This window comes from Streptomyces gossypii (assembly GCF_025165795.1).
GTDB lineage: Bacteria > Actinomycetota > Actinomycetes > Streptomycetales > Streptomycetaceae > Streptomyces > Streptomyces gossypii.
In genome coordinates this window covers 57,672-115,342 of sequence record NZ_JAJAGO010000005.1, presented here as the reverse complement: position 1 = coordinate 115,342, position 57,671 = coordinate 57,672, and the positions used below count along the sequence as shown (strand labels likewise).

The 57,671-nt window shown below is 70.6% G+C and carries 45 protein-coding genes and 1 riboswitch (2 of these 46 cut by a window edge); of the genes, 14 read left to right on the top strand and 31 right to left on the bottom strand.

The features are described from left to right. Together sepH and LHJ74_RS12100 are read left to right on the top strand one after the other, a co-directional pair. Positions 1 to 82: the final stretch of a septation protein SepH gene (sepH, locus tag LHJ74_RS12105; RefSeq protein ID WP_260217964.1), read on the top strand. It extends 977 nt beyond the left edge of the window; only the last 82 of its 1,059 coding nucleotides appear in the window; its start codon lies off the left edge, out of view; the stop codon is at positions 80 to 82. A 308-nt stretch (positions 83 to 390) separates the two neighbouring features. Continuing rightward, complete coding sequence (locus tag LHJ74_RS12100) at positions 391 to 1,185, top strand: VOC family protein (RefSeq protein ID WP_260217963.1); 795 nt, start codon at positions 391 to 393, stop codon at positions 1,183 to 1,185. Positions 1,186 to 1,220: 35 nt separating this feature from the next. Here LHJ74_RS12100 and LHJ74_RS12095 read toward each other — a convergent pair whose 3' ends face one another. The 4 genes from LHJ74_RS12095 to LHJ74_RS12080 form a co-directional block, all read right to left on the bottom strand. Further along, on the bottom strand, positions 1,221 to 1,913 hold the full coding sequence (locus tag LHJ74_RS12095) for a thymidine kinase (protein WP_260217962.1): 693 nt from the start codon (positions 1,911 to 1,913) through the stop codon (positions 1,221 to 1,223). A 67-nt stretch (positions 1,914 to 1,980) separates the two neighbouring features. Beyond that, positions 1,981 to 3,132, bottom strand: a complete 1,152-nt coding sequence (locus tag LHJ74_RS12090) for an alkaline phosphatase family protein (RefSeq protein ID WP_260218224.1) — start codon at positions 3,130 to 3,132, stop codon at positions 1,981 to 1,983. Between the two features lie 71 nt (positions 3,133 to 3,203). Beyond that, entirely contained in the window at positions 3,204 to 3,803 is a 600-nt protein-coding gene (locus LHJ74_RS12085; RefSeq protein WP_260217961.1) for a DUF5998 family protein, read from the bottom strand. A 28-nt stretch (positions 3,804 to 3,831) separates the two neighbouring features. Further along, entirely contained in the window at positions 3,832 to 6,621 is a 2,790-nt protein-coding gene (locus LHJ74_RS12080) for a bifunctional acetate--CoA ligase family protein/GNAT family N-acetyltransferase (protein WP_260217960.1), read from the bottom strand. 144 nt (positions 6,622 to 6,765) lie between these two features. Between LHJ74_RS12080 and LHJ74_RS12075 the strand changes: the two genes are divergently transcribed. Continuing rightward, positions 6,766 to 7,047, top strand: a complete 282-nt coding sequence (locus LHJ74_RS12075; RefSeq protein WP_260217959.1) for an HPr family phosphocarrier protein — start codon at positions 6,766 to 6,768, stop codon at positions 7,045 to 7,047. A gap of 91 nt (positions 7,048 to 7,138) precedes the next feature. Here LHJ74_RS12075 and LHJ74_RS12070 read toward each other — a convergent pair whose 3' ends face one another. The 3 genes from LHJ74_RS12070 to LHJ74_RS12060 all read right to left on the bottom strand — a co-directional run bounded on the left by LHJ74_RS12070 (position 7,139) and on the right by LHJ74_RS12060 (position 11,178). Continuing rightward, complete coding sequence (locus tag LHJ74_RS12070) at positions 7,139 to 8,008, bottom strand: M23 family metallopeptidase (RefSeq protein ID WP_260217958.1); 870 nt, start codon at positions 8,006 to 8,008, stop codon at positions 7,139 to 7,141. A gap of 13 nt (positions 8,009 to 8,021) precedes the next feature. After that, a riboswitch (cyclic di-AMP (ydaO/yuaA leader) is annotated at positions 8,022 to 8,185 on the bottom strand. Positions 8,186 to 8,410: 225 nt separating this feature from the next. Then, entirely contained in the window at positions 8,411 to 9,781 is a 1,371-nt protein-coding gene (locus tag LHJ74_RS12065; RefSeq protein ID WP_260218223.1) for a M16 family metallopeptidase, read from the bottom strand. A 29-nt stretch (positions 9,782 to 9,810) separates the two neighbouring features. Further along, entirely contained in the window at positions 9,811 to 11,178 is a 1,368-nt protein-coding gene (locus LHJ74_RS12060) for a M16 family metallopeptidase (RefSeq protein WP_260217957.1), read from the bottom strand. 193 nt (positions 11,179 to 11,371) lie between these two features. Here LHJ74_RS12060 and LHJ74_RS12055 point away from each other — a divergent pair, with 193 nt between their 5' ends. Continuing rightward, entirely contained in the window at positions 11,372 to 13,822 is a 2,451-nt protein-coding gene (locus LHJ74_RS12055) for a DNA gyrase/topoisomerase IV subunit A (RefSeq protein WP_260217956.1), read from the top strand. Between the two features lie 35 nt (positions 13,823 to 13,857). On the opposite strand, the gene LHJ74_RS12050 is transcribed toward LHJ74_RS12055, so the two are convergent. Beyond that, positions 13,858 to 15,057 (bottom strand): CobW family GTP-binding protein, encoded by a 1,200-nt coding sequence (locus LHJ74_RS12050; RefSeq protein WP_260217955.1) that lies wholly within the window; start codon positions 15,055 to 15,057, stop codon positions 13,858 to 13,860. Positions 15,058 to 15,220: 163 nt separating this feature from the next. On the opposite strand from LHJ74_RS12050, the gene LHJ74_RS12045 reads away from it, so the two are divergent. Beyond that, positions 15,221 to 16,177, top strand: coding sequence for a ferredoxin family protein (locus tag LHJ74_RS12045; RefSeq protein WP_260217954.1), 957 nt, complete (start codon positions 15,221 to 15,223; stop codon positions 16,175 to 16,177). A gap of 202 nt (positions 16,178 to 16,379) precedes the next feature. Here LHJ74_RS12045 and LHJ74_RS12040 read toward each other — a convergent pair whose 3' ends face one another. Next, positions 16,380 to 18,506: a DNA gyrase/topoisomerase IV subunit B gene (locus LHJ74_RS12040; protein ID WP_260217953.1), complete on the bottom strand. Its 2,127-nt coding sequence runs from the start codon at positions 18,504 to 18,506 to the stop codon at positions 16,380 to 16,382. Between the two features lie 428 nt (positions 18,507 to 18,934). Here LHJ74_RS12040 and LHJ74_RS12035 point away from each other — a divergent pair, with 428 nt between their 5' ends. Then, positions 18,935 to 19,165, top strand: coding sequence for a DUF7455 domain-containing protein (locus LHJ74_RS12035; RefSeq protein WP_260217952.1), 231 nt, complete (start codon positions 18,935 to 18,937; stop codon positions 19,163 to 19,165). A 170-nt stretch (positions 19,166 to 19,335) separates the two neighbouring features. Here the strand turns inward: LHJ74_RS12035 and LHJ74_RS12030 are convergent, their stop codons facing one another. From LHJ74_RS12030 to LHJ74_RS11990, 9 genes are all read right to left on the bottom strand, one after another. Beyond that, positions 19,336 to 20,184, bottom strand: a complete 849-nt coding sequence (locus LHJ74_RS12030) for a S1 family peptidase (protein WP_260217951.1) — start codon at positions 20,182 to 20,184, stop codon at positions 19,336 to 19,338. A gap of 200 nt (positions 20,185 to 20,384) precedes the next feature. Next, positions 20,385 to 22,001 carry an RNA polymerase sigma factor gene (locus LHJ74_RS12025; RefSeq protein ID WP_260217950.1) on the bottom strand — a complete coding sequence of 539 codons (1,617 nt, stop codon included), beginning with the start codon at positions 21,999 to 22,001 and terminating at the stop codon, positions 20,385 to 20,387. A gap of 317 nt (positions 22,002 to 22,318) precedes the next feature. Further along, on the bottom strand, positions 22,319 to 23,302 hold the full coding sequence (locus tag LHJ74_RS12020; protein ID WP_311203287.1) for a FadR/GntR family transcriptional regulator: 984 nt from the start codon (positions 23,300 to 23,302) through the stop codon (positions 22,319 to 22,321). Between the two features lie 81 nt (positions 23,303 to 23,383). Next, positions 23,384 to 25,432: an ABC transporter ATP-binding protein gene (locus LHJ74_RS12015; RefSeq protein WP_260217948.1), complete on the bottom strand. Its 2,049-nt coding sequence runs from the start codon at positions 25,430 to 25,432 to the stop codon at positions 23,384 to 23,386. A gap of 84 nt (positions 25,433 to 25,516) precedes the next feature. Further along, complete coding sequence (locus tag LHJ74_RS12010) at positions 25,517 to 26,272, bottom strand: NUDIX hydrolase (protein WP_260217947.1); 756 nt, start codon at positions 26,270 to 26,272, stop codon at positions 25,517 to 25,519. Between the two features lie 136 nt (positions 26,273 to 26,408). Continuing rightward, positions 26,409 to 27,614, bottom strand: coding sequence for a DUF4192 domain-containing protein (locus LHJ74_RS12005; protein WP_260217946.1), 1,206 nt, complete (start codon positions 27,612 to 27,614; stop codon positions 26,409 to 26,411). An 89-nt stretch (positions 27,615 to 27,703) separates the two neighbouring features. Then, positions 27,704 to 29,593, bottom strand: coding sequence for an ABC transporter ATP-binding protein (locus LHJ74_RS12000; protein ID WP_260217945.1), 1,890 nt, complete (start codon positions 29,591 to 29,593; stop codon positions 27,704 to 27,706). Continuing rightward, entirely contained in the window at positions 29,551 to 30,054 is a 504-nt protein-coding gene (locus LHJ74_RS11995; RefSeq protein WP_260217944.1) for a thioredoxin family protein, read from the bottom strand. Before LHJ74_RS11995 ends, LHJ74_RS12000 begins: the two co-directional genes overlap by 43 nt. A gap of 66 nt (positions 30,055 to 30,120) precedes the next feature. Further along, positions 30,121 to 30,651, bottom strand: coding sequence for a MauE/DoxX family redox-associated membrane protein (locus tag LHJ74_RS11990; protein WP_260217943.1), 531 nt, complete (start codon positions 30,649 to 30,651; stop codon positions 30,121 to 30,123). A gap of 528 nt (positions 30,652 to 31,179) precedes the next feature. Between LHJ74_RS11990 and lepB the strand changes: the two genes are divergently transcribed. The 3 genes from lepB to LHJ74_RS11970 all read left to right on the top strand — a co-directional run bounded on the left by lepB (position 31,180) and on the right by LHJ74_RS11970 (position 34,226). After that, the gene (lepB, locus tag LHJ74_RS11985) at positions 31,180 to 31,629 is read left to right on the top strand and encodes a signal peptidase I (RefSeq protein WP_260217942.1); all 450 of its coding nucleotides are present in this window, start codon (positions 31,180 to 31,182) and stop codon (positions 31,627 to 31,629) included. A 468-nt stretch (positions 31,630 to 32,097) separates the two neighbouring features. Further along, positions 32,098 to 33,651, top strand: coding sequence for an MFS transporter (locus LHJ74_RS11975; RefSeq protein ID WP_260217941.1), 1,554 nt, complete (start codon positions 32,098 to 32,100; stop codon positions 33,649 to 33,651). Between the two features lie 5 nt (positions 33,652 to 33,656). Continuing rightward, complete coding sequence (locus LHJ74_RS11970) at positions 33,657 to 34,226, top strand: TetR/AcrR family transcriptional regulator (protein WP_260217940.1); 570 nt, start codon at positions 33,657 to 33,659, stop codon at positions 34,224 to 34,226. Positions 34,227 to 34,690: 464 nt separating this feature from the next. Here the strand turns inward: LHJ74_RS11970 and LHJ74_RS11965 are convergent, their stop codons facing one another. Beyond that, complete coding sequence (locus LHJ74_RS11965; protein ID WP_260217939.1) at positions 34,691 to 36,850, bottom strand: RecQ family ATP-dependent DNA helicase; 2,160 nt, start codon at positions 36,848 to 36,850, stop codon at positions 34,691 to 34,693. A 299-nt stretch (positions 36,851 to 37,149) separates the two neighbouring features. Here LHJ74_RS11965 and LHJ74_RS11960 point away from each other — a divergent pair, with 299 nt between their 5' ends. Further along, positions 37,150 to 37,848: a hypothetical protein gene (locus LHJ74_RS11960; protein WP_260217938.1), complete on the top strand. Its 699-nt coding sequence runs from the start codon at positions 37,150 to 37,152 to the stop codon at positions 37,846 to 37,848. A 3-nt stretch (positions 37,849 to 37,851) separates the two neighbouring features. Here LHJ74_RS11960 and LHJ74_RS11955 read toward each other — a convergent pair whose 3' ends face one another. The 5 genes from LHJ74_RS11955 to LHJ74_RS34160 form a co-directional block, all read right to left on the bottom strand. After that, the gene (locus LHJ74_RS11955; protein WP_260217937.1) at positions 37,852 to 38,433 is read right to left on the bottom strand and encodes a hypothetical protein; all 582 of its coding nucleotides are present in this window, start codon (positions 38,431 to 38,433) and stop codon (positions 37,852 to 37,854) included. An 80-nt stretch (positions 38,434 to 38,513) separates the two neighbouring features. Next, positions 38,514 to 39,191: a ribonuclease HII gene (gene rnhB / locus LHJ74_RS11950; RefSeq protein ID WP_260217936.1), complete on the bottom strand. Its 678-nt coding sequence runs from the start codon at positions 39,189 to 39,191 to the stop codon at positions 38,514 to 38,516. A 165-nt stretch (positions 39,192 to 39,356) separates the two neighbouring features. Continuing rightward, a complete protein-coding gene (locus tag LHJ74_RS11945) occupies positions 39,357 to 40,418 on the bottom strand; it encodes an ADP-ribosylglycohydrolase family protein (RefSeq protein ID WP_260217935.1) in 1,062 nt (353 codons plus the stop codon). A gap of 310 nt (positions 40,419 to 40,728) precedes the next feature. Beyond that, on the bottom strand, positions 40,729 to 41,346 hold the full coding sequence (locus tag LHJ74_RS11940) for a YdbC family protein (protein WP_260217934.1): 618 nt from the start codon (positions 41,344 to 41,346) through the stop codon (positions 40,729 to 40,731). A gap of 381 nt (positions 41,347 to 41,727) precedes the next feature. Continuing rightward, entirely contained in the window at positions 41,728 to 41,898 is a 171-nt protein-coding gene (locus LHJ74_RS34160; RefSeq protein WP_311203286.1) for a hypothetical protein, read from the bottom strand. A 215-nt stretch (positions 41,899 to 42,113) separates the two neighbouring features. On the opposite strand from LHJ74_RS34160, the gene LHJ74_RS11930 reads away from it, so the two are divergent. After that, positions 42,114 to 42,644: a TerD family protein gene (locus LHJ74_RS11930; protein WP_260217933.1), complete on the top strand. Its 531-nt coding sequence runs from the start codon at positions 42,114 to 42,116 to the stop codon at positions 42,642 to 42,644. Positions 42,645 to 42,731: 87 nt separating this feature from the next. Here LHJ74_RS11930 and LHJ74_RS11925 read toward each other — a convergent pair whose 3' ends face one another. Together LHJ74_RS11925 and nrdR are read right to left on the bottom strand one after the other, a co-directional pair. Continuing rightward, positions 42,732 to 45,608 carry a vitamin B12-dependent ribonucleotide reductase gene (locus LHJ74_RS11925; protein WP_260217932.1) on the bottom strand — a complete coding sequence of 959 codons (2,877 nt, stop codon included), beginning with the start codon at positions 45,606 to 45,608 and terminating at the stop codon, positions 42,732 to 42,734. 115 nt (positions 45,609 to 45,723) lie between these two features. Further along, the gene (gene nrdR / locus LHJ74_RS11920) at positions 45,724 to 46,245 is read right to left on the bottom strand and encodes a transcriptional regulator NrdR (RefSeq protein ID WP_260217931.1); all 522 of its coding nucleotides are present in this window, start codon (positions 46,243 to 46,245) and stop codon (positions 45,724 to 45,726) included. 453 nt (positions 46,246 to 46,698) lie between these two features. Here nrdR and lexA point away from each other — a divergent pair, with 453 nt between their 5' ends. Beyond that, positions 46,699 to 47,493: a transcriptional repressor LexA gene (gene lexA, locus LHJ74_RS11915; protein ID WP_260217930.1), complete on the top strand. Its 795-nt coding sequence runs from the start codon at positions 46,699 to 46,701 to the stop codon at positions 47,491 to 47,493. A 140-nt stretch (positions 47,494 to 47,633) separates the two neighbouring features. Here lexA and LHJ74_RS11910 read toward each other — a convergent pair whose 3' ends face one another. The 4 genes from LHJ74_RS11910 to LHJ74_RS11895 are packed head-to-tail and all read right to left on the bottom strand — an operon-like array spanning position 47,634 to position 54,416. Next, entirely contained in the window at positions 47,634 to 49,604 is a 1,971-nt protein-coding gene (locus LHJ74_RS11910) for an ATP-dependent DNA helicase (protein WP_260217929.1), read from the bottom strand. Positions 49,605 to 49,643: 39 nt separating this feature from the next. After that, complete coding sequence (locus LHJ74_RS11905) at positions 49,644 to 51,416, bottom strand: IucA/IucC family protein (RefSeq protein ID WP_375546728.1); 1,773 nt, start codon at positions 51,414 to 51,416, stop codon at positions 49,644 to 49,646. A 37-nt stretch (positions 51,417 to 51,453) separates the two neighbouring features. After that, on the bottom strand, positions 51,454 to 52,173 hold the full coding sequence (locus LHJ74_RS11900; protein WP_260217928.1) for a GNAT family N-acetyltransferase: 720 nt from the start codon (positions 52,171 to 52,173) through the stop codon (positions 51,454 to 51,456). 44 nt (positions 52,174 to 52,217) lie between these two features. Beyond that, a complete protein-coding gene (locus LHJ74_RS11895; RefSeq protein WP_260217927.1) occupies positions 52,218 to 54,416 on the bottom strand; it encodes an IucA/IucC family protein in 2,199 nt (732 codons plus the stop codon). Positions 54,417 to 54,575: 159 nt separating this feature from the next. On the opposite strand from LHJ74_RS11895, the gene LHJ74_RS11890 reads away from it, so the two are divergent. Further along, the gene (locus LHJ74_RS11890) at positions 54,576 to 55,757 is read left to right on the top strand and encodes a trypsin-like serine peptidase (protein ID WP_260217926.1); all 1,182 of its coding nucleotides are present in this window, start codon (positions 54,576 to 54,578) and stop codon (positions 55,755 to 55,757) included. Between the two features lie 22 nt (positions 55,758 to 55,779). Next, positions 55,780 to 56,991, top strand: coding sequence for a trypsin-like serine peptidase (locus LHJ74_RS11885; RefSeq protein WP_260217925.1), 1,212 nt, complete (start codon positions 55,780 to 55,782; stop codon positions 56,989 to 56,991). Positions 56,992 to 57,093: 102 nt separating this feature from the next. On the opposite strand, the gene hflX is transcribed toward LHJ74_RS11885, so the two are convergent. Beyond that, positions 57,094 to 57,671, bottom strand: the final stretch of a protein-coding gene (gene hflX, locus LHJ74_RS11880; RefSeq protein ID WP_260217924.1) for a GTPase HflX. Its footprint extends 922 nt past the window's final position; only the last 578 of its 1,500 coding nucleotides appear in the window; its start codon lies beyond the right edge, outside the window; the stop codon is at positions 57,094 to 57,096.

Below are 57,671 nucleotides of genomic sequence, written 5' to 3'. Positions count from 1 at the left end.
GGACGGCGTCCGCCCGGGACGCCGCGCGGCGGTGCCCAGTTGGGACGAGATCGTCTTCGGCACCCGCCGGAAGAAGGACTGAGCGGGTGGGGTGACGGCCTGGCAACTCGCCGGTCACCCCACCACCTCGCCCCGCCCCCCGTCTCACTCCTGCCCGGGGGCCTCCGCAGGCAGCCCTCCCCTTCTCCTCTCACGCGGTGGCACCCGCCGGAATCGGTGGCGAGCGCGGCTGCGGTAAGGCTCGAACCGGCCATTCTCCTTGCGGATGCCCGGAAATCGGCGCGGCCCCGCAGCGCCGGACCTCAGGTGATGCGAGCATCGGCTCGGACGGGGGCCGACGGTACGACCGGAGCACGACCGCATCGATGATGGTCCTTGAGGAGCACACACATGACCGAGGCAGCGACTCGGCACCGGCACGCCCACGGCACACCCTGCTGGGCGAGCCTGAGGGTGCACGGCCTGTCCGCGAGCCAGATCTTCTACCGTGAGCTGCTGGGCTGGGAGTTCCAGCCCGGAACGGGTCAACCGAGCCCGTATGTCCGCGCCTTCGCGGAAGGCAGGCAGGTGGCCGACCTGGGCGAGCTGGCGCGGGCTTCCGGCCGGCAGCCGACCGCCTGGCTGCCGTACCTTGCCAGCGACGACGCCGACGCCACCGCGGACCTCATCCGGGAGTGCTGCGGGACGGTCGCCGTCGGGCCGCTGAAGGTTCCGGGCGGACGGCTGGCGATCGCCTCCGATCCGGGAGGCGCCTCGTTCGGGGTGTGGCAGCCCACCGCCTCGCAACTGCCGGGCACCTCGGCGGAGGGCTCATTGGGCACGCCGGTGTGGCACCAGTTGCTCACCCGGGAGACCAGACGCGTCCAGGGGTTCTACTCGGCCGTCTTCGGCTATGAGACGGAGCAGCCCGGAATCGCCGCGTCCGGCAGCCTGACCCTGTGCCTGGAAGGGCAGGCGGTCGCCGGGGTGCACGGCATGGGGAGCGAACTACCGCGCGACCGCGGACCTTACTGGGAGACATACTTCGCCGTCGAGGACCCGGACGCCGCCGCGGATCAGGCGAAGCAGCTGGGCGGAGAGGTCCTGTGCGGACCACGTGATTCGCCGTACGGCAGGCTGGCGCGGCTGGCGGATCCGGAAGGTGCCCCGTTCGGTGTGCTCAGGAAGGGCGGCGGTCCCGGCTGATCCCGCCCTGCCAGCCGTTCACTTCCCGCCGCCGTTCACTTGCGGCCGCCGTTCGCGTTCGGCATGGCGCCGGTGTTCGCGTCGACCGGCAGCACGTCCGGGGAGAGGGCTCCGGCCCGTGCGGTGGAGGCCGTCAGCTGCCTGCCGTGATGGCGGCGGCACAGCACCTCGTAACCGACCTCACCGGAGGGGGCCGCGCCGCTCACGTCGCCCACGACGACCTGTGCGCCCTCGACCACCATCTTCCCGCCGACGGTGCGGGCGTTGTGGGTCGCCCGGGCTCCGCACCAGCACAAAGCCTCCACCTGGAGCGCCTCGACCCGGTCGGCCTGCTCCATCAACCGCTGGGAGCCGGGGAAGAGCTTGGTACGGAAGTCGGTGGTGATGCCGAAGGCGAAGACGTCTATGCCCAGATCGTCGACGACGCGGGCGAGCTGGTCGATCTGCTGCGGTGACAGGAACTGGGCCTCGTCCGCGATGACATAGTCCGTACGGCCGCCGCCGGTCAGATGGCGCACGAGGTGGGCGTGGAAGTCGAAGCCCTCGCCCGCCTCGATCGCCTCGGTGACAAGCCCGAGCCGGGAGGAGAGCCGCCCCTCCCCCGCACGGTCGTTGCGCGTGAAGATCATGCCCTGGAGTCCGCGAGCCGAACGGTTGTGCTCGATCTGGAGAGCGAGTGTGCTCTTCCCACAGTCCATCGTGCCGCTGAAGAACACGAGTTCTGGCATGGGGGATTCAGCCTTTCAGCGTCTGGACGGAAGCCGGGACGGGAGTGGGGTGGGGCGAGGGCCGTCCCTAGGTGCGTACTTCGAGGAGCGGGACCAGCTGTTCCGCCGAGGTCGCGGAGCCGTGCATGCCGATGAGCGCGGACTCCTTCGGCTCGGTACGGGTGGCGACGACGGCCGCGGTGCCGCTCATGGCCACGAGCACGTCGCCGATCCGGGCCGTGACCCGCGGGTCGACGCGCGGGCCGAACCAGCCCAGGGCGATCGCCTCGTCCCGGGTGGCCACCCACGCCTGGTCGGCGAGCACCTCCCGCCAGACGGCGGCGACATCGGCGGCGGCGCCGGGCACCGCGTACAGATGGCGCATCCGGCCCTCGCCGCCGAGTTTGGCGACGCCCGCCTTCAGCTCCCAGTCCTCGTCGAAGTCGAACCGGGCCGCCTCGGTGCGGGGAACATCGACCATGCCGTGGTCCGCGGTGACGTAGAGGACCGAACGCGGGGGCAGTTGGCCGGCGAGCCGCTCGGCGAGGCGGTCGACGTACTGGAGCTGACCGCGCCAGGCGTCCGAATCCATGCCGTAGCGGTGGCCGTTGCCGTCGAGTTCGGCGTAGTAGGTGTAGACGAGGGCGCGGTCTCCCGCCGAGAGCCGCTCGGCGGCCAGGTCCATCCGCTCCTCGCCGGTGAGCCTGCCGTGGAAGGTGCCGCCGGAGAGCGCGACCTGGGTCAGCGGGGTGTGCTCGAAATGGGGTGCGGAGACCTCGCAGGTGGCGACGCCCGCTGCGTCCGCGAGCTGGAAGACCGTCGGATGGGGCTGCCACAGATGCGGATCCGTCCACGGCCGCCAGCGCAGCTGGTTCATCAACTGGCCGCTCGAGGGGTTGAGCACGGTGTAGCCGGGCAGGCCGTGCTCGCCGGGGGCCAGCCCGGTGCCGAGCGACGCCAGCGAGGTCGCGGTGGTGGAGGGGAAGCCACAGGTCAGCGGGCGCCCCGTGCTGTTGCCGGAGCTGCCGAGCAGTGCGTGGAGGAACGGCGCCTCCTCAGGGTGGGCCTGCAGCGCCTCCCACCCCATGCCGTCGACGAGGAAGACGCAGGCGCGGTCGGCGGGCTCCAGCGCGAGCCCCGTCGACAGCTCCGGCACGCCCTGGCCGGCGGCGATGGCCGGCAGCACATCGGCCAGCGAGCCGTGACCGTAGTGGGGCACGGGCGCGGTGGCCGGGTCCAGCGCAGCGGGTTCGTCTGCTTCCGCGGGCCACGGGTGGTGCGCGACGGCAGGCCGCGCGGTGTCGCCCGGGTTCACCTGGTGGTCCCCGGACGTACGGCGGCGGTCGCCTCGGACAGCGACTGGGCGAAGGCGAGCGCCTGGCGGACCGTCTCGGGACCGTCGCCCGCCTCGCTGACCCGCAGCGAGAGGTCGTCGACGGTGCTGGAGCCGGTATAGCCGTGGTCGGCCTCGCAGTTGGGGTCGCCGCAGTTGGCGGGCTCCATGTCGATACGGGCTACCGCGCCCCAGCCGATGGTGAGGACCACCTCGCGGGGCAGGGTGCCGGGTGTGTACGACTCCGGGTCGGCGACGACCCGGGAGAGCACCACCGAGGAGATGCGCTCCAGCTTCACCGACTCGGTGGAGGTCGTCGCGTACGGCGAGGAGGAGGTGCCGTCGGCGGGCTGCTCGTCGGTGTGGCTGACGATGAAACGGGTCCCCGTCAGCACGAGCACGGTGACATGGCGGCGGACCTCGTTGGAGTCGAACGTGGTTTCCTGGTGCACCAGAAACGAGGCAACGGGATCGCCGCCCACTGCCGCTTCGACCGCCTCGGCGACGAGAGCCGGGTAGTAGCCGCTGCGCTCGATGGCCGCGCGCAGCCCTTGGGTCGTCGTACTGGTCTTCGCCATGTGGACCATCCTACGGCGCCCCGGAGCCTCAGTAGGCAGGCAGGCTGCGAGGGCCCTGATCGTCACGCGGCGGCGGCTCGGCGACACGCACCGCCGCACCAAGGACGGTGAGCCCGCGGGGTGCGACGACGACCGGTTCGAGGTCGACGGCGACGATTCCGGCGTGGTCGTCGAGGAGGCGGGAGACCCGCAGCAGCAGGTCCTCAAGGGCTGCGGTGTCCACCGGCTGGGCACCGCGCCAGCCGAACAGGATCGGCGCCGAGCGGATCGCGCGTACCAGCCCGGCGACGTCGCGGTCGGTGGCGGGCACCAGCCGGTGGGCGGTGTCCCCGAGCAGCTCCGAGGGGGTGCCCGCGAGGCCGAAGGAGAGCACCGCGCCGATCGACGGGTCGACGGCGGCACGGATGACGGTGTCGACGCCGCGGGGCGCCATGGACTGGACGACCGGGCGCAGCTCCGCCGCGCCACCGAGGGCTCCGGTGAGCTCCGCGTACGCCCGGCGCAGCTCGTCGGCTCCCGGAATGTCGAGCCGGTTGCCGCCGAGATCGGCGCGGTGGCGCAGATGGGGTGCGGTGGTCTTGAGCGCCACCGGGTAGCCGAGGCGGTTCCCGGCGTCGACGGCTTCGTCGGGGGTGGCGGCGGGGCGGACCGGCTGGACGGTGATGCCGTAGTGGCCGAGCAGGGCGGCCGCGTCGGGTGAATCCAGCGGGAGGCTGCGGGCACGGTCGGGGGTGGACGCGGCGACGGTGGTGGCGGGTTGCTCTCTGGGGGCGGCGGGCTGGACGGTGCGGTCGGTGCCGGGCTGGACGGCGCTGGCGGGCTGGTCGCGGGTGGCGCGGGCCAGCAGCGCCGCCGCCGCCGACTCGTCGACGTCGAACTCGGGGACCCGGCCCGGTGACTCCACCGCCGCGCGCCACTGGGCGTGCCGCGCCGCCTGGGCCAGCGCGCGGACGGCCCGCTCGGGGGCCGGGTAGGTGGGGATGCCGTAACCCGCGAGGGCCTCGTCCAGCCCTTCGAGCGAGAGATGGACGACCGCGACCGGCTTCGCCGCTCCGGCCGCCGACTCCCGGACGGCCGCGTGCAGGGCTCCGGCCAGTTCCGCAACGGGTGTGTCGTCGACCCAGGGGATCACGGCGACGACGAGCGCGTCGGCTCCCGGATCGTCAAGCGCCTCCCGGACCGACCGCCGGAAGTCGTCCGGGTCGGCGGCCGTGGTGAGGTCGACGGGCGGCAGCGGGCGCAGCCCGTCGGTGAGGCAGGCGTCGTAGCTCAGCAGGCAGAGGGACTCGGCGTTGCCCAGGATCGCCACCCGCGAGCCGGCCGGGAGCGGCTGAGCGGCCAGCAGGATACCGGTGTCGACCTGTTCGGTGACGGTGTCGACCGTGAGCACCCCGGCCTGGCGGAGCAGCGCGGAGACCGTCGCGTCGGGCGTACGGGAGGCGGGTGCGGCGTGGCCGGGCGGTGGTGCGCTGCCGCTGTGGCGGCCGCCCTTGACGACCACGACCGGCTTGCGCGCGGCAACTCTTCTGGCGAGCCGGGTGAACTTGCGCGGGTTGCCGATCGACTCCAGATACATCAGCACGACGTCGGTGTCGGGGTCGTCGTCCCAGAACTGGAGCACGTCGTTCCCCGAGACGTCCGCACGGTTGCCCGCGGACACGAAGGTCGACAGCCCCGCACCGCGTCGGTGCAGCGCTGCCAGCAGCGCGATGCCGATCGCGCCGGACTGGGTGAACAGCCCGATGCGCCCCCGGTCGGGCACGGCCGGTGAAGGGGTGGCGTTGAGACGTACGCCGGGCGCGGTGTTGATCACACCGAAGGCGTTGGGCCCGATGACCCGCATCCCGTACGAGCGGGCCTGCCGGACGAGGGCCCGCTGCTGGTCGCGGGTGAAGTCGGCGGCGAGGACGACGAGCCCCTGGACGCCGCGCTCCCCGCAGTCGGCGACCACGGAGGGCACCTCGGGGCCGGGCACCGTCAGCACGGCCAGGTCGATGCTCGAAGGGATGTCCCGCACGGAGGAGTGGGCCGGGTGGTCCGCCAGCCGCTGCCCGTCCGTCCCGCTCGGCAGTGCCCGGTTCACGGCGTAGGCACGGCCGGTGTATCCGGCGGTGCGGAGGTTCTCCAGCACCGAGCGGCCCGCGCCGCCCGGCGTACGGCTCACCCCGACGACGGCCACGGAGGCGGGGGCCAGCAGGCGGTGCACGGAGCGGCCCTCGGCCCGCTGCTCGCGGGCGCGCATCACGGCGAGCGACTGCTCGGTGGGTTCGAGGCCGAAGGTGAGATGGACCGCGCCGTCCTCGAAGCTGCGGCTCTGCGAGTAGCCGGCATCGGTGAAAACCTTGATCATTTTGGAGTTGGCGGGCAGCACCTCGGCGGAGAAGCGGCGGACGCCGCGTTCGCGGGCGACGGCGGCTATGTGCTCCAGCAGCGCGGACGCGACGCCGCGCCCCTGATAGTCGTCCCGTACGAGGAAGGCGACCTCGGCCTCGTCAGCGGGGGCGGAGGCCGGCCGTCCGGTCGCGTCGATCCGGTCGTAGCGCACGGTGGCGATGAACTCGTCGCCCACCATGGCGGCCAGCCCCACCCGGTCGTCGTAGTCGTGGTGGGTGAAACGCCGGACGTCGCGGTCGGAGAGGCGCGGGTAGGGGGCGAAGAAGCGGTAGTACTTCGATTCGTCCGAGACCTGTTCGTAGAAGGCGACGAGCCGCTCCGCGTCATCCGGGGTGATGGGCCGGATGCGGGCGGTGCCGCCGTCACGCAGCACGACGTCGGCCTCCCAGTGGGTGGGATAGGGACGTTCCGCCGGGGTCCGCATGGAATCAGCGTAACGACACGGCCGGAGCCGGGGCGGGACGAGCGGGGAGATGCCCGCAGGACGGGGCCGGACCGGAGTCTGTGTGAGCACCGCGCACCACGTGGCAGACTGGTCTAGACAACCCGCGATTCGAAGGGCTACACCATGGTTGAACGCCGCGTCTCCGTCGGCTGGGCCGAGGGCCTGCACGCCCGCCCCGCCTCGATGTTCTGCCGAGCGGCCGCCGCGGCGGGCATCCCCGTGACCGTCCGCAAAGGCGAGGGCAACGCGGTGAACGCCGCGTCCATGCTCGGCGTACTCGGTCTGGGCGCGGAGGGAGGCGAGGAGATCGTCCTCGCCTCCGACGCCGACGGCGCCGAGGCCGCACTCGACAGGCTCGCGAAGCTGGTCGCAGAAGGCCTCGAGGAGCTTCCGGAGACTGTTTAGCCGGTCACGGCACCGGTGCCGTGACCGGGCGAGGAGATCGCGTCGAGGGGCTGTCCGGCCACGAGCCGGGCGGCCCCTCCCGCGTCTCGCGTCAGAGTGCGACGCCGTGCCCGCGCAGATAGGCGACCGGGTCGATGTCCGAGCCGTACTCCCCGCTCGTGCGCGCCTCGAAGTGCAGGTGCGGACCGCCCGAGTTCCCGGTGTTGCCGGACAGGCCGATCTGCTGACCGGCGGTGACCTGCTGGCCGGAAGAGACGGCCACGGAGGACAGGTGCCCGTACTGCGTGTACGTGCCGTCCTGGTGCCGGATCACCACGTTGTTGCCGTAGGCACCACCCCAGCCCGCCTCGACCACCTCACCCGCGGCGACGGTACGCACGGAGGTTCCGGAGGCGGCGTGGAAGTCGATCCCGGTGTGGGTGCCCGAGGACCACATGCCGCCGCTCACGCCATAGGCGGTGGAGACGTACGAGCCCGCCACCGGGGAGACGTAGCCGCCAGGTGCCGGACGGTCCTCGGATGCGCCGCGCGCGGGGCGGCGCTCACCCTCGCGGGCCTCCCGGGCCCTCTTCGCCGCCTCCTCGGACGCCTTCTCAGCCGACTTCTCGCGGGCCTTCTCGGCCGCCCGCTCCCTGGCCCGCTCGGCCTGCTCACGTGCTTCCGCCTTCGCGGCGGCCTCGGCGGCAGCTCGTACCGCGGCGTCCTCCTGGCTGTGGGCCTGCTCGTCGAGCGACTCGGAGAGGTAGTCCCCGAGGACCGGGGTCTCCGGAAGCGGCATCTCCGCACGGCCTGGGGCGTCCGGCGTCTGAAGCCGCCCGGAGGAGGACGCCGCGAGAGCGGGTGAGGCGAGGGAGCCGACCACGCCTGCGGTGGCCAGACTCGCCATACCGGCGATCCGCGCGCTCCGGTAAGAGGCGCGGGTGGGACGTCGGTGCTTTCCGGTGGCACGGGTGAACGCCATGCGGCGGCGTACTCCTTCCCCTCCTTCTCGCCTACCGGGTTAGCTGACGGGTTCGGAGCAGGAAGGTCTCCTACGGGCCGCCTCGTGACAAGGCCGCCCGATTCACCCCAGGGACTTCACATGTGGGTCCCCGGCTCCCCTGGCTTGCGCCGTACGGGGACTCGGCGATGGCTGTACATCGGCCGCGGTCGCGGACACTTCTGATGCACAGCCGGGACGACGCTAGAGCCGGGTGCGGTGAACTGACAAACAAATCCAGCTGTTTGTCGCGTACGCCACACCAAAAGGCCGCACATGCGGTGCAGCTGGACCAGCACACCGCAATTCAGACACAGCGGAGCAGACACAGCGGAGCCCCCGGTGGCCTTCCGGCCGTCCGAGGGCTCCGACCGCCGGCTTCACTCAGCCGCCGGTCACCACGGTCACCTCACCGATGCCCAACTCCCGCACCGGCTGCGCGATCTGCGACGCGTCGCCGACCAGGATCGTCACCAGCCGGTCCACCGGGAAGGCGCTGACGACCGCCGCCGTCGCCTCGACGGTGCCCGTCGCGGCGAGCCGCGCGTACATCTGGGCCTGGAAGTCGTCCGGCAGATGCTGCTCCACCTGGTCGGCCAGGGTGTCCGCGACTGCCGCCGCCGTCTCGTACTTGAGCGGGGCGACGCCCACGAGGTTCTGCACGGCGACATCGCGCTCGGCGTCGGTCAGTCCCTCGGCGGCGAGGGTGCGCAGCACCTGCCACAGATCGCCCAGCGCGGGCCCCGTGACGTCCGTGGCGACCGAACCGCTGATGGCGAGCACCGCGGCTCCGTTGCCGCCCGGCTCGGAACGCAGGACCTGGCCGAAGGAGCGCACCCCGTAGGTGTAACCCTTCTCCTCCCGCAGCACGCGGTCCAGGCGCGAGGTGAGCGTGCCGCCGAGGCAGTACGTACCGAGCACCTGTGCGGGCCAGACGCGGTCGTGGCGGTCCGCGCCGATCCGGCCCAGCAGCAGCTGGGTCTGCACGGCACCCGGCCGGTCGACGATCACGACCCGGCCCGTGTCGTCGGCGGTGATCGGCGGCATGGGAAGCGGCTCGGCCGCGGAACCCTCCCAGGCGCCGAGCGTACCCGCCAGCGCCTTGTCCAGGTCGACACCGGTCAGGTCACCCACGACGACCGCGGTGGCCGTGCTGGGCCGTACATGCCTCTCGTAGAAGGCGCGGACGGCCGGACCGTCGATCCGCTCCACCGTCTGAGCGGTGCCCAGCCGGGGCCGGGACATCCGGGACCCGGCCGGGAACAGCTCCTTGGAGAGCTCCATGGCGGCGCGGCGGGCCGGGCTTGCCAGCTCGTGCGGGATCTCGTCCAGCCGGTTGCGGACGAGCCGTTCGACCTCGCTGTCGGGGAACGCCGGAGCGCGCAGGGCGTCGGCGAGCAGGCCCAGCGCCTTGGTCAGCCGGGAGACCGGGACCTCCAGGGAGACCCGGAGCCCGGGGTGGTCGGCGTGCGTGTCCAAAGTGGCGCCGAAACGCTCCAGTTCGGCGGCGAACTCCTCGGCGTCGTGCTTGTCGGTCCCCTCCGTCAGGGCTCGGGCCATCAGCGTGGCGACGCCGTCGAGGCCCTCGGGCTCGGCGTCCAGCGGGGCGGGCAGGTTGACGTCGACGGCGACGACCTGCTGGCCGGGTCGGTGGCAGCGCAGCACCGTGAGCCCGTTGGGCAGGGTGGAGCGCTCCGGGGCGGGGAAGGCCCAAGGGGTGGGCTCACCGCCCTCCGGCCTGGGGTGGAAGTCCATCGTCGTCCCTGTAGGGGTGGCGCTGTCGCTCACTGACCGGTCTCCTCGGCTGCGTTCTCGTGTGCGTCTCCGGAATCTGCGGACTCGGTGGGCTCCGCGGGCTCAGTCGGCTCGTAGACGAGCACCGCCCGGTTGTCGGGCCGCAGCCGCTCCGCGGCGACCGCCCGCACCTCCTCCGCGGTGATGTCCAGCACTCGCCCCACCGCGGTGAGGGCCAGCTGCGGGTCACCGAACAGGACGGCGTACCGGCAGAGTTCGTCCGCCCGGCCGCCGACCGTCGCCAGCCGGTCAAGCCACTCGCGCTCCAGTTGGGCCTGCGCGCGCTCCATCTCCTCCGGGCTCGGCCCCTCGGCCGCGAACCGGGCAAGCTCCTCGTCGACGGCAGCCTCGATGTCGGCGACCTCGAAACCGGCGGAGAACTTGACGTCCAGCCAGCCCAGCGAGGGCGCGCCCGCCAGCCTCAGCAGGCCGAATCCGGCAGTCACGGCGCTGCGGTCGCGCCGCACCAGCCGGTTGTGCAGCCGGGAGGACTCGCCGCCGCCGAGCGCGGTCAGCGCCAGGTCCGCGGCGTCGCCCGCACGCGTGCCGTCCTCGGGCAGGCGGTAGGCCGCCATCAGCGCGCGCGCCGGGACCTCCTCCTCCAGCACCACGCGCTGCTGCTCACCGAGGGTGTCCGGCAGGGAGCCGTCCCTCGGCGGCTGCTTGCCGTCGTGACCGGGGATGGAACCGAAGTACTTCTCGACCCAGGCGAGCGTGCGCTCGGGATCGATGTCGCCGACCACCGAGAGCACCGCGTTGTTGGGCGCGTAGTACGTACGGAAGAAACTGCGCGCGTCCTCCAGGGAGGCGGCGTCCAGATCGGCCATCGACCCGATCGGGGTGTGGTGGTAGGGGTGGCCCTCGGGGTAGACCATGGCGGTGAGCCGCTCGAAGGCCGTGCCGTAGGGCACGTTGTCGTACCGCTGGCGCCGCTCGTTCTTGACGACATCGCGCTGGTTCTCCATGGACTCCTCGTCCAGGGCGGTCAGCAGCGAGCCCATCCGGTCGGCCTCGAGCCAGAGCGCGAGCTCCAGTTCATGGGCGGGCATCGTCTCGAAGTAGTTGGTGCGCTCGAAGCTGGTGGTGCCGTTCAGCGAGCCGCCGGCGCCCTGCACCAGTTCGAAATGACCGTTGCCCGGCACCTGCGCCGAGCCCTGGAACATCAGGTGTTCGAAGAGGTGGGCAAGGCCCGTACGCCCCTTCACCTCGTGCCGCGAGCCGACGTCGTACCAGAGGCAGACCGCGGCGACCGGCGTCAGATGGTCCTCGGACAGCACCACGCGCAGGCCGTTGGCCAGCCGGTGCTCGGTCGCTGTCAGCCCGCCGGTGGCGGGCTCAGGCGTGGCCGTGTGGCCCATGGGGATGGAGTCCCTTCGGTCGCGAGAGGTGTTGCGTCATTTCTGTCCGTCACTCTATGCAAGCGCGCCGACAGAGTGCGAAGTTCCCGTACGGTACGTGCCGAGAGCCGGGCCGGGGGCCCGGTTGTCAGAGGCACGGGCCACAATGGTCCGCGACTGTCCCGCCCGTACGCACGAAGGAGCGCCTGCCGCGATGGCCCGCCGCAGTACGAAGACCCCGCCGCCGGACGACTTCGAGGAGCGCATCCTCGACATCGACGTCGTCGACGAGATGCAGGGCTCCTTCCTGGAGTACGCCTACTCGGTCATCTACTCACGCGCGCTGCCTGACGCTCGCGATGGACTGAAGCCGGTGCACCGCCGGATCCTGTACCAGATGCACGCGATGGGTCTGCGCCCCGAGCGTCCGTACGTCAAGTGCGCGCGTGTCGTCGGTGAGGTGATGGGCAAGCTCCACCCGCACGGCGACAGCGCGATCTACGACGCGCTGGTGCGCCTCGCCCAGCCCTTCTCCATGCGGCTGCCGCTTGTCGACGGGCACGGCAACTTCGGCTCGCTGGGCAACGACGACCCGCCCGCGGCGATGCGTTACACGGAGTGCCGGGCGGCCCCGGCCGCCGGGCTGATGGTCGAGTCGATCGACGAGGACACCGTCGATTTCACGTCGAACTACGACGGCAGTGAGGAGGAGCCCAGCGCGCTGCCCGCGGCCTATCCGAACCTCCTGGTCAACGGCGCCTCCGGGATCGCGGTCGGGATGGCGACCAACATGCCGCCGCACAATCTCGGCGAAGTCATCGCCGCCGCCCGTCACTTGATCAAGCATCCGGGCGCGGACCTCGAGACCCTGATGCGCTTCGTGCCCGGTCCTGACCTGCCCACCGGCGGCAAGATCGTCGGACTCGAGGGCGTCAAGGACGCCTACGCGAGCGGGCGCGGCACCTTCAAGATCCGGGCGACGGTGGAGGTCGACCAGGTCACCACCCGGCGCAAGGGCCTGGTGGTGACCGAACTGCCCTTCACCGTGGGCCCCGAGAAGGTCATCTCCAAGGTCAAGGACCTTGTCAACTCCAAGAAGCTGCAGGGCATCGCCGACGTCAAGGACCTCACCGACCGCCGCCACGGCCTGCGTCTGGTCATCGAGATCAAGAACGGCTTCAACCCGGAGGCCGTCCTGGAGCAGCTCTACAAGCTGACGCCGATGGAGGAGACCTTCGGGATCAACAACGTCGCGCTGGTCGACGGGCAGCCGCTGACGCTGGGCCTGCGCGAGCTGCTCGAGGTGTACGTCGACCACCGCTTCAACGTGGTGCGGCGGCGCAGCGAGTTCCGCCGTGGCAAGCGGCGGGACCGCCTGCACCTGGTGGAGGGCCTGCTCGTCGCGCTGGTCGACATCGACGAGGTGATCCGGATCATCCGGTCGAGCGACGACTCCGCCGCGGCCAAGGAGGGGCTCATCTCCCGCTTCGGCCTCTCCGAGGTGCAGACGGCCTACATCCTGGACACCCCGCTGCGGCGGCTGACCCGGTTCGACCGGCTGGAGCTGGAGGGCGAGCGGGACCGGCTGCGCACGGAGATCGAGGAGCTGACCCGGATCCTGGACTCGGACGCGGAGCTGCGCAAGCTGGTCTCGACGGAGCTTGCGGCGGTCGCGAAGAAGTACTCCACCCCGCGCCGCAGCGAACTGCTGGAGTCGGCGGGTGCCCCGCTGGCGGTCGTGCCCCTGGAGGTCGCGGACGACCCGTGCCGGGTCATGCTGTCCTCGACGGGGCTGCTGGCCCGTACCGCCAGCGGCGACAGCGGGTTCAGCAGTACGGCCAAGCGCACCAAGCACGACGTGATCGTCTCCGCCGTACCCGCCACGACCCGCGGGGAGGTCGGGGCCGTCACCTCGTCCGGGCGGCTGTTGCGCATCGCCGTCGTCGACCTGCCACAGCTGCCGGCGGGCACGGGCGCGCCGCCCAATCTGGCGGGCGGGGCGCAGGTCTCCGAGTTCCTGTCGCTGGTGGGCGACGAACAGCTGGTCTGTCTGACGACGCTGGACGAATCCTCTCCGGGGCTCGCCCTCGGCACCGAGCAGGGCGTCGTCAAGCGTGTGGTGCCCGAGTATCCGGGGCACAAGGAGGAGTTGGAGGTCATCGGCCTCAAGGAGGGCGACAAGGTGGTGGGCGCGGTCGAACTGCGCACGGGTGACGAGGACCTCGTGTTCATGACCGACGACGCCCAACTGCTGCGCTACCAGGCAGGTCAGGTGCGTCCACAGGGGCGCGCGGCGGGAGGTGTGGCGGGGATCAAGCTGAGCCCGGAGGCGAAGGTCATCTCCTTCACCGCCATCGATCCGGCGGCCGACGCGGTGGTCTTCACCGTCGCGGGCTCGCACGGGACGCTCGACGACTCGGTGAGCACGGCCAAGCTGACGCCGTTCGACCAGTTCCCGCGCAAGGGGCGGGCCACGGGCGGCGTGCGCTGCCAGCGGTTCCTGAAGGGCGAGGACTGTCTGACGCTGGCTTGGGCCGGGGCGACCCCGGCCAGGGCCGCGACCAAGGCGGGAGTGCCGGTGGAGCTGCCGGAGCCGGACCCGCGTCGGGACGGCTCGGGGCTGCCGCTGGGCAACGCTGTCGCGGTGGTGGCCGGGCCGGTGTAGCGCGGCCGCCCGGGCGGAGGCCGGGCCCGCCGGTGTCACCGTACGGAGAGCGGAGGCGCACCGGCGGCGACGCCGGTGGCCGTGGCTGCGTCGGGCGGCTCGACGCCCTCCGGGTCCGGGCCCGGTTCCGGCTGGTGTTCCTCCACGTAGCGCAGGACTCCCCACATGCCGTGCGGGTCCGTGCCGGCGGCGGGCGGGCACGCGCCGTCCGTATCCTCCGTACCGTCCGTGCTGGTGACGCAGGCGGTCAGTTCGCCGCGCAGCGCCTCCGGTTCGAATCCGGTCCCGATGAGCACCAGCTGTGTGCCGCGTGGTTCCTCCCGGCCCCAGCGCAGCGGCTGGAAGCGGAGGAAGCCGCCGACTGCGTGCACCGCGTACTTCCGGTCCGGATCGGCGGGACCGAAGTCGACAAAGCCTTTGATCCGGTAGAGACCGGCCGGCCGTGCGTCGAGGAAGCCCATCAGACGGCGGGGGTCCAGGGGCCGCTCCACCGTGAACGCGAGGCTGTCGTAGGCGGCGTGCAGGTGGTCGGCGTGTGCGCCGCTCACGTCGCGCCCACGGCCTCCGCCGCCTCCGTCGTCCTCGTCGTCGTGTGCCAGCTGGTCGAAGGAGAGCTGTTCCACGGCGGGCCGCTCACGCTGCGGCCGGTCGAAGAGCAGGCCGGGGTCGACACGGCCGTGCGTGGCCGTGACCACCGGCGTGCCCGGTGCGAGCTGCGACAGCGTGTCCACGATCGCTTCCAGGTCCGGCTCCGCCACCCGGTCGGCCTTGTTGAGCACCATGAGATCGGCGATGCGGATGTGGGTGTCGAGCCGCGGATGCCTGGCCCGCGTGGCCGTGAACTCCGCCGCGTCGATCACCTCGACGAGCCCGCCGTAGACGATGTGCGGGTTCTCGCTGGCGAGGATCATCCGGATCAGGGTTTCCGGCTCGGCAAGACCGCTGGCCTCCACGACTATGACGTCCATCTGGGCGGACGGCCGGGCCAGGACCTCCAGCACCTCGTCCAGGCCGCTGGTGTCGACCGCGCAGCACAGGCAGCCGTCGCCCAGCGAGACCATGGCGTCCGCCTGGCCCGCGAGCGTCATGGCGTCGATCTCGATGCTGCCGAAGTCGTTGACGACGGCGCCGATCCGGGTACCCCGGCTGCGGCGCAGCAGCTGGTTGAGCAGCGTGGTCTTGCCGGAGCCCAGAAAACCCGCGAGTACGACGACCGGAATCGGTGGCGTGGTCAAGATTCCTCCTGCGGCGGGCGGGGCGGCTGCCGATCGTAATCGACCCCGTCATGCCGAGGAGATCGGAGGGGCACGTCGTTCACGCGCTGCTCTGGACTGTTCACGCGTCAGCCTGTCCGGTGGACCCTCGAAGATCCGCCGGACAGGCTCTAGTCTCGGCCAGGTGAGTACCTGTGCGATCACTTCCGAGGCGATGGGTGAGCCGCTCGCGGCCACCGCCGCCACCGCCCGCACCTGGCTGCTGATCGAACAGCCGGGCCCCTGGGGTCCCAAGGCCCTTACCGGGAGTCACCTGGACCCGGAGCTGGGCAGCGCACTCGACCGCCTGGCGAGCCCGCACGGCACTCGCGTCGCCCTCATCCGCCGCCCCGGCCCGCACCCGGACCGGCACGGTCCGCTCCGGCGCCGCGTCTTCCTGGCGCACACCCTTCCCGGCCGCTCCTGGCTGCTCGGCGGCGTACTGACCGGCCCGCCCGAGGAGCAGCTGCGCGAGCTGGACTTCGCCGCGCTAGGGTCCGGCGACCTCGACGGGCTGCCGGACACCTGGCAGCCGCACGAGGGCGATCCGCTGGTCCTTGTCTGCACGAACGGCAGACGGGACCGCTGCTGCGCGCTGCTGGGCCGTCCGCTCGCCGCCGAGCTGGCAGCCTCCGGCACCGCGGACATCTGGGAGATCACCCATCTGGGCGGGCACCGGTTCGCGCCCACGCTGCTGGTACTGCCGTACGGCTACGCCTACGGGCGGATCGGCGCTCCCGCCGTCAAAGGAGTTCTGGAGGCACTGCGCGACGGGCGGGTGCTCACCGAAAGGTGCCGGGGGCGTTCGGCCTGGGACCGGCCAGGCCAGGCGGCCGACCTGGCCGTACGCGCACGGACCGGTGAGCAGCACGCGGACGCCCTGTCGGTCCTGGGGACCGAGGAGACCGGGGAGGGACGGTGGCAGGTGACCGTCGCACACGCCGACGGCAGCCGCTGGCGGGTGCGGATCGACGCGGCGTCCGCGCCGGCGCCCCACCCCGCGAGCTGCGGCGCGGCGCCGGGGACACCGGACCGGATGCGCGTGGTGCACATCGAACTCCTCGGCGACGAGGAGCGGGACGCGCGGGGAGCACCTGTGTGACGCGCAGGACGCCCCCCGGCAGGGCCAGGGGCCCTGCGCGGCCCCGCCGGCGGATGGCCGTGCCGGACGTGACGCCCAGGCCCGCAGGGAGGCGACAGTGGCCGCCGGGAGACGGCGATCCGGTCTCTTCGCCCTTTCAGGTGACGGAGTCACGGATGGTGACGACCATGTGGGCACGCCACGCCACCTTCCGTGACTGGCCTCAGACGTCGATCCGGGAGCGGTCCAGGGTCGAGGCCGAGCTGGTGATGAACTCCCTGCGCGGTGCGACCTCGTTCCCCATGAGCAGGCTGAACGCCTCCTCAGCGGCCTCCAGGTCACTGATGTTGATCCGCCGCAGCGTACGGTGCCGCGGATCCATCGTCGTCTCCGCCAGCTGGTCGGCGTCCATTTCGCCGAGACCTTTGTAGCGCTGGATCGAGTCCTTGTAGCGGGTCTTCTTCCGCTCCAGCTCCAGCAGTGTCTGGCGCAGCTCGCTGTCGGAGTAGGTGTAGACGTACTTGTCCTGGCCCTTGCGCGGATGGGTGAGTTCGATCCGGTGCAGAGGCGGCACCGCCGAGAAGACCCGGCCCTGCTCCACCATCGGCCGCATGTAGCGCTGGAAGAGAGTGAGCAGCAGGCAGCGGATGTGAGCGCCGTCGACGTCCGCGTCGGCCAGGAAGATCACCTTGCCGTAGCGGGCCTGGTCGATGTCGAAGGTCCGTCCGGACCCGGCTCCTATCACCTGGATGATCGAGCCGCACTCGGCGTTTTTGAGCATGTCGGAGACCGAGGACTTCTGGACGTTGAGGATCTTGCCCCGGATGGGCAGCAGTGCCTGGAACTCCGAATTCCGCGCCACCTTGGCGGTCCCCAGCGCCGAGTCGCCCTCGACGATGAAGAGCTCGGTGCGGTCCACCTCGTCGCTGCGGCAGTCGGCGAGCTTCGCGGGCAGTGCTGAGGACTCCAGCGCGGTCTTCCGCCGCTGCGCCTCCTTGTGCTGACGTGCCGCGATGCGCGTACGGGCGGCAGCCACGACCTTCTCCAGGACGGAGCGGGCCTGCTGCTTGGCGTCTCGCTTCGGGGAGGTCAGGAACGCCTTGAGCTCCTTGGCGACAACCTGCGAAACGATCCGGGAGGCGGCCGAGGTGCCCAGCACCTCCTTGGTCTGCCCTTCGAACTGCGGCTCGGCCAGCCGTACGGTGACGACCGCCGTCATGCCCTCCAGGGCGTCGTCCTTCGCGACGTCGTCCTCGGCGACGCGCAGCAGCTTGCTCGAGCGCAGCACCTCGTTGACCGTCCTGGTCACGGACCGCTCGAAGCCGGAGACGTGAGTACCCCCCTTGGGGGTGGCGATGATGTTGACGAAGGACCGCAGCGTCGTGTCGTAGCCGACGCCCCAGCGCAGCGCGATGTCGACGGTCAGCTCGCGCTGCACCTCCGTGGGGATCATGTGGCCGCGGTCGTCCAGGACCGGGACCGTCTCCTTGAACATGCCCATGCCCTGGAGCCGCTGCACGTCACAGACGGCCCGGTCCTGCGCCAGATACTCGCAGAACTCGCTGATGCCGCCGTCGTAGCGGAAGACCTCCTCGGTGACCGCCTGTCCCTCCAGGCCACGCTCGTCCCGTACCTTCAGGGTCAGCCCCGGCACGAGGAACGCGGTCTGGCGGGCACGGGAGTACAGGTGGTCCAGCGAGAGCCGGGCGTCCTTGAGGAAGATCTGCCGGTCAGCCCAGTAGCGCACCCGGGTGCCGATCCGGTTCTTGGGGATCTTCTTGTCCTTGCGCAGCCCGGTGGACGGGTCGAAGGGGGCGTCCGGTCCCGACTCGGTGAAGATGCCGGGGACGCCGCGCCGGAAGCTGATCGCGTGGGTACGGCCGTATCGGTCGACCTCGACGTCGAGGCGGGCGGAGAGCGCGTTGACGACGGATGCGCCGACTCCGTGCAGGCCGCCGGAGGCCGCGTACGAGCCACCGCCGAACTTCCCTCCGGCGTGCAGCTTGGTCATCACGACCTCGATGCCCGACATGCCGGTCTTGGGTTCGACGTCGACGGGGATGCCCCGCCCGTTGTCCCGGACCTCGACCGAGCCGTCCTCGTGGAGGATGACCTCGATCCAGTCGCAGTGACCGCCGAGAGCCTCGTCGACGGAATTGTCGATAATTTCCCACAGGCAGTGCATCAGACCACGACTGTCCGTCGAGCCGATGTACATCCCTGGGCGCTTGCGCACCGCCTCGAGGCCCTCGAGAACGAGCAGATGCCGCGCTGTGTAATTGGAGCCACCGTCCCGGTCCGCCCCGGACAACAGGGCGGTCGAAGACGGCACGGACGTCTCGGCGGTCACGCGGTTCGCTCCTCGCTGAATTCTGATGGTGGTGGCTGTGCTGCCGGTCAGAGGGTACCGAGGCCCAGTACAGCAGGTGTGCGGGGCGCTCATAATAACGCAGATTCGTATACTCGTTCGATAAAACATCCAGGTGACACACACATCACGTTCCCTTTGAGGCATGAACCATTTAGGCTCCGGGCACGTCCTCATGAACGGACCGGCCAGCTGGTCCGGGGACTGAACTGGACGACAACCGACAGACAACGTGAACACCCGGCAACCGACGTAATACGGCTCATTCGCCGCCACCGGCAGCATTCCGGCCGCCTCTCGGCGTTCTCCCAGAGTGAAATCCTCCAGGAGAAGCCAAGAGCGGGAACGTTTTCGGCCTGGTTGGATGTTGACCCTGGTACGACAGCTCGTCGAGCTAGAGAAGAGGCGACGTGACTACTGTTCTGACACCCGCGACCCCGCTGACGGCCGCTGACCGCTGCGACCGCTGCAACGCCCAGGCCTACCTGCGCGTCGTGCTGCTCAGCGGCGGAGAGCTGCTGTTCTGCGCCCACCACGGCCGCAAGTTCGAGCCAGAACTCAAGAAGATCGCCGCAGAGATACAGGACGAGACGGAGAAGCTGACCGTGACTCCTGCGGTCTCGGGCGAAGACGACCGATGACCGTCTGCGCTGACGTCTGACCTGACGCAGCACGTCCCATCCGACGAGCTCGGACCGGCCCAGGGCCGGACGCGGCGGGCGGTTCACCCGGCACCACCGGGTGAACCGCCCGTTGCCACGCCCAGGGACCGCACTCCGGGCTCCACCGGCGGGGGCCCCAAAAGGGCGGCCTAGGAATCCTCCCGGCCACCCGTCTTTGACGCCGCGGCCCGAATCAGGGCCAGTACGCCGGACACACGCGTATAGACGCCGGGGCGTCCGGCCTCACCGCAACCCGTACCCCACGACACCAGCCCCACCAAGCGGCCCCGCGCGACCAGCGGGCCGCCGCTGTCACCCTGGCACGCGTCCCGCCCTCCCCCGGTCACACCCGCGCAGAGCATGGTGTCGGCCTGGAAGGTGCCGTCCGCGTTCCCCGGATAGGCTCGCTCACAGAGCCGGTCGGCCAGAACGTCCACCCGGGCCGCCCGCAGCCGGGAGGCGTAGCTGCCATCCCCCCGCGTATCCCCCCAGCCGTAGACCGCCGCGTCGGTGCCCGCCTCATAGGCACTGTCGCCCTCCGTCGCCATCTTGACGACATGGCTCTTCGGCAGCGCTTCGGCCAGTTTCAGGACGGCGACGTCGCCCGCCTTGGTGGCATTGTCGTAGTCCGGATTCACCCAGGTGCCGTCGATCTTCGCTTCCCGGCCCCTCGTACCGGTGAGGTCGCTACGCCCGGAGATGACGCGCAGATCGCGTACCTTGCCGCGTTCCACACCCAGCACGGCACGGCTGAGGCAGTGCGCCGCCGTGACGACCGTGCGGGGGCCGACCAGGGCTCCGCCGCAGAACTGGCCGCCGCGCTCCTCACCGAAGCGGTCTCTGCTGGCCAGTGCCACGACCCAGGGGTGCTCGGCTGCGTCCACCGGATGGCCGCCGACGACCACTCCGTCCTTCCCCGGGGCGGCCGGAGCGGTCACCAGCACACTGAGCAGCAGCGGTATCAGGCATATGAGGGGGCGACGGGGACGCGAGCGCATGCGGCCTCCTGACGGAAGGGGCACCTGACAACCCAGGGTCGGTCCCGTCGGCACACTCCGCATCCGGAGTAACCGGAGTAACCGGAGTAACCGGAAGACGCCGGCACCGGAAGATGCCGACACCCGGAACACGCGGAAGGCCGGTGCCCGTGGGCACCGGCCTTCCGGTCAGTCTTGCGCGCAGCCTCGCCACGGCCCCCTTAGTCGAGGTAGTCGCGAAGGACCTGCGAGCGGGACGGATGACGCAGCTTCGACATCGTCTTGGACTCGATCTGACGGATCCGCTCACGGGTCACGCCATAGACCTTGCCGATCTCGTCCAGCGTCTTGGGCTGCCCGTCCGTGAGGCCGAAGCGCATCGAGACCACGCCCGCCTCGCGCTCGCTGAGAGTGTCGAGCACCGAGTGCAGCTGCTCCTGGAGCAGCGTGAAGCTCACGGCGTCCGCCGGGACGACGGCTTCGGAGTCCTCGATGAGGTCACCGAACTCACTGTCGCCGTCCTCACCCAGGGGGGTGTGCAGCGAGATCGGCTCACGGCCGTACTTCTGCACCTCGACGACCTTCTCGGGGGTCATGTCGAGTTCCTTGGCCAGCTCCTCCGGGGTGGGCTCGCGGCCCAGATCCTGGAGCATCTGACGCTGGACACGGGCGAGCTTGTTGATGACCTCGACCATGTGCACCGGGATGCGGATGGTGCGGGCCTGGTCGGCCATGGCACGCGTGATCGCCTGCCGGATCCACCACGTCGCGTAGGTCGAGAACTTGTAGCCCTTGGTGTAGTCGAACTTCTCGACAGCACGGATCAGACCGAGGTTGCCCTCCTGGATCAGATCCAGGAAGAGCATCCCGCGGCCGGTGTACCGCTTGGCAAGGGAGACCACGAGACGGAGGTTCGCCTCCAGGAGGTGGTTCTTGGCCCGGCGGCCGTCCTCCGCGATGATCTCCAGCTCACGCTTGAGCTTGGGTGCGAGCTTGTCGGCGGCGGACAGCTTGTCCTCGCCGAACAGACCGGCCTCGATCCGCTTGGCGAGCTCCACCTCCTGCTCGGCGTTGAGCAGCGGGACCTTGCCGATCTGCTTGAGGTAGTCCTTGACCGGGTCGGCTGTGGCTCCCGCCGCGGCCACCTGCTGCGCAGGCGCGTCGTCCTCGTCGTCGTCGGAGAGGACGAAGCCCTCGTTCTCGTTCTTCGTCTCCGCGGCGGGGCCGTCCTGAGCGCCGGGCTTGCCGCTCTTCCCGGGCTCCTCCGCCGCCTCCTCGCCGCCCTCGAGCAGCTCGTCGACGACGGACTTCTTGGCAGCGGTCTTCTTCGCGGGAGCGGCCTTCTTCGCGGCCGTCTTCTTGGCAGCGGTCTTCTTCACGGGAGCGGCCTTCTTCGCCACCGGCTTCTTGACGGACTCCGTCCCAGCCGTGACCTCTGCCGCAGCGGGGGTCTCCCCCACGCCGTTGGCCCCCCCGGTCGGCACCGGCTGGGACCGGGCGCCGCCTTCGGCGGGGTTCTTGGGGGTGGCGGCCTTGGCAGTCGTCACCGTCTTGGTGGCGGTGCGCTTGGCCGGAGTCTTCGCTGCGACGCTCTTACGGGTGCGCTTCGGCGCCTCTGCGGCACTCACCATCAGCGTCACACCCTCCTCGTCGAGGATCTGGTTGAGGCTGCGCAGAACGTTCTTCCACTGGGTTGGCGGAATCTGGTCAGCCTCGAAGGCCCGACGCACGTCATCGCCGGCGATCTGGCCCTCAGCCTTTCCCCGCTCGATGAGCGCCATCACGGATTCGGACTCGGCGATCTCCGCAGGGAGCGTACGGGATGTGCTGGCCGACACGAACAACCTCTCGGAACGATGGAAATGGCGGACCGTCGATGGAGATGAACCGACGGCGCGGGCTAGGCCAGGAAGTCATACAGCGTCCACAACGGCTTCTGTATTCCTTCCACTGCTGTCACCTCTTGAGTCATCGCACTGCGCCGCGAAGCGTTACGCGCTACCAGCGTGGCCCGAGTCACACCGCGTATCCAATCAAACACTTCAAGAACAGGACAAGGTGGACTGCTCACTCCTCTCGCCACTCACCCCTCGCGCGTCAGCGCCGCCGAGTTCCGGCGGCGCTGACGCGCGAGGGACGAACACCGACACGTCGGTCAGTGCTCGCGCGGAGCGGGCACCACATGCTCCGCGCTCCCCTGTCCGCTCGCCTGACCGGCAGGTGCCGATTCCGGGTGCCCCGAGAGCAGTTGGCGCATGGCGCCCTCGGCGGCGGAGGAGTCTCCCGCGGCCAGCGCCTCGACGATCTGCTGATGGTGAGCCACCGCGGCCTCACTGGGCCGCACGCACCCCACCGCCGGACCGCCGGAGACCTGGAGTGCCGAGGAGACGATGCCGGAGAGGTGCTCGAGCATCCGGTTGCCCGCGGTCTGCAGCAGCAGACCGTGGAATTCGGCGTCGGCCCGCGAGAAGGTCAGGGCGTCACCCTGACCCAGGGCCTGGCCCATGATGTCGACCATCTCCGCGAGGCGCTGCTGCACCTCGTCCCGGCCGCGCCCGGCGGCGAGGCCGGCGGCCAGCGGCTCGATCGTCCAGCGCAGCTCGCACAGTTCGCGCCGCTGGTCCTCTCGCTGGGGGCCGAAGGCCCGCCACTCGATGATGTCCGGGTCGAGGAGGTTCCAGTCGCTGACGGGGCGGACGCGGGTGCCCACATTGGGCCGGGCACTGACCAGCCCCTTCGCCTCCAGCACCCGGAGGGATTCACGGACGACGGTGCGGGAGACCTCGAACCGCTGGCCGATCTCCTCCGGCACCAGCGGGCGGTCGGCACCCAGGTCGCCGGAGACGATCATCTGGCCAAGCTGCTGGACGAGTTGGCCGTGCAGCCCGCGGCCCCGGCTGCCGGCGGCTCGCCGGCCAACTCGGCCCATATCGGCCTCCGGACCCTCCCAGGAGGGGATGCTGCTGGTCGTGCGTGCCGTGCCGGAGGACTCGGCGTACGCGTAGCGGTCCAGCTCACCCGGGCTGACGAGTCCGGTGTCGGCGGGGCGAGCCGCGGTCATCGTGGTGTGCGCAAGGGTAGTCACGAAACCTTTGTCGGCGGGCCTCCGGACCGCCTTGAGGGCTTTGGTGAAAAGCACACGAAAGGGTGATCGCTGCCTTCCGCACAATTGACGCCTTATCGGAAAGAACGAGGCTTTACGCCCGGTACGACCGCAGGCTCACGGCGGACTCTGCGAAGCTGTGTTCGAGCCTCCCCCCGCTGCCGCCGGCGGCAGCAGCCGACGACGCCACCGGCCGCGCAGGAGCAGCAGGACATAGCCGCATCCGAGCACGGCCGCCGACAGCACCACGGCCATGCCCGCGGGCTGGGACAGCAACCTGAGGGCCACGGCCGGCCAGCCCTCGCCTTCCGACCTCCAGGAGACGAGGAAGACCGACTCCAGTCGGGCGGGCAGTCCGTCGAACGAACGCCTGACCGAACCTGCGAGCAGCTCCCGTACGACCGGGGTGACCAGCGCCGGAACCGCGATTGCGCCCGCCAGGCCGGCGGCTGTCGACCGGGTGATCGCCGCGGCCAGCAGGCCCGCCCAGGCGCACCCGACGGTCAGGGCCAGCACCGGCAGCGCCAGCGCGGGCAGAGCCGGGGCCTCCGGAGGAAGCATGAGCACATCGCTGCCGAAGAGCAGACTGAGCACGACCGCGTTGAGTGCGCCGGTGACCAGGCACAGCGTGACGGAGGTGCAGGCGGCGACGGACAGCTTGGCGACGAGCAGGCCGATTCGGCGGGGGACGGGGGTCTGAGCCGGGGCGAGGGCCGGGTAGCGGCACTCCTGTCCGAAGGCGAGGGCTCCGAGCACGCCGGCCGCGAGCGCGGCCGGCGTCAGCGGGAAGGACGAGACGGCCGCGGGAAGGCCGGTGAGCAGCGGTGGCGGGCGGCCCGGATCGTACGACTCGGCTCCGGCCGCCGCCAGCCCGACGGCCGGAAGGAGGGCGGCCAGCAGGGCGACGGCCAGGACGTACCAGGTGACGCTGATGCCAAGGAAGCGGTGGAGCTCGTAGCGCAGGGGCGCGGCGGGGCCGGGACGAGGGACGGCGGAGAATCGGGGCGGACCGGTCACCGCGTGGGCGCGGAGGGCGTCAGCCTCGGCAGTGCCGCCGGCTGGGGCGTCAGCGGGGGTGTCGCCCGGCCCGGCACCACCGGGGCGGTCGTCCGCGTCGCCCGGGCCCGCTGGATGGGATGACTTCACCGGGCGGACCGGCTCGGCTGGACCGTCCCCGCTCTCGGCGGGGCGGACGGCAGCCGTCCGGGCATCGGCCCGGCGGCCGTCGGCACGGGCCAGCGGGGTCCTCGGCGCACTGGCCGCCGCGACCGCCTCGCCCGTCTCGGCTGCCAGCTGGTGCACCAGGATGCCGTGGCGGTACGCCGCCTCCCCGACGGCCGCACAGCTGCTGCCGTAGACGCGGAGCCTGCTTCCTCCCTCCCACACGATCTCCAGCGGCCCTTCGGCGCCGGCCGCCGGCCCGGAGCCGGCCGTGAGGCCGGCCTCCCCCCGGAGCAGCGTGGCCAGCCGCCCGGCGTGCGGGGAGGTGACCACAACCCGGGGACGGAGCCGGGTGCGGGCGAAATCTGCGGCCTCCTGGTCGGCCTGGAGCCGGCCGCCGTCGATGGTGACGACCCGGTCGGCCGTCCGCCCCGCCTCTCTGGGGTCGCGCAGGGTGATGAGCACCGCTCCGCCCTGCTCCGCGTACTCGCGCAGCAGCCCGTGCAGCCAGCTCCCCTCCCTGGGGGACAGCCCGCGCGCGGGCTCGTCCAGAACGAGCGTGTGCGGATCCCCCAGGAGTGCGGCCGCCATCCCCAGCCGACGGTCCATCCCCAGCGAGAAGGAGCCGAGCCGCTGGTGGGCGAGCCCGCTGAGCCCGACCACGTCGAGCAGGTCGTCGGCCCGCTCGGCGGGGACCCCGGCCACCGCGGCCAGCATCCGCAGGTGCCCGGACGCGGTCCGCCCGGGGTGCCCCGGCACATCTCCGAGGAGGACGCCGATCTCGCGGACCGGATTGGGGATGCGCTTGAGCGGGCGCCCCCGGAAGAGCGCGACTCCACGGCCGCGTTCGAGCTGGAGAAGAAGCCGCAGGGCGGTTGTCTTGCCGGAGCTGTCTGCCCCGAGGAGCGCCGTCACCTGCCCGGGGCGAGCCTCGAAGGTGAGGTCGTCGACGACCGGCCCGCATCGGCGCCGGGGCACGCTGGTGAGTCCGATGGCCTGGATCATCGCTGCTCTTGCTGGACGCGTGGGGAACGCACCCGAGCAAGATAGCGCGATATGTCCGTTTTTCCGTGCAGGAGTGGAGGCCTGTCAGACTTCCGGACGCAGCATGGGCGGATTGAGCAGCGTCGCACCGCCGGCCCTGAACAACTGGGCTGGCCTCCCGCCCTGCCGGGTCGTCGTCCCACCGGTCGGCACCAGGAAGCCGGGCGTGCCGGTCACCTTGCGGTGAAAATTGCGCGGGTCCAGCACGACGCCCCACACCGCTTCATAGACGCGCCGCAGCTCTCCGACGGTGAACTCCGACGGGCAGAACGCGGTGGCGAGCGAGGAGTACTCGATCTTGGACCGGGCCCGCTCCACTCCGTCCGAGAGAATCCTGTCGTGGTCGAACGCCAGTGGGATCGGTTGCTCTTCCTCACGCCCCGTCCCGCCCGGCCCGGCGATGAGGGTGTCCACGGGCGCCCATCGGGCGCTGTGCGCGTCACCGCCGGGTGTGGGCGAGGGCAGATCCGGGGCCAGGACGAGGTGTGCGACGCTGACCACCCGCATCCGCGGGTCGCGCTGCGGGTCGCCATAGGTGGCGAGCTGTTCGAGATGCGCCTCGGCGGCGCTGCTGCCCGGGTCATGGGCACGCAGACCCGTCTCCTCGTTGAGCTCACGGGCCGCAGCCGCCGTGAGGTCCTCCTCGGCCCGCACGAACCCGCCCGGCAATGCCCATCGACCCTGATAAGGCGGCTCACCGCGGCGCACCGCCAGGGCGCAGAGCTCATGCCTGCGCACCGTGAGCACGACCAGGTCGACGGTGACGGCGAATGGCGGGAAGGCCGCCGGGTCATAGGGCATGGCGCGATCATAGTCGTCTCACTGACGATAAACAGTCCACTTCGACGACCCGCGCGGCACAAGCGCCGCGAAGGGCTACGCAGACGCTCCAGCAGCCAGAAGATCACCCAGCAGACACGCGCGACGATCAGGCCGGTCATGACGTGGTCCGGCGTGCGACACCCGGACGACCGCCACGCCGCTTCCGGCGCCGGGTGGCACGCTCCTCCCGCATGCAGCGCCGCAGCGGCTCGGGATCGAGCCCTTCGTTGCAGGCACGGTGCAGCAGCTGCGCGAAGACATAGTCCGGATCGGTGTCCAGGGCACGGCCGAAGGCCACGCGTGCCGAGGGTTCGTCGCCACTGGACCACGCGACCCAGCCGGCCAGAGTGAGCGGCGCGACGGAGTGCTCCGCGTACGTCCCCACGCAACGGCGGGAGAGCGCACGCCACAGCCGCAGGGCGGGAGCCGCCTCGCGGCCCTCCATCCACTCGGCGGCCCGGTCCCGGGTGCCCCGATCCTGGAGTCCGAGGATCAGGATCGCCGCCTCGTCGTGCGACAGCAGGGCGTCGTCCCGCGCGTCCGCCTCGGCCACGACGTCGGTTCCGTCAGCCCGCGCCGCCCCGCGGAACCGGTCGATCAGGCGACGCGCCAGCCGGACGGTCTCACCCGACACCGCGTCGCGGTCGTGGCTGCTGAGCATCCGCGGGACCAGGGCGGCGGCCGCCTTGTCCAGTGCTCGCTCCTGCGGTGAGGAGAGCCCGCAGGCGAGGGGTGCCACCCTGGCTTCCATCTCCTTCAGCGACCCCTGCACATGGATTCCGGCGAAGGTGGCCGCCGCGGCCATCGCCGATGTGCCGGGGAGGGCGAGCGGCGTGCCCTCGGCCGGACAACAGCTCGTCTCCGGGCAGCAGTAGGACCAGTAGCGCCCGCCGGAGAGACACAACGCCTCGAAGACCGGCATCTCCAGCTCGCCGCAGGCGGTCCGCATGCGCTGGGCCAGCGGGCGCAGTCGCTCCATCACCGCCCTTCCCGATCCGCCCGCGGGTGGATCCTGGCAGAGGAAGACCAGGGCACCGTCAGGGGCGCCGCCGCGGGCAAGGGAACCGCTCTGCAGGCAGGCGGCTAGCTGGGAGGCGACGGGCGCCCACTCGTCGGGCGTCGCCGGAATGCCCATCCGGAGCCGACCGCCGAACCGCCCACGCTCACCGTGCAGGGCGACGACCACGATCGAGTCGGTGGGATGGAAGCCGAGGAGATAGGGCAGTGCGTCCGCGAGCTCCGAGGGGCCGCGCAGAGCGACCTGAGCCGCGCCGCCGGAGAGGGAGGGATCAGGAGTGTGTCCGCCGGTGTGCTGTGTCATGGCTCGACAGTGCCGGGAGACAGGGGGCGATGCGTCCCGTTATCCACAGATCCATCACTTACATCAGCTCGTCTGACTGTTTATGCCGGTCAGCTCTCCACGGCCTCCGGCAGGTATCCCGCGGCCTGGACCGTGAACAGCTGGGCGTAGGCGCCCTCGGCCGCCATCAGCTCGTCATGTGTGCCTTGTTCGGTGATCCGGCCCTCGTCCAGCACAACGATCACATCGGCCTCGCGCACGGCGCTGAGCCGATGGGACACCAGCAGGCTGGTGGCGCCGGTGCGGTGCGCGCGCAGTCTCGCGTGCACCTCGTACTCGGCCTGTGCGTCCAGGCCCGCGCTCGGCTCGTCCAGGATCAGCAGATCCCTTCCCTGCCGCAGCAGAGCGCGGGCCAGTGCCAGGCGCTGCCACTGCCCGCCCGACAGCACCATGCCCGCCTCGGGATCCTCCTCCTCCCCTCCGTCATCGGCGAAGAAGATCCGGCTGAGCAAGGTGTCATAGCCGCGTGGCAGCGCCGCCACCACCTCGTGGGCCCCTGCGAGTCCGGACGCCCGCCGTATCTGCTCCCCGTCCTCCATCAGGTCCAGGGCGCCCACACCGATGTTCTCGCGCGCCGTCAGGTCGTAGCACATGAAGTCCTGGAACAGCACGCCCATCCTGCGTCGCAGCTCCTCCGGAGCGATGTCCCGCAGGTCCCTGCCGTCCCAGTGGACCGAGCCCCGCACCGGGTCGTAGAAGCGGCACAGCAGCTTGATCAGCGTGCTCTTCCCGGCCCCGTTGAGACCGACCAGCGCGAGCGACGTGCCGAACGGGATGAACAGGTCCACCCCGCGCAGCACCCACCGTTGCTGCGTGTCATAGCGGAACCACACATCACGCAGCTCCACCCCGTGCCTCAGCGCCGGGAGATGGCGTGCCCCGCCCGCGACAAGCTCGCGCGGCGGGGCGAGATCGTCAGGGAGTCCGGTCACCGCCTCGTGGAAGGAGAACATCAGCAGCGACTGGTGCGCCTGTGCCAGGCTCACCACCAGCCCCACGAGTGCGGTCTGGACCCCGGCGACCGCCGCCGCGAAGGCCGTCACATCGCCCGGCGTGAGCCGGCCCGCCATCGCCGCGTCCACGGCCCACACCAGACCGCCGCCGGCCACCAAGGCGGACAGCCCGGCGAGAGAGCTCTGGACGGCCGCATCCTTGCGGTCCACACGACGCTCTGCGTCTTGGACGGTGCCGAGTTCTCCCAGCATCCGGGCCTTGAGAAAGGTGCCGAGCCCGAACAGACGCACCTCCTTCGCCGCCCGCTCCTCGGTCAGCAGCGCCGAATAGAACAGTTCCTTGCGCATCGCCATGGAGGTCGCCGCCAGCATCCCCACACGCCGGCGCGACAGCGCGAGCTGCCCGAGCAGGACCGGCACCGCGGCGACGACGACGAGGCCCGCCATCACGGGGCTGAGGAACACCAGCGTGATCAGCAGGCTGACCACCGCGACGGCGTTGCGGCCGGTCTCCGCCATTCCGCCGGTCACAGGCATCATGGAGCCGCCGGACGCCTCGGTCGCCATCCGCAGCCGGTCCAGGTGGCGCGGGTCCTCGAAGCGGGACAGGCCATGGAACCCGTTGACGGCGGTGTGCAGCCGGTCCTGCAGAAACCGGTCCATCCTCCGGCCGAGCTCGCCGCGCAGATACTCCGCGAGGTGCGGCACCACCCCGGTGAAGAAGCCCAGCGCCGCGAGTCCGGCCGCGTAGAGCAGCGCCTGACCGCCGCCGCTCACGAGGTCGTCGACCACCAGCTTGGTCAGCAAGGCTGCGCTGACCGGAATGAGCCCCGCAAGCACGGCGAGCGGCAGATGGCCGATCCACACCAGAGGGGCGGCCTTCCAGCAGTAGCCCCAGATGGTGGTGAGGAGCCCCAGAAGGCGCCTGCCGCCCGGCCCGTCCTTCACGAGGTCGTCGCCACGGCCGCCGGCTCGAATCCCGCCCACACGATGAGCCCGTCCCCGTCGACCTCGAGAAAGGTCGGGAACACCTGGATGTCCACCGCCTTGGCCAGCTCCTCGCTCCGTACCCCCACCGTCACCGCCGGTACGCCGTCCAGCAGCCCGACCAGTTCCTCCGGCGTGTCACCGACCACGACCGCCGAAGCCCCACGGGTGGCGGCCGACGCGACGAACGCGGGGGCCTGTTCATGGCAGGCGTCACAGCCGACGGAGAAGAATCCCACCGGTCTGGGGGCGTCGCCAGGAGACGCCGCATGCGCGAGCTCGGGTACCTGACGGCCCACCAGCACGGACGGATCGTAGCCGCCCGACAGGGCGCCGCCCTCGGCGATCCGCTCGAACCGAGCCTCGTGTTCGCGGAGCCTGCGCAGCACTGCCAGGAGGAGCATCAGCTGAAAGATGCTCAGCGCCCCGACGAGGACCAACGCGGCTATGAGGAAGATCATCACAGTCTCCAGTAAGCGGTCCGGCCACTGCGGGCGACCGCGTCGGAGCGCCGGAGGTCCCGGCGCTCAGCGAGCCATGGGGGCCAGCGCCAGCAGGTCGTCCATCCGTACCACCAGCACAGCGCCGACAGCGGCGGTGACAGATGCGAGCACCACGCCACCCGGGTGCGAAGACCCGCCTGCTGACGCGTAGTCGGCCGCCAGGCCCAGCACCGCGACCACCGCCAACGCCGCGTTGCGGATCACATGCGGCAGGCCGAGCGGTGTGCTGCCGCCGGCGCCGAAGCACCGGCACGGCACCTGACGCCCGCGGCCTCGTGCGCTCAGGATCCCGGCGATGAAGGTCCCCAGCAGGGCCATCGCCACCACGAACCCCGCTTCCACGGTCGCGGGCACGGCAAGCAGCAGCACCGTGACCGCCTCGGCCGCGACAGTGGCCGAGGCGGCTGCTCCGGACAGCCGCCGGGGGAAGAGCCGCAGCGCGCTGAGCGCGGCGACGAAGTCATCGAACGAACGGCGCGGCCAGGACTTGCCGAGGACCGCGGCGACGAAGACGAGAGCCAGCAGGAGACGGGCCGTGAGCCCGATGTAGTACACCTCGGTCCCTACCTTGCATTCGCACGCCTTGCCGCCGGTCCTGCGCCGCGCGGGCAGCGGAGGACCGGCGGACCGAACGCGTCAGCGGAGGAAGCTCCACCGACGCACCCCTGGGTGATTCGTTAGCATTCACCCGTGCGACGGCAGCCGCTGCAGGCGCCACCGTCGTAGGGGCACAGGCGCGCGTAGTAGAACGGCCCGGAGCAGTAGCAGAACTTATAGAAACCCACTTCCGCCTTGGCGGAAGTACTGGGCACCACACGCTCAAGTGCGCGGTCACCAAGCCTTCTCAGCGTCTTCTTCATGGCATTCCCTTTCCGGGTCAACAGTCATTCCGCTTGCTGCGGATCAGGACTGTACAGCGATCCGTGCAGCAGCTCCAGAGGATGGACTCGAGATCTTTTATGACGTTGCTTTGGCAATCCCCACGGCAGTTCCGCAGGCTAAAAAGGATTGACACGCAGCCATGGCACGCAGGATCCTGATCCATCTCGGGAGGGACTGGAGCGGGGGCCGTCGGCGATGGGCATGAGGCTGTTGATCACCGCGCCGGCCGCGTGTCTGCTTGCCACGGGCCTCGCGGCCGGATACCTGCGCAGGACCTTTGTCGTCGTGGCCGTCCAGGGCAGCAGCATGGCGCCCACTCTGCAAGACGGGGAACGGGTCGTCGTGCGCCGCCGCCTCCTCACTCAGCTGCGCCGCGGCGACGTCGTCGTACTCCGGCCGCCGGATCCTTCCGGGGTACCGGCCGGCGACCCCCCTACGACGGGGTGGAACATCAAGCGTGTCGCCGCCCTGCCCGGTGATCCCGTCCCGGAGGAGTCCACCGGCGCCCTTCCCGGCACCCACGTGCCGCCGGGGTCCCTCGTGGTACTGGGCGACAATTCCCACAGCATTGATTCCCGCCATCGCGGCTTCTTCTCCGGGGAGCGGGTGCTCGGGAAGGCGGTTCGCAGGCTTGGCGGCGCGGCGCTGTGAGCCGGACCTCAGCCGGCCCTGTGCGAGTCGATGGTCACGCTGGGCGAGTCAGAGGTGGCGCAGACAGGTGCGGCGGGCTCTCGCGAGCAGCGCAGGCACAAGTCTGAGTGATCATCGAGTTGCGACGCTCCGTGAGTCGCCTATCCGGCGACTGTCTCCCTGCCAGCCCGCCGCAGTCTCCCGGCATCCGGTGACGTTCAGGCTGGCATGCGGACTCGAGGGCCGGTCCTGGATGCCCATCTCGCCGTAGCGGCGCCACCGGTCGACCCACTTTCGACGCGCACGCCCCTGAGATCCCCATCTCCGCTGCGACATGGGCGATCGCCGAGTCCTGCTTTTCGTCACCAGCCGCCGCCTCCCCTCCACGCCGAGGGGCGCGTTCCCGTGAGTCACAGCTCCGGTTCCTTCACGTATTATATTGAACGATGGTACAACTAGTACGTAGGTTCAACTAGTTCGGAGGGTGAGATGGAGGCGCAACCGTCGTCACGTGCGGGGTGGCGGGAGTGGACCGGCTTCGCGGTTTTGGCATTGCCGACCGCGCTGTTGGGGCTCGATGTAACGGCGCTGTATCTCGTCGTTCCGAGCCTGGCCGCGGACCTGCAGCCAACCGCAACGGAGACGTTGTGGATCATGGACGCCTACGGATTCCTCATCGCGGGGTTCCTGATCACCATGGGAATGCTGGGCGACCGGATCGGGCGCCGGCGCCTGCTGATGATCGGCACGGCCGCATTCGGCGCGGCCTCGATTCTTGCAGCGTTCGCCCCCAGCGCCCTCTGGCTGATCATGGCGCGGGCCCTGCTGGGAGTGGCCGGAGCGACGCTGATGCCGTCCACATTGTCCCTGATCAGCAACATGTTCACCGACGCCCGGCAGCGGGCGTCGGCGATCGGTGCATGGGCCACGATGTTCGCGCTCGGAATGGCGGCCGGACCGGTCGTAGGCGGTGTCCTGGTTGCCAGCTTCTGGTGGGGTGCAGTCTTCCTGATCGCGGTACCCGTCAGCGTGTTCGTGCTGGCTGCTGCACCAAAGCTGCTGCCGGAGTTTCGGACCGATGCCGGTCGGCTCGACCCGTTGAGCGTCGGCCTGTCTCTGACGGCGATGCTTCCGACCATCTATGCGATCAAGCATGTCGCCGCACATGGCCTCGACGTCCAGGCGTTGGCCGCCGTCCTTCTCGGTGGCGGCTCGACGGTCGCGTTTGTCCGTCGCCAACTGCGCTTGAAAGAGCCGCTGCTGGACATCAGGCTCTTCGCCGACCGGGCCTTCTCCGCCGCCCTGACGGTCTTGCTGATCGGCCTGGTCGGTTTCGGCGGAATGATGTTCCTGATCACACAGCACCTGCAGCTCGTCGAGGGTCTCTCGCCCATGGCAGCCGGCCTGTGGATGGGGCCGCCGGCACTGGCCATGCTGATCGGGGGCATCGGTGCGCCCCTGATCGCCACTCGCGTCCCGCCGGGGGGCGTTATGGCCTCCGCCCTCGCACTGTCCCTCATCGGATACGCCTTCCTCGCCTTCGCCGGGACCGACAGCAAGCTGAGCGTGGTCACCGGATTCGCTTTCCTCTATCTCGGCCTCGGAGTCATCGCCGCGCTGGGAACCGACATCGTCGTAGGCGCGGCACCGTCGGAGAGATCCGGGTCAGCCGCCGCGCTGTCGGAGACCGTGCAAGAGCTCGGGATCGCGGCCGGGGTCGCGCTCCTGGGAAGCCTCACTACGGCGATCTACCGGACGGCGGTCGAGGCTCGGCCCGGACTGCCCCAGTCCGTGGCCGAGCCGTACAGCGACAGCCTCTCCGGCGCAACGTCGGTGGCGGACCAGTTGCCGGCCGGGGCTCTCCGAAGCGCGCAGGACGCGTTCACCAGCGGACTCAACACCGCCGCGATCGCCGCGGGTATCGCAATCGCTGGAGCCTCAGTCGCTTGCTTCAGGACACTGCGCCACATCCGCCCGATCGGCGACGCCAACCGTGAGGCGGAGCCGGTAGCCTCGACCCGCGTGAGCGGCGACGATTGGTGAGGACAATGGCGGATGAGCAGGACACGGTCGATGGGCGCAAACTGCGCGGTCAACGCCGCCGAGCTCAGATCATCGAGGCAACGCTCGCGATCGTCCGCCGCGACGGTGCCGTCGGCGTGACCCACCGGACCGTCGCCAAAGAAGCGGGAATCACCACCAGCCTGACGCTCTACTACTTCGCCACACTCGACGACCTGCTGGTCGCCGCCTTGACCAGCGTCACCGACACGTACACCCGCCGCATCCGCCAACTCATCGATACCGCGGACGACCCTCTCGACGGGCTCGCCCGGCTCATCGCTGAATCTGCGGGACCAGGGCGCGAGCGCGCACTCGCCGAACGTGAGCTGTCGACCCTGGCGGCTCGCCGCCCCGCCCTACGCCCCGCAGCGCGAGGCTGGCGCGAAAGCGTCGCGGAACTCGCCCGAACACAGACGGACGACCCTGATGCCGTTGAAGCCTTCGTCGCACTTTGCGACGGACTGTGTGCAGCAATCCTCCTCGACGACCACGATGCCGACCCAGACCGCATCCGGGCAGTCCTCGGCAAGGCGCTGCCAGGGGCTGTCCCATGATCCCTGGCGGGCGCACGACGACAGCTACGGCACCTCACTGCGTTGCCGGAACGCCCGGACACGCCCAGTATGAGGACGCCCCTCCGCCTTGCGAAGCACCGCATCTGACGCCGCGCGCTGATCCACCAGGGACTACGGGACAGCCCTCAGGAACCAACCCATAGCCTCCGGTAGTCACGCCCGTCCGCCACCCAGCCCCGCAAGGACGTCTGTGGCTGAGCGGACTGTGCAGCGCATTCTGAACCTCCGACTACTGAGCGGCCCGTCCTCGCATGGGGCACGCAGGGCGGGATACACACGGCGGTGGCTGGCCTCAGTGCCCGCACGCCGATCCATTCGCCGGAGCGGCCGAACTCGTGAGGCGATCAGCCACAGGTCTGCCCGCTGCGCAGAAGGCAGACAGGGGCAGAACCCTGCACACCCTTCCTGACCAACCCATACGGCGAGAAGACCAGCTGGAAACACTACCCAGCCGTGGCAAGGACAAGCGGCAGCACCTCGGCTGCGCCAGCCTGGCGCAGCAGGCGTGCACCCACCGCGAGGGTCCAGCCGGAGTCGGTGAAGTCGTCGACGAGAAGGACCGGGCCGGGGGTGTCGCCCAGGGCGGCGGCGAGTTCGTTGGGCACGGCGAACGTATTGGCCAGGGCGCGCAGCCGCTGGGCGGAGTTACTACGGTGCGCCGCGTACTCGTCGGCGTGCGGAGTGTAGGCCAGGCTGCCCAGCAGCGGGAGCCTGCCCACACGGGCCACTCCCTCGGCCAGGGAGGCGACCAGCCGGGGGCGGGTGCGTGAGGGCATGGCGACGATCCCCACAGGCCGCGCCACCGCGTCAGGGGCGTCGCTGGCCCAGCCTCCCGGCGAGCGGGCCCAGTCGGTCAGCACCGTCACGACAGCAGCCAGCACATCGTCCGGGACCGGCCCATCCGCCGCCTGCGCCACCAGGAGGGGACGCAGGCGGTTGCCCCAGCCGATGTCCGACAGTCTGCCCAACGCGCGCCCGGTGACCGCCTGCTGACCCACGGGGATACGGCCCTTCAGGTCCATGCCGACCGCGGCGAGCCCGGTCGGCCACATCTTGCGGGGCTCGACCTCCACCCCCGGACGGTCCAGCTCGCCTGCCGCCGCCGCAAGGGCTGCGGGAGACACGGCCGCCTCCACCCAGGGCCGGGCGCAGTTGTCGCAGCGGCCGCACGGGACCGCCTTCTCGTCGTCCAGCTGCCGCTGCAAGAACTCCATCCGACACCCCGTGGTCGCCACGTAGTCCCGCATGGCCTGCTGCTCCGCCGCCCGCTGCTTCGCGACCCAGGCGTACCGCTGCGCGTCGTACACCCACGGCTGACCTGTCGCAGTCCAGCCGCCCTTCACACGCTTCACCGCCCCGTCCACGTCCAGGACCTTCAGCATCGTCTCCAGGCGCGAGCGCCGAAGATCGACCAACGGCTCCAGAGCCGGCAGCGACAGCGGACGGCCCGCCTGCTCCAAGGCGTCCAGGGTGCGCCGCACCTGTTCCTCCGGCGGGAAACCCACCGAAGCGAAGTAGGCCCAGATCGCCTCGTCCTCCTTGCCCGGGAGCAACAGCACATCCGCATGGTCCACACCACGCCCCGCACGCCCGACCTGCTGGTAGTAGGCAATCGGAGACGAAGGCGCCCCCAGGTGCACCACGAAACCCAGGTCCGGCTTGTCGAAGCCCATTCCGAGCGCCGAGGTCGCCACCAGCGCCTTCACCCGGTTCGCGAGGAGGTCTTCCTCCGCCTGCAGCCGCTCGGCGTTCTCCGTTTTCCCCGTGTAGGAGGCCACCGGATAACCGCGCTGCCGTAGGAACGCCGCTACCTCCTCCGCCGCGGCCACCGTCAGCGTGTAGATGATCCCCGAACCCGGCAGATCCCCCAGCTGCTCCCCCAGCCACGCCAGCCGATGCGCCGCATTGGGCAACTCCAGCACTCCCAGCCGGAGGCTCTCCCGGTCCAGCGGCCCCCGCAGCACCAGCGCGTCCCCGCTCCCCGTGCCCAACTGCTCCGCCACGTCCGCGGTCACCCGCGCGTTCGCAGTCGCCGTCGTCGCCAGCACCGGCACACCTGCCGGCAACTCCGCAAGCATCGTGCGCAGCCGACGGTAGTCAGGCCGGAAATCATGACCCCAGTCGGAGATGCAGTGCGCCTCATCGACCACCAGCAGACCAGTCGTCGCCGCGAGCTTCGGCAGCACCTGATCACGAAAATCCACGGAATTGAGACGTTCCGGGCTCACCAGGAGAACGTCGGTCTCGCCGCGCTCCACCTCCCCGTAAATCGTTTCCCACTCCTCCGGATTAGCCGAGTTGATGGTGCGCGCCTGGATCCCCGCCCGCGCCGCCGACTCCACCTGGTTACGCATCAGCGCCAGCAACGGCGAGATAATCACCGTCGGGCCAGCCCCACGCCGACGCAACAGAGCAGTAGCCACGAAATACACCGCCGACTTTCCCCACCCGGTGCGCTGCACCACCAGCGCACGACGGCGCTCCTCCACCAGAGCCGCCACCGCCTGCCACTGGTCCTCCCGCAACCCCGCCGAACCCCCCGGGGTACCCACCAGCTCAGCGAGAACGGCATCGGCTTCAGTGCGCAGCTCCAGGGTGTCCATCCCCCCATGCAACCCGACGGCACTGACATTCAACGAATCCACCCACCGTGGCAGAAGGCTTACGAAGAGTGGATCCGCCACCACGAATCGAGGGCAGCCGGGGCCGGCCTGCTCGTGGTGGACGAGCGAGGCATGCTGCGTCCCCTCGCGGGTCGCGGCCAGGCTGCTGAACTCGGCGGGCGCAGCAGGGGTGCTGCCGCTGGTTCTCGCTGTCCAGGGTTGATGTCTCCGGCTGGCGCATTGCCGCGGCGCGATGCGGCAGCGAGAATTGAAACGGTTCGACGGACGAAGGGAGGACCGTGAGCTTCGGCTTCACCCCGCCGCCCACCACCGACTCCGCCTCCCGGCTCGGCCGGACTCTCGAGCCCTCCGAATGGGCTGCCGCGGGCATCCCCCTGCTCCGCAGCCCACGCGATGTGGTGACCGGCCTCTGCGAGCGTCATCGGCCACGGCCGTCCACCGTCGTACTGGCCGTCATCGGCCCGGACGAACGGCTGGCCGCGAGCGCTTCGTTCACCCAGCAGGCGGGGCACCCCGACGGCTGGCAGTACCGCAATGCCCTGCTCGACCGGCTGCGCCGGGTGATCCCGCACGATCTGCGCCGCCGCACCCCGGCCCGTACGGCCGTGCTGCTCTTCTGCCGGGACGGCGAGCCGCGCTGGACGGAGGTGGACGGCGCCTGGATGTGGGGGCTGCGGGACGCCTGCACGTTGCATGGCCTGCGCTGCGGCGCGTACATCACGCTGACGCGCTCCGGCTGGCAGGTGCTGGGTGAGGGGCGCGGCGGCCGGCAGCCGCACGCCGGTCCCGCCCCCGATGCCGAACCGGGCGCTCCGGGTCGGAGCACTGCCCCGGACTCGGGCGTGGGTGCGAGCGGCGAGGGTACCGGTGCCTACGGGGCACCGCCGCCCGCATACCCTGCCGTGCCGAAGCAGGCAACGCCTGCCGTGCACCCCCTCGGCGGAACGCCGGAGGAGCTACGGCAGGCCGCCGGCTGAGGCTCAGAGCAGAGCGCTCAGCCGCTCCGGATCACCACATACGATCAGTTGCTCATCGGCCCGCTCCAGTGCCCTGGGAAGTGCCTCGGCCGCCTCGCCGTCCGTGCCGCCGTTGACGGCGAGGAGTACGACTGGGCGGTTGCCGACACGCTCGGCAGCGGAGGCGCGAGCACAGAAGACATCCTCGCCTTCCGTCAGTTGACGCCAGTAGGAGTCCTCACCGAAGGAGAGCTCGTGCTGCGCCCAGGGGTGCTCCTCACCGGTGGTCAGGAGCAGGATCTCGCCTGGGGCCCGTCCCTCCTCCAGGAGCTTGTCGACCGTCTCGTCGGCGGCTTCCAGCGCCGTCGCGTCCGCCGCAGCCACCAGTTCGATCCGGGCGGCGGGCCCGGTACTGGCCGTGCCGTCGGTGCGGGCCGGGCCGGGCCGTTCACGTCCCGCGCCCGGCGGGGCCGGACGGGGAGCGGGGCGGGGGCCGGGCACGGGTGGTGCGGGGCGGGCGGCCTGCGGATTCCGGGCGGTTCCCGCTGCGGTGCGGGGTGCCGGGACACTCTCGTGAATCTGTGGCTCCTCGGGGGTGAGAGGCATACGGGTTGTCTATCAAACGCCAGTTCGGCGTTCACCAGCGGGTGGGCTGGACTGGCAGCCGGGCTCGGTTTCGGACGTGATCAGAACAGGCCCATCTGGTCCACGGGTTCGTCGCGTACCCGCTTGAGGTGCTGCCAGCGCGGCAGGAGGTCCAGGTAGGACCACGACAACCGGTGGTACGGGGTCGGACCGTACTCCTCCAGCGCGGCGCGGTGCACGGGCGAGGGGTATCCCGCGTTGCTGTCGAAGGCGAACTCGGCGTGCTCGGCGCCGATTTCCGCCATCATCGCGTCCCTGCGCACCTTGGCCAGCACGGAGGCCGCAGCGACCGCGACGCAGGACATGTCTCCCTTGATGACCGTGCGGACCCGCCAGGGGCCGCCGAGGTAGTTGTGCTTGCCGTCGAGGATGACCGCGTCCGGCCGAACCGGCAGGGCCTCCAGCGCACGCAGCGCCGCCCGTCGCAGCGCGGCGGTCATGCCCAGTGCGTCGATCTCCTCGGAGGAGGAGTGCCCCAGGGAGTGAGCGGTGACCCAGCCGTCCAGTTGTCCGGCCAGCTCCGCGCGCCGCTTGGCGGTGATGAGCTTGGAGTCCGTGAGCCCCTCGGGCGGGCGACGCAACCCGGTGACGGCAGCACAGACCGTCACCGGCCCGGCCCACGCGCCGCGGCCGACCTCATCGACTCCTGCGATCACCCGAGCCCCGGTAGTGGCACGGAGCGACCGCTCGACGCGGTGTGTGGGCGGTTCATAGGGCATGGCACTTCACAGCGTATCCGCTGCTCCGGGCGGCGGGTAGGCCGGACCCCGGACCGGGCCGACAGTGCCCGGGAGGGGTACGACTCGATGCGCGGCGCCCGCGTTCGTGTCAGCCGTTTCCACCTGATGCAGCCGTTTCCACCTGATGCAGCCGGTTCAGCCGGTTCAGCCCGCCGTGCCGGGGCCGGACCCCGCCGACGCCTGCTCCGGCACCCACTCCGGCAGCGGCTCGGTGCGGTCCGCCCAGGCGGCGGGCGGCGCACCGGACGGCCTCGACGCCACGATGCCGCCGACGATGGCGCAGGTCGTGTCGACGTCCCCGCCTGCCTGCGCTGTCGTCCAGATCGCCTGCTCGTAGTCGTCGAGATGCCGGGCGGCGGCCCAGAGGGTGAACGGCACCGTGTCATGGGCACTGGTCTGGCGGCCGCTGCCCAGCACTGCCGCGACGGTGGCCACGTCGTCGTAGTCGAGCATGTCCGCCGCCCGGCGCAGCCCCGCCTCCACGGCGCTGCGGGGCACCATGTCGATGAGCCTTGCCAGCATCTCCGCCCCGGTCTCCACGCTCGGGACGGTCCCGGCGCCCGGGCCGGCCGGATCACCGGCCACGAGGGCCGCCGCGCCGGCCACGGCAATCGCACCGGCGACCGCTTCCCGATGCTGATGGGTGACGAACGCCGACCGCTCGGCCTGCTCCACCGCGTGGGCGGGATCGTCCGCGAACCAGGCACCGAGGGGGGCGATCCGCATGGCCGCACCGTTTCCCCAGGACCCCTGCCCCTCGAAGAGCGACGCGGCCAATTCCCGCCAGTCGGCGCCCTCCTGCCGGATGAGCCGCAGCATCCGGTTGACCGCCGGCCCGTATCCCCGGTCGAAGTCGTGGTGCCGCGCGAAGGCGGCGGCCAGAGCGTCCTGGTCGATCTCTCCGTGTGCGGCCAGCACGGCCACCACCGAGCAGGCCATCTCGGTGTCGTCGGTCCACTGCCAGGGGGCGGGCGGCAGCTCACGGCGGCGGAGGGCGCCGAGATGCGCGGGGACGAAGAACTGCGAACCCAGCCCGTCGCCGACCGCCAGGCCCCGCAGGCTTCCCAGAGCGCGGGCAGCCCGTCCACGTGCGGTTTCCTGTCCGGCCGGCGCGCCCTCTCCGGGACCGCCCTGTCCTCGGCCGTCGCGGTTACCGGTGGTGCTGTCGGCGGTGCTGTCGGCGGGGTTATGGGGATCGGCATTCATGACGCTGAACTGTAACGGGAGCCGCCCCCTTAATCCGCGTGTACGCGGCGCTCAGGGCCTGTCCCGGCGGCCCTTGAGGCCCAGCCTGCGGCATCCGGTGCCGCGGATCGCAAGACGGAGAATCGTCCTCGTGCTGGGCGCAGACCCTAAGGGCTGTCCCGTGATCCCTGGCGGGCGCACGACGACAGCTACGGCACCTCGCTGCGTTGCCGGAACGCCCGGACACGCCCAGTACGAGGACGCCCCTCCGCCTTGCGAAGCACCGCATCTGACGCCGCGCGCTGATCCACCAGGGATCACGGGACAGCCCTCAGGGGGTCATCACCGTCCAGGAAGGCTCGAGGTCGATGACGTCGCCCGCGATGGCCGCCAGGTCGGCCCCCGTCTGGGCCCGCAGCGCCAGCCGTTCCACCCGCTCGGCGCGGTATTTCCCGTGCTCCGCCGTCGAATTCCACATGGACAGCACCAGGAACTCGTCCTCCGGCTGCGCCTGCGCGAAAACCCCACGGAGCATTCCGGGAGATCCGGCCATCGCCGGATTCCACACCTTCTCCTGCATCAGCACGAAGTGGTCCATGCGGTCGTGCCGCACCGTGCAGTGCGCCACCCGCAGCAGGTCGGTGCCGAGGAAGGTGGGCTCGAAACCCACCTTCACGTCGAACCGGTACTCGAAGAGCCGTACCTGCATGTCCTGGTACGTGCCGACCTGCGAGGCGTGCAGCCGGTCGTGGGAGCGTGCCATGAAGGAGTCGTAGAAGGCACGGCTCTCCCAGAATCCGAAGAGATGTGCCACCCCGGCCCTGGACCGGCTCCAGCCGCCGCCCTGGCCAAGGAATCCCGGCTCGCCGAGCAGCCCCGCCCACTTTCGCTGAGCCCGCTCGAACCCTCGACGGTCCACGACGGTGCAGCGCATCCACTTGACCAGCACCGCGCCATCGTACGGCCATCCGGGTGAGCAGCCATACGCACAGGGCGCACGTACCCACTCCGCGCTCCCCGGCGCGCACCTCAAGAGCGACCCGGAAAGAGCCCAAGGGCTGCCGGCCGACTGCCAGGCCGCCCAGTCCAGGATGCTGAGCAGCCGCCCCCGGCCCACACCAGCGCCGCCGGTGCCCCGTTGACCTCAGCCACGGTGGTTCCCGTCGAACCGCCTGACTTCTCCATCCCGCCGACCAGATAGCGCGCCACGCGGGCGGATCCGCCCCGTCCTCGGTGAGAACCGGCTCCGGGAGCCACCGTCCGACGTACTGCGCGCGCCGGGAGCGGGCGGAATTCAGCCGGTTGAGACAGAGGTTGGTGACGACCTTGGTCAGCCAGGCGGCGGGGGGGTGAGCGTGTCCCGTTCCGCCGAGTCCCGGCGCAGACAGGCGTCCCGCACCGCATCGTCGGCCTCCGCAGCCGACCCCAGCATCCGGTAGGCGAGCCCGGACAGCCGCCCGCACTGCGCCTCGAACGCGTCGGCCGCCGCGTCACGGGCCACCGGCCCGGCCGTCCTGCCCCGGATTCTCGCAAGCCCGAGTGGCAGGCCCTCTGTTGGGGCAGTGGATCAGGGGGTACCGCGCTGTCACACGTGGCAACATGGTGGGTCGACCGACGGCAATTTCCTTGACGGGTACCAGAGATACCGCTGACGCAGCTGCTGCAGGCGTCAATCGTCCGGTCCGTATTCGCCCGGTTCCACTGAAGGGAAAACTGGTGAGCAGTCTCAGCAAGGGCATCGAAAAGGTCGAGGTGACGCTCAGGTGGGATCCCAGCCCTCCGGGAGAGCCGGATCATGATCTCGACATCATCGCAGCGACCTACTCGGCGGACGATCCGTACGGACGACCGCAGTATCTGGTGCACTTCGACAGCCGCTCGCCCGACGGCACCATCACCCTCCACCGGGACAGCCGCGACGGGAAGGGCTTCGGCTCCGACGAGGTAATGTCCCTGGAACTCGACCGGCTCTCTGCCACCTACTCCCGGGTGGTGGTGGGGGTCGCCATTCAGCAGGCCGGTGGACGGCGGACGTTCGCGGAAATAGTGAACCCCGGCATCCGGATCCTTGAGGGATACACCGAACTGGCGGTCGATGAATTCGCGGGCGTCGCCGGAGCCACTGCGGCGACCATCGGAGAATTCACCCGGAACGGCCCGGAGTCCTGGGGTTTCCATTCGCTGGTACGAGGGTTCGACGCCGATCCGGACACCTTCACCAGGGTCATGGGCAGCAACCCGCGCTGAGCCGCACGCGGCAGGGCGGTGCAGCCGGGATGTCCCGGCTGCACCGCCCTGCCCGGCAGTCACCTCACGGTGTGGCGTCCGCCGCCCTCAGCTGCAGCCGCTGGTGGAGCCGCAGCCCTCGCAGAGGTAGCAGCTGCCCGCGCGGCGCATCTTCGTGCCACAGGAGAAGCACAGCGGTGCGTCGGCGTTCAGGCCCAGCTGCATCTCCACCAGTTCGGTGGAGTTGTGCGCCTCCGACGGAGCGGGAGCCGCCGCCGTCGGCTGCGCGTCGGCGTCCGGTACTGCGGCGTCCGGAGCGTCGGCCGAGTGCAGGGGCGCGGACTGGGCGAAGCCCTCCACGTCCATCTCCTCCGCCGACGATTCGTACGACCCGGTGTCCAGATGACGCTGCCGCTCCTCGGCGGAGTGGATACCGAGCGCCGAACGCGTTTCGAAGGGCAGGAAGTCCAGCGCCAGGCGGCGGAAGATGTAGTCGACGATCGACTGCGCCATCCGTACGTCCTGGTCGTCGGTCATCCCGGCCGGTTCGAAGCGCATGTTGGTGAACTTCGAGACGTACGTCTCCAGCGGCACGCCGTACTGCAGGCCCACCGAGACCGCGATCGAGAAGGCGTCCATCATGCCCGCGAGGGTGGAACCCTGCTTGGACATCTTCAGGAAGACCTCGCCGAGGCCGTCGTCCGGGTAGGAGTTGGCCGTCATGTAGCCCTCGGCGCCGCCGACCGTGAAGGAGGTGGTGATGCCCGGACGGCCCTTGGGCAGCCGGTTGCGGACCGCGCGGTACTCGATGACCTTCTCGGGCTCGGGCTCGGCGGCCACCTTCTTCTCGGTCCGCTTGGCCGAGAGCGGCTGGCCCACCTTGGAGTTCTCGACATAGACGGCGAGCGCCTTCGTGCCGAGCTTCCAGCCCTGCAGGAAGATCTCCTCGACGTCCTCGACAGTGCTGCTCGAGGGCATGTTGACGGTCTTGGAGATCGCTCCGGAAAGGAACGGCTGGGCGGCCGCCATCATCCGGACGTGCCCCATCGGGGAGATGGAGCGCTCGCCCATGGCGCAGTCGAACACCGAGTAGTGCTCGGGCTTCAGCCCGGGGGCGTCGCTGACGTTGCCGTGCTCGGCGATGTGTTCGACGACGGCCTCGACCTGCTCCGGCTGGTAGCCAAGCCGCTTGAGCGCCTTCGGCACCGTGTTGTTCACGATCTGCATCGAGCCGCCGCCGACCAGCTTCTTGAACTTGACGAGGGCGAGGTCGGGCTCGACGCCGGTGGTGTCGCAGTCCATCATCAGGCCGATGGTGCCGGTGGGCGCCAGCACGGAGGCCTGTGCGTTGCGGTAGCCGTGCTTCCCGCCCAGCCGGATGACGTCCTGCCATGCCTCCGTCGCCGCGGCCCAGACGGGAGTGTCCAGGTCGTCGACGCGCTTCGCGTCGGTGTTGGCGTCCGCGTGCTGCGTCATCACCCGCTGGTGGGCCTGCGCGTTACGGGCGTAGCCGTCGTACGGGCCGACAACGCCGGCCAGTTCGGCGGAACGCTTGTACGAGGTGCCGGTCATCAGCGAGGTGATGGCGCCCGCGAGGCCGCGGCCGCCGTCGCTGTCGTACGCATGGCCGGTGGCCATCAGCAGGGCGCCGAGGTTCGCGTAGCCGATGCCGAGCTGCCGGAAGGCGCGCGTGGTCTCACCGATCTTCTCGGTCGGGAAGTCCGCGAAGCAGATGGAGATGTCCATCGCGGTGATGACCAGCTCGACGACCTTGGCGAAGCGCTCGGAGTCGAACGACTGGTTGCCGCTGTCGTCGGCGCGCAGGAACTTCATCAGGTTCAGCGAGGCGAGGTTGCACGACGAGTTGTCCAGGTGCATGTACTCGCTGCACGGATTGGACGCGGTGATCCGGCCCGACTCGGGCGAGGTGTGCCAACGGTTAATGGTGTCGTCGTACTGTATGCCCGGATCGGCGCAGACATGCGCGGCCACCGCCATCTTGCGCAGCAGCGCCTTGGCGTCGACCTCCTCGACGACCTCGCCCGTCATCCTGGCGCGCAGCGGGAACTTCTCCCCGGCCTCCGCCGCCTTCATGAACTCATCGGTCACCCGGACCGAGTTGTTCGCGTTCTGATACTGGACGGAGGCGATGTCGTCCCCGCCGAGGTCCATGTCGAAGCCCGCGTCGCGCAGCGCGCGGATCTTCTCCTCCTCCTTCACCTTCGTCTCGATGAACGCCTCGACGTCCGGGTGGTCCACATCGAGTACGACCATCTTCGCGGCACGCCGGGTGGCACCGCCCGACTTGATCGTGCCGGCGGACGCGTCGGCGCCGCGCATGAAGGAGACCGGGCCGGAGGCGTTGCCGCCAGAGGACAGCAGTTCCCTGGAGGAGCGGATGCGGGAGAGGTTCAGGCCCGCGCCGGAACCCCCCTTGAAGATCATCCCCTCTTCCTTGTACCAGTCCAGGATCGACTCCATCGAGTCGTCGACGGAGAGGATGAAGCAGGCGCTGACCTGCTGCGGCTGCTTGGTCCCGACGTTGAACCAGACCGGGGAGTTGAACGCGAAGACCTGGTGCAGCACCGCGTAGGCCAGTTCGTGCTCGAAGATCTCGGCGTCCTCGGCGGACGCGAAGTAACCATTCTGCTCTCCCGCCGCGCGATAGCTGCGCACCACGCGGTCGATGAGCTGCTTGAGGCTGTGCTCCCGCTGTGGCGTGCCGACGGCACCGCGGAAGTACTTGCTGGTGACGATGTTGACCGCGTTCACCGACCAGAAGCCGGGGAACTCGACGCCACGCTGCTCGAAGTTGACCGAGCCGTCGCGCCAGTTGGTCATGACGACGTCCCGGCGCTCCCACTCCACCTCGTCGTACGGATGTACGCCGGGGGTGGTGTGGATGCGCTCGATGCGCAGCCCCTTGTTCGCCTTGCTGCCCTTCGCGCGGGAGCCGCGTGCCGGGCCGCTCGTCGTCTCTGTCATTCCGCCTCCCTTTGCGGGCATAACGCCCCCAAGTGCCCTGTTTCTTCCAGGGCACGGTGTATGTCTGATGAGCCGGAGCACCTGGGGCGCACCGGCCTGTTCCTCGTCCGGCCGGTCAGTCGGCGGCGACGGCGGGCGCGGGGACCTCGGTGACCCCACCCGCCTCGTCCTTCTCCTGCGCACCAGGAGGTGGTGGCGCGTCGCGCAGCTCCGCGATGGCGGCCTCGAAGTCCTCGAGCGACTCGAACGCCCGGTACACGGAGGCGAACCGCAGATACGCGACGAGGTCGAGATCCTGGAGCGGGCCGAGTATGGCGAGGCCGACGTCGTGCGCGGAGAGCTCCGCGCTCCCCGTCGCCCGGACTGCCTCCTCGACGCGCTGTCCGAGCTGCGCGAGGGCGTCCTCGGTGACCGGGCGCCCCTGGCATGCCTTGCGGACCCCGGCGATCACCTTGCCCCGGCTGAAGGGCTCGGTGACGCCGCTGCGCTTGATCACCATGAGTGACGCGTTCTCGACCGTGGTGAACCGACGGGAGCAGTCGGGGCACTGACGGCGGCGCCGGATCGCGGTGCCGTCATCGGCCGTACGGCTGTCGACGACGCGGCTGTCGGAGTGCCTGCAGAAGGGACAGTGCATCGCTTCCCACCCTTCTTGAGCCCTCGTTACACATGACTGAACGACCTCGGAGAGCCCCTGGCAGGGACCGTCGAAGTAATCACCAGCATAGTCCACACCCCGCCGCCCGAAAGACCGGGCACCACAACTTGTAGGTGGCTCACGCCATCTAACCACTAGATCTGGTGTCAGGAGGCAACCGGTCGCTCGCGCGGCGCGTCGCGTCGGCAGCGCCGAGCGTACGGGAATGAGGGTGCGCGGCCGACGGCGGGGCGGGCCTGCGACACTGAGCGCACACCTGCCCACGACGGCCGGACGGCGAGCCCCGGGCTCCCGCTCCGGCGGCCGACTTACACCCATCCACTTGATCACGTCAGCCGAATAGCGAATTTTCACTCGAACGTGTGTTTGGCGCAACCTTTCGAAACCAACTACCGTTGTCCCATTAGGGAGTACCGCTCGAAAGGGGCTGACGTGACCACCGCCGCAGACAGTGCCATCATCACCACACAGGACCGTTCCGCACCGGCGATCGACCAGACACCGCAGGTCAGAAGCGATGTAACGAACCCGGTCGCCGACGAGCCACAGCCTGCCCGCGCCCTGCCCGGCCGGCCGCCGGGCATCCGGGCCGACAGCTCGGGGCTCACCGACCGGCAACGGCGCGTAATCGAGGTGATCCGTGACTCTGTGCAGCGGCGAGGATACCCACCGTCGATGCGGGAGATCGGGCAGGCCGTCGGACTCTCCAGCACCTCCTCGGTGGCACACCAGCTGATGGCGCTGGAGCGCAAGGGCTTCCTCCGCCGGGACCCACACCGTCCCCGCGCGTACGAGGTGCGCGGCTCCGACACGCCCAGCACCCAGACCACCACGGACACCACCGGGAAGCCCTCGGCGTCCTACGTCCCGCTCGTCGGCCGGATCGCCGCCGGTGGCCCGATCCTCGCCGAGGAGTCCGTGGAGGACGTCTTCCCACTGCCGCGTCAGCTGGTGGGCGACGGCGAGCTTTTCGTCCTCAAGGTCGTCGGCGACTCGATGGTCGAGGCGGCGATCTGCGACGGCGACTGGGTCACGGTGCGCCGTCAGCCGGTCGCGGAGAACGGCGACATCGTCGCGGCCATGCTGGAGGGCGAAGCGACGGTGAAGCGCTTCAAGCGCGAGGACGGCCATGTGTGGCTGCTGCCGCACAACGCCTCGTACCAGCCGATCCCCGGCGACGACGCGACGATCCTCGGCAAGGTCGTGGCGGTGCTGCGCCGCATGTGACGGCCTCCTGCCGCTGCCTGCCGCTCCGCCGCTTCCGCGGCTCCCGTCGCGACGGCGTCTACCGCCGTGGCGCGGGGAACGTGCCCCGGAACCTCTGCGCCGGTTCCGGGGCATCGCTGTGCGCGCCGCGCCGCCCAGCCTCACTCCTGCCGACTGCGCGCCTTCTCGTCGATCGCGGCCAGCGAGCGCCGCACCTGGTTGCGGTCCGTCGTGTACCAGAAGCCGGGCATCGAGGCGCGCAGGTAGGAGCCATAGCGCGCCCGCTCGAGCCTGGGGTCGAGCACCGCCACCACGCCTCGGTCCTCCGAGGCCCGCACCAGGCGTCCGGAACCCTGGGCCATCAGCAGCGCCGCATGCGTCGCGGCCACCGCCATGAAGCCGTTCCCGCCCGCCTCCTCGACCGCCTTCTGCCGGGCGCTCATCAGCGGATCATCCGGCCGCGGGAAGGGGATGCGGTCCATGACCACCAGCTGACAGCTGGCTCCCGGCACGTCCACGCCCTGCCACAGCGAGAGCGTCCCGAAGAGGCAGGTGGCCGGATCGGCGGCGAACCGGCCGATGAGTTCGCCGAGCGTCTCCTCCCCCTGCAGCAGGATCGGCACGTCGAGGCGCCCCCGCAGGTCCTCGGCAGCCGCCCGTGCCGCCCGCATCGAGGAGAAGAGCCCGAGCGTACGGCCGCCCGCCGCCTCCACCAGTTCGGCGAGCTCCGCCAGCATGTCCTCCCGGGAGCCCTCGCGGCCAGGGGGCGAGAGGTGCTTCGCCACATAGAGGATGCCCTGCTTCTCGTAGGCGAAGGGGGAGCCCGCGTCCAGCCCCTTCCAGCGCGGCAGTTCGTCGTCCTCCCGGCCCTCCGGAGCGAGCCCGAGGGAGGCACCCACGCCGTTGAAGTCGCCGCCGAGCTTCAGCGTCGCGGAGGTGAGGATCACCGACCGGTCAGTGAAGAGCTTCTCCCGCAGCAGTCCGGAGACGGAGAGCGGCGCCACCCGCAGTGAGGCGCCGAAGCGGTCGTCGCGCTCGCACCAGATCACGTCGTACTCGGAGGCCTCGACCAAACGCTCGGCGACATCGTGGATGCTCGTGATCCCGGCCAGCGCCTGCTTACGGACCGCGTCCTCGTCCTGGACGGACTTGTCGCGGGTGTTCCCCAGCGCCGTCACGCAGGAGCGGGTGGCGTCGCGCAGCGCCATCAGGGCGTATCCCAGATCCTCGGGCACCTCTTCGAGACGCCCCGGAAGGGCGAGCTCCATCAGCCGCTCGAAGGTCTCGGCCGCGGTCTGCAGCTGATCCGCGGTCTTCTCGTCGATCAGCTTCGACACCCTGCGCACCGCGCGCTGGACACTGCCGGGGCTCAGCTCGCCGGTGGCGACCCCGGTCACCCGCCCGACCAGCTCATGTGCCTCGTCGACGATCAGGACCTCATGCTCCGGGAGCACCGGGGCGCCCTCGATCGCGTCGATGGCGAGCAGCGCGTGATTGGTGACGATGACATCGGCGAGCTTCGCGCGCTCCCGGGAGGCTTCCGCGAAACACTCCGGGCCGTAGGCGCACCTGCTGGCACCGAGGCACTCACGGGCGGACACCGACACCTGGGACCAGGCCCGGTCGGAGACCCCGGGCCGCAGGTCGTCCCGGTCACCGGTCTCCGTGTCGTCCGACCAGTCCCGCAGCCGCAGCAAATCCTGGCCCAGCTTGCTGGTCGGGGCCGCCGCCTCGAACGGATCGAAGAGACCCTCCTCCTCGTCCTGCGGCACCCCCTCGTGCAGCCGGTGCAGACACAGGTAGTTGGACCTGCCCTTGAGCATCGCGAATTCGGGGCGGCGGCCCAGCTGCGGCTGGAGCGCCTCGACCGTACGCGGAAGGTCTCGCTCCACCAGCTGGCGCTGCAAGGCGAGCGTGGCGGTGGCGACCACCACGCGCTCCCCGTGCGCCAGCGCCGGCACCAGATAGCCGAGTGACTTTCCGGTGCCGGTACCGGCCTGGATCAGGCGGTGGGTACCCTCGTCGACGGCCTCGGCGACGGCTTCCGCCATAGCCACCTGGCCAGGGCGTTCGATACCTCCGATCGCGGTGACGGCGGCGTGCAGGAGGTCGGTGAGGGCGGGCTCGCTCATAGCTCCGACACCCTACGCGGCCGCACCGACATCACGGACTCACGGGCCGTGCAGAGGGTTGGGCACGCTCCCGTGCACCGCGGCGTGCGGGCGCTGCGCCCGGTCCCGGTAGCCGTCCAGATGCAGCCGGTTCCGGTTGAGGCAGAGACGGGCGATGCGCGGCAGCTGGAGATCGAAGGTCCTGAATCGTTCCTTCAGCTCCGGGAAGCGGTCCTGGTGGCGGCCGAGCTCGGCCCGTACGAGGGCCCAGAACTCCCCCTCGGGGACGTCCAGCTGCTCCTCGCACAGTGGTGCCAGATAGCGGAAGACGCCGATGAAGAGCCCGGAGTGGATGAACTGGGTGAGGAACTCCGGCTCCTCGGCGAGCAGCACCCCCCGTACCTCCTCGGGCATCCCCGCGTGCTCGGGCAGCGGGAGCGCACTGATGTTCATGTCGTCGACGAAGTCCTTGACCGCCAGGCGCACCGGCACCTCGTCGGCGTCGAAGACCACGATGGCGTTCTCCCCGTGCGGTGAGAAGACGGTGCCGTAGCGGTAGAGGAAGCGCAGCAGCGGCGGCAGCAGGGCCGCGAAGAGGCGGCGTAACCAGACCGCGGCGTCCAGCCCGGACCGTGCCACCAGCTCGGCGGCGAAGGAGCGGCCGTCCGGGTCGGTGTGCAGGAGCGCAGCGAGCGTGCGGGCCCGCTCACCGCCCTCCAGGTAGGCCGTCAGCGGCTCCCGCCAGATGCAGCCCAGCAGTTCTCGGTACTGGTAGGGCACCTGCGGCAGCGCGTCGTAGTCGCGATGCGGGACGGTGACGGAGGCGACCTCCCCGAGCAGGATCACCCGGCACTCGTCGCGCAGGAACGGGTCGGCGTCGCGCACCCCCTGCACCCAGGAGGTGACGGCGGGCGCCGCCAGGGTCCGGTCGGTGGGCAGCCCACGCCAGACCAGGGTGTTGAGGATGGAGAGCGGCAGTTTGACGGTGTGCCGCTCCGGATGGCTGAGGTTGAGGAAGGTGCGGATCGACTGCTGGGGCAGCCGCAGTTCGTCGTCGGCGTCCAGCGGCACGATCGTCCCCCGTGCGATCTCGGCCGCGAACAGCGGCGCCACCGTCTCCTCCCACTGCCACGGATGGACCGGCAGCAGCAGATGATCCTCCGGCCGCAGACCGCGGGCGCGCAGGAGGTCGGCGAATCGTTTCTGGACGGCTGTGTCCAGCTCACGTGCGTACAGCTGAGCGGGCGTGGCGAGGGCGGGGACGCCCCGGTAGGCGGCCAGCTCCCGGTGTACGGCGATCCAGGGGAGCCGGTGACGCCGCCTGGCCTCAGGGGCCCAGTGCTCGGCGTCGGCGTCGGAGAAGCCGAGCCGTCCCTTGTTGGCCACCAGCCAGGGGTGGCCCACCTGGTGGCCTTCGAGATCGGCGTAGTCGAGATCGGCGAGTGCGGCCGCGCTGAGCGCTCCGTCTGCCATCCGGGTGTCGGCGACAAGGGTCGCGGTCAGCTCACGGATCAGATGCCCCGTCGTGTCACCGCTGAGCCCGAGCAGCACCTCGTGCGCGCGGGCCAGGAAGTGGAACGGGTCGCTTTCCGGGGTGAGTGACCCGGGGTCGATCCGCCAGTGGCCGTACGCGCCCCGGCGGGCGCGGAAGCGGAAGGTCAGGTCGGGCCCGACGCGGAGCCGGTAGCGCCCCGGACTCTCGGGCTCGGGGCGGATGATCTCCTCATAGGCGAACTCCGTGAGCATCTTGACGAGCAGCCGCCGGGCGGCAAGGGCCCAGTTCTCCTGCTCGAGGCCGGTGGGCCGGCGCAGGGCGGTGGGGTGTGCGGGCACCGGGGTTCTCCTTGTCAGAGGTCCGTGTCCAGAGGTCTCAGAGGTGGTGGCGCAGCGCGCGGTCGCGGATCATCAGGGCCGCGCGCTTCTCCGGAAGGTCCACCTCGGCGGAGAAGCGGAAGCCCGCCGCGAGAAACGCGGCCACCGACGGAGTGTTGCGCAGATCCGGCTCGGCCAGAACCCGCAGGCAACTGGAACGGTGTTCGAGGATGAGATCGCCGACTGCCCGCAGCAGCGTGCTGCCGAGGCCGCGGCCACGGTCTCCGGCGGCGCCGACCAGCACATGCACGCCGGTGTCATGCGGCCGCGCCGGGTAGTTCCGGGCGAGGGAGTCGAGGTCCGCGCGGTAGATCTCCCAGTAGCTCATCGGCGTGCCGTCCAGGACGCCGAGGCAGGGGACGCTGCGACCGTCCCCCTCGACCTGGGCTCGGAGATGGTGCGCCGTGTTCTCCTCGGGCCCGGAGAGACCCCAGAAGGCATCCACCGCCGGGTCGTTCATCCAGGCATGGATGAGGCGGAGGTCCCGGTCGACCCGCACCGGGACGAGTTGCAGCACCCCGGCCGCGGTCCTGCTCGCGGCCCACTCCGCGGGGGTGTCGAGCAGATCCGGCCCGGACGTACCCGCCGTACCGGGGTCGGCGGGCCTGCCGGGGCCGGTCGCGCCCAGCGCCCCGGCGAGCCGCAGGTCCACGGTGTCCGCGCTGCTGGAATACGCGGCTCTCACCTTCGGGGGCCCGGACGGTGGATGATGCTTCATTTATCGGCGCCTCCTGCCAGGTGAACAGCCGGCCGGATGGCTGGTCAGCTGCTGAGCGGATTGGTCACGGTCACATACACGGACTGGGTGTCGACCGGCCCCACGAGTTCGTCCATCCCCCGCAGCCGGGTGAGCAGATTTGCCTTGCAGCGGAGGGTGGGCGAATCCAGCAGCAGCGCGGGCAGCGGCGACACCGGTTCCTGCCCGCTCCCCCGCGAGGCTCCGTCCAGAAAGCCGCGGAGGGCGCTCAGCAGCAGCCGTTCGTCGGCGAGCCCCTGGGAGCCGAAGGCGCCGATGAGGCCGAGCACGTTGTTGATGCCGAGGTAGTACGCGAACCGCTCGTCGGTGACGTCGTCGTCGACGTACGAATCGCTGGCGACACCCGCCCCCGGCAGTTGCCGCTCGATCTCGGCACGGCGGGACGTCCGGAAGTAGTAGCCCTGGTTGTCCCGGTAGCGCCCGCCGCAGGGCCAGCCGTCGGGGTCGAGGAGGACCAGGGTGTTCTGCTGGTGCGCCTCCAGGGCGATACCGGCGTGCGCGTCCAGCCAGAGCACGGGCCGCACGACGGTGTCGAGATAGCGCCGGAACCACTCGGCGGCCACGGCGGCCACCGGCTCACCGCTGCCGCACGCGAGCCGCCGCACCACATCACTGAGCCGTGACCGCAGCTCGCGCCCCGGCGCACCGGGCCACGGACGTAGCGAGGCGAGCGACGCCACACAAACGGCGTCGTCCTGCGGGGCGAAAGGGTTGTGCCGGATCACGGTGTCCAGACCGGGCAGCGGCTCGCCGTCCAGGTCCACCCCGAGCCAGGCCGGATCGCGGACGATGTCGAAGCCGGGGTGGGCGGACTGCCACCGGGCACCGAGGCCGCCGCGCAGCAGACGGTGCACCTCGACGCCCCGTAGCAGTTCCTTGCGGAGGTTCTCCCGCCGGGAGTTGGTGATCCGCAGGCCCAGCGAGAGCTTCAGCATCGCGGTGGCCCCGGGGCGGTGCACCGTACGCACCGAGGAGGTCGGGTGCCAGCGGTCTCCGCACTGGCCGAGGTCGTGCAGCAGCCCCGCCTCCAGCATGCGGACGACCCGGGGCTCGTACCGCAGCTCGCGGGCCTGCCAGGGGTGCAGGGGCAGCAGTACGGCGCCGTCGGGGAGGCGTTCGGCTACGGCCTCGCCTGCCAGGCTCGCGGCGAGAACCCCGGCCGGGACGGCGGACTCCGCGGTGCGGGACGTACGCTCCGCGCCGCCTGCCCCGACGGTGCCGCCCGCTTCCGGTGCCTGCCCCGCCTCATGCTCGTGCCACGCGGAGTCGGTGGCCAGCACGGAGGCGTCGACCGCCAGCCAGTGCAGCGCGAACGAGCCGCGCATCTCCGGCGAGAAGACCTGCGCCTCCCGGTCCGACAGCCCCTCGCGGCTCTTGGGCGTGGGGTGGACGGGATGCCCGAGCAGGAGCGCCTGCTCCGCGTCCAGGAAGAGATCGCCGTCCCGCGGACTTCCCGGGGCGACCCGGCGTTCGGCCAGGAACACGGCGGTACGCCGCACCGAGTCGGCGACGCGCCCCACCAGTGCCGTGCCCTCCCCCGAGGCTCGGTTGCCGCCGCCACGATGGGCCGCCTCACGGCCGATCAGCGCGGCCAGGGTGACGGCGTCCACCGGTTCGGCGTCCAACGGGGCCCCGTCCAGCAGCGGCGGGCCGAACCGGTGCCAGCCGGTGGCCGACCAGTGGCGCAACGGTACACACAGGGTGGTGCCCGTGGCGGTGAGCGGAATGCGCAGCGCTCCGTCCTCGGGCGGCGGCAGGTCGTTCTCCCGGACCCAGCAGCGCAGCAGGTTCTCCACGGCGGCGGCATCGGCGACCGCTCCGGTATCGGCCGCTTCCAGCGGATCCGGCCGTGCGGTGAGCACCACCGTCCCGTCGGCGCCCTGGTAGCTGCCGTCGGTACTCGGGAGCACGCCGTCGGAGCCCGAGTACCCGCCGTCGGGGCCCACGTGCCCTTGCCCCAGGCTGGCGTTCCCCTGGCCCGGGGCGCTGCGCAGCGGCTGGCGGGGAACCGTGGGTTCGGTGCGCCGAGCGGGGCGTTTGCGGACCGGTAGCCCCCAGTCGGACGGATACCCCTCGGATCCGGAGCGCGCGTTCACGGCTGCTGCCTCCTGTGCTGTCGACTCGGCGCGCCGACGGGCGAGCCGCTTCCCCCGTGCGTACCAACGACGGGGGAAGCTGCTGATCACGCTCTCTTTCAAGATCATCTGTACGCACCGCCGGACGCCGGGCGATTCGGGAACCGCGCACCCTGCCGCGTCCGTCCCCAAACTCACCGGGCATAGTGGGGGCCGCCCCGCACCGGCGAGGTGCATGACAAGAACAAGAACAAAGCAAGCTGATCCATCTCAGGGGGAGTTCATTCCATGTCATCCATAGGCAGTTCTGTGCGCCGTCATCGGCGGGCCCTGGCCGCTGTGGCGGCCGTCGCCGCACTGGCGGTGACGGCCACCGCGTGCGGCCCGGAGGACGAAAACGCGGACGCCAAGCCGAGTGATGGCGCGGCACAACAGCCCAAGGACGACCTCAAGGAAGACCTGGGGCTGCCGGACAAGCTGCCCAAGGACCTCCCCGACTCGCTCAAGGACCTGGACAAGTGGAAGGACGGGGGGTGGAAGAACTGGGACAAGGAGGACTGGCTGCGCGAGGCCCAGGACTTCATCAACCCGATCATCGACGACTACTGGGACCAGGACCGGATGGACGACGCGGAGGAGAACGAACGCGACGTCGACGACTCCGACATCGACCAGGGCGTCACCGACCCGACCCCGGATCCGGTGGACGCGGCCGCCGTCGCCAATCCGTACACCGACAACGCCCCGCCGGTGGGCAAGATCTTCATGGAGACCCCGAAGGGGTCCATGGTCTGCTCCGGCACAGTCATCAAGGACCCGGAGAACCCCGGAAAGTCGAACCTCGTCGCGACCGCCGGGCACTGCGTGCACGCGGGCAAGGAGGGCGGCTGGTTCCGTAACGTCGTCTTCGTGCCGCACTTCAACAGCAAGGGCCTGCCCGCCGCTCAGCTGGAGCAGGCGCCGAAGAAGGATGTCGCCCCGCACGGCCTGTGGTGGGCCAAGCACGCCCGCACCACCGACCACTGGATCGACAGCGGCGCCACCCAGGGCGGCAGCGGCGCCCCGCAGGACTTCGCGGTCCTGAAGGTGCAGCCGGAGGACAAGGGCGCCACCTCGCTCGAGGAGACCGTCGGAAAATCCGTGAAGCCCAACTTCCAGACGCCCGGCGTGAAGAACATCCCCACCCTGGCCGCACACGGCTACCCGGCCGCACCGCCGTTCACCGGCGAGAAGATGTACTCCTGCAAGGACAAGCCGGGCCGGCTCTCCCTGGACACCGCTCAGCCCACCATGTACCGCATCGGCTGCACCATGACCGGCGGCTCCTCCGGCGGCGGCTGGTTCAGTGACGACGGCAAGGAACTGCTCTCGGTCACCTCGGTAGGTCCCGTCACCGCCACCTGGCTCGCCGGGCCTGCGCTGGGCAAGGAAGCCAAGAGCGTCTACGACGCCGTCGGCGACCTGAGCTGATCCCGAGGAGAGCGCCAGACTCATGTCATTCATCACGGAACGGCGGCGTCGCCGCCCGGCGTTCGCCGCAGCAGCCTGCACAGCGGCGCTCGCCCTGACGGTCACCGCCTGCGGGGGCGGCGACTCCGCCGACGACAAGGACGACTCGGCGAAGTCGAAGCCCAGCGCCTCGGCGGACAAGGCAGCGCCTTCCGAGGACCTCCTGCCGGACGAACTGCCAAAGGACCTGCCCACCTCGCTCCAGGACCTGGAGAAGTGGAAGGACGGGGGCTGGAAGAACTGGGACCAGAAGGAATGGCTGCGTGACGCCGCCGACTTCGCCAACCCCCTCATCCCGGATCACTGGAAGCCGGAACGGATGGAGCAGGCGGAGGGCAACGACCACACGGTCACCGCCAGCGCCGGCACCTCCGCGGGCTCCACCGACCGCGAACCTGCCGAGGTCAAGGCGAAGCAGGTGGAGACGCCCTACACACGCAACGCCGCACCGGCCGGAAAGATCTTCATGGAGACCCCGGACGGGCCCATGGTCTGCTCCGGCACCGTGGTGGAGGACCCCCGCAACCCGGGGAAGTCCAACCTCGTGGCCACCGCCGGGCACTGCATCCACTCCGGCAAGACCGGCGGCTGGTTCCGCAACATCATGTTCGTACCCGCATACAACAACAACGGCCTGTCCGCGTCACAGGTCAACGGTGCGCAGCAGAACCAGGTCTACCCGTACGGGCAGTTCTGGGTGGAGTGGATCCAGACAACCGACTACTGGATGAAGAACGGCGCCGAGAGCGGTGGCGGGGGCGCGCAGCAGGACTTCGCGGTCCTGAAGGTGCGCGGCAACGAGAAGACCGGCAAGTCTCTGGAGGAGAGCGTCGGCGCCGCGGTGAAGGTCAACTTCAACGCGCCCTCGGCCGAGCGCATCTCGGGCATGAGCTCCTACGGCTACCCCGCCGAGGCTCCGTACAAGGGCGCCCGGATGTTCCAGTGCACGGACAAGCCGGGACGCTACACCCTGGATCCGAACGAGGAGCCGATGTACCGCATCGGGTGCACCATGACCGGCGGGATGTCGGGCGGCGGGATCTTCGCGGCCAGGGAGGACGGCAAGGCCCAGCTGGTGTCCGTCAACTCGCTGATAAACCGGCCCGATGTCAGCTACGCGGCCGGTCCGCACCTCGGTGCGGCGGCCAAGGGCGTCTTCGACGCGATCAGCAAGAAGTACGCGGGCAAGAGCTGACGGAAGCCGACTGCCCGCGCGCGACACGGCGCGGGACAAGAGCGGAGGCCCGCCTCCCGGACTGCTCCGGGAAGCGGGCCTCCGCCGTGTGCGCCACCGGACTCAGAACTGCCCGGAGGGTACGAAAGCCCGCAGCTCCGCCGCCAGCTCCTCGTGCACCCGGGCCTTGAGCAGAGTGCCTTCCCCGGTGTGCTCCTCGGAAAGCACCTCGCCCTCGGCATGGGCGCGCGAGACCAGCCCGCCCTGGGTGTACGGCACGAGCACTTCCAGCTCGACCGAGGGACGCGGCAGTTCCGCGTCCAGCAGGGCCCGCAACTCGTCCATGCCCTGACCGGTACGGGCGGAGACCACCAGCGCGTGCTTCTCCTGCCGCAGCAGCCGCTGGAGCACCAGCGGGTCAGCGGCGTCGGCCTTGTTGACCACCACGATCTCGGTCACGTCGGAGGCGCCCACGTCACGGATCACCTCGCGCACCGAGGCCAGCTGCTCCTCGGGCACCGGGTGTGAGCCATCCACCACATGCAGGATGAGGTCGGAGTCGGCGACCTCCTCCATGGTGGAACGGAACGCCTCGACGAGGTGATGCGGGAGGTGCCGCACGAAGCCGACGGTGTCCGTCAGCGTGTACAGCCGCCCGCTGGGCGTCTCGGACTTGCGCACCGTCGGGTCGAGCGTGGCGA

Coding starts and splice junctions, on each gene's coding strand:
- LHJ74_RS12100 (WP_260217963.1), top strand. CDS start 391: ATGACCGAGGCAGCGACTCGGCACCGGCACGCCCACGGCACACCCTGC.
- LHJ74_RS12095 (WP_260217962.1), bottom strand. CDS start 1,913: ATGCCAGAACTCGTGTTCTTCAGCGGCACGATGGACTGTGGGAAGAGC.
- LHJ74_RS12085 (WP_260217961.1), bottom strand. CDS start 3,803: ATGGCGAAGACCAGTACGACGACCCAAGGGCTGCGCGCGGCCATCGAG.
- LHJ74_RS12080 (WP_260217960.1), bottom strand. CDS start 6,621: ATGCGGACCCCGGCGGAACGTCCCTATCCCACCCACTGGGAGGCCGAC.
- LHJ74_RS12075 (WP_260217959.1), top strand. CDS start 6,766: ATGGTTGAACGCCGCGTCTCCGTCGGCTGGGCCGAGGGCCTGCACGCC.
- LHJ74_RS12070 (WP_260217958.1), bottom strand. CDS start 8,008: ATGGCGTTCACCCGTGCCACCGGAAAGCACCGACGTCCCACCCGCGCC.
- LHJ74_RS12065 (WP_260218223.1), bottom strand. CDS start 9,781: ATGGACTTCCACCCCAGGCCGGAGGGCGGTGAGCCCACCCCTTGGGCC.
- LHJ74_RS12060 (WP_260217957.1), bottom strand. CDS start 11,178: ATGGGCCACACGGCCACGCCTGAGCCCGCCACCGGCGGGCTGACAGCG.
- LHJ74_RS12055 (WP_260217956.1), top strand. CDS start 11,372: ATGGCCCGCCGCAGTACGAAGACCCCGCCGCCGGACGACTTCGAGGAG.
- LHJ74_RS12030 (WP_260217951.1), bottom strand. CDS start 20,184: ATGCGCTCGCGTCCCCGTCGCCCCCTCATATGCCTGATACCGCTGCTG.
- LHJ74_RS12015 (WP_260217948.1), bottom strand. CDS start 25,432: ATGATCCAGGCCATCGGACTCACCAGCGTGCCCCGGCGCCGATGCGGG.
- LHJ74_RS12010 (WP_260217947.1), bottom strand. CDS start 26,272: ATGCCCTATGACCCGGCGGCCTTCCCGCCATTCGCCGTCACCGTCGAC.
- LHJ74_RS12005 (WP_260217946.1), bottom strand. CDS start 27,614: ATGACACAGCACACCGGCGGACACACTCCTGATCCCTCCCTCTCCGGC.
- LHJ74_RS11995 (WP_260217944.1), bottom strand. CDS start 30,054: ATGATCTTCCTCATAGCCGCGTTGGTCCTCGTCGGGGCGCTGAGCATC.
- lepB (WP_260217942.1), top strand. CDS start 31,180: ATGAGGCTGTTGATCACCGCGCCGGCCGCGTGTCTGCTTGCCACGGGC.
- LHJ74_RS11975 (WP_260217941.1), top strand. CDS start 32,098: ATGGAGGCGCAACCGTCGTCACGTGCGGGGTGGCGGGAGTGGACCGGC.
- LHJ74_RS11970 (WP_260217940.1), top strand. CDS start 33,657: ATGGCGGATGAGCAGGACACGGTCGATGGGCGCAAACTGCGCGGTCAA.
- LHJ74_RS11965 (WP_260217939.1), bottom strand. CDS start 36,850: ATGGACACCCTGGAGCTGCGCACTGAAGCCGATGCCGTTCTCGCTGAG.
- LHJ74_RS11955 (WP_260217937.1), bottom strand. CDS start 38,433: ATGCCTCTCACCCCCGAGGAGCCACAGATTCACGAGAGTGTCCCGGCA.
- rnhB (WP_260217936.1), bottom strand. CDS start 39,191: ATGCCCTATGAACCGCCCACACACCGCGTCGAGCGGTCGCTCCGTGCC.
- LHJ74_RS11945 (WP_260217935.1), bottom strand. CDS start 40,418: ATGAATGCCGATCCCCATAACCCCGCCGACAGCACCGCCGACAGCACC.
- LHJ74_RS11925 (WP_260217932.1), bottom strand. CDS start 45,608: ATGACAGAGACGACGAGCGGCCCGGCACGCGGCTCCCGCGCGAAGGGC.
- nrdR (WP_260217931.1), bottom strand. CDS start 46,245: ATGCACTGTCCCTTCTGCAGGCACTCCGACAGCCGCGTCGTCGACAGC.
- LHJ74_RS11910 (WP_260217929.1), bottom strand. CDS start 49,604: ATGAGCGAGCCCGCCCTCACCGACCTCCTGCACGCCGCCGTCACCGCG.
- LHJ74_RS11900 (WP_260217928.1), bottom strand. CDS start 52,173: ATGAAGCATCATCCACCGTCCGGGCCCCCGAAGGTGAGAGCCGCGTAT.
- LHJ74_RS11895 (WP_260217927.1), bottom strand. CDS start 54,416: ATGATCTTGAAAGAGAGCGTGATCAGCAGCTTCCCCCGTCGTTGGTAC.
- LHJ74_RS11890 (WP_260217926.1), top strand. CDS start 54,576: ATGTCATCCATAGGCAGTTCTGTGCGCCGTCATCGGCGGGCCCTGGCC.
- LHJ74_RS11885 (WP_260217925.1), top strand. CDS start 55,780: ATGTCATTCATCACGGAACGGCGGCGTCGCCGCCCGGCGTTCGCCGCA.